Source organism: Clostridia bacterium (assembly GCA_035628995.1).
Taxonomy (GTDB): domain Bacteria; phylum Bacillota; class Clostridia; order Lutisporales; family Lutisporaceae; genus BRH-c25.
In genome coordinates this window covers 173015-230685 of record DASPIR010000010.1, presented here as the reverse complement: position 1 = coordinate 230685, position 57671 = coordinate 173015, and the positions used below count along the sequence as shown (strand labels likewise).

Below are 57671 nucleotides of genomic sequence, written 5' to 3'. Positions count from 1 at the left end.
AGACAGATGTTACAATTGATGCAGAAACTACATTGATTATTTTTGATGAGATACAGGAGGTGCCTCGAGCACTTACATCACTCAAATATTTCTGCGAAAATGCACCAGAATATCAAATAATTGCCGCTGGAAGCCTGCTCGGGGTAGCACTCCATCCGGGTACTTCATTCCCAGTAGGCAAGGTAGACTTTCTGGATTTGTATCCTTTGGATTTTTTGGAGTTTTTGAGTGCGACTGGTAATAATAATCTTGTGGACCTTTTACAGACTCATGATTTTGAGATGATTACAACCTTTAAAGGCAAATATATTGATCTACTAAAGCAATACTATTATATCGGTGGGATGCCGGAGGTGGTGGCAAGCTTTGTGGCTTCATCTGATTATTCTATGGCACGCGATATACAAAAGAAAATTCTCAAGGCTTATGAGCAAGACTTTTCAAAGCATGCGCCAAATGAAGCTGTGCCACGAATTAGAATGCTGTGGGCGTCTATCCCATCACAACTTGCTAAGGAAAGCCGAAAATTTATATATGGACTAATTAGACAAGGGGCGCGAGCAAGAGAATATGAGCTTGCTATGACATGGCTTATTGATTGCGGCTTGATATATAAAGTGGGTCGTATATCAAAACCTGATATGCCGCTAATTGCATATCAAGATTTTAATGCTTTTAAGCTGTTTATAGTTGATGTGGGATTACTTGCTGCAATGAGTGACCTTGATTTGAAATCAATACTTGAAGGTAACAAAATGTTTGAGGAGTTCAAAGGAGCTTTAACTGAGCAATATGTACTCCAGCAACTTAAATCAAGCGGTAAAGTAACACCGTATTATTGGTCAGCTGAAAAATCTACTGGTGAAATTGATTTTATTTTTCAGAGTGGCGGAGATATTATTCCTCTTGAAGTTAAAGCATCAGAAAACTTACAGGCAAAAAGCCTTAAAAATTATTGTTTAAAATACCAGCCAAAACTGGCTTTTCGCAGCTCCATGTCTGATTATAGACAGGAGTCTTGGCTAACAAATATTCCGCTATATGCGATCAATGTATTGATGGGGCTTTTGGAACAGGGTGATGTGGAGTAAGATATACGCGGTAATATAGTTGATACATGGGAGGGTGCATTGAAATGCATATCTCATTGCCTGATCAAATCCGGCATAAGTCACGCCTCATGTGGTCGTGACTTTTTTAGTGTGGACATTTATCTTTCTACCATCTTGACAGAAAAGGATAATATTACTATAATAATAAGTGAGTAGTCACTCACTTATGGGGGAGGTTGTTAAGTTACATGGGAAATAGCAGTGAAACGCAGGATAGAATTTTAGATACAGCTATACGGCACTTTGCAAAAAAAGGGTATCATGGCACCAAAACTGCTGATATCGCAAAGGATTCGGGAGTCTCCGAGGGGACCGTTTTTAAGTATTATAGTACGAAGAAAGATATATTAAGGAGTGTTTTGAACAAAATAGTCCATGAAATCATACCAGGTATAATGTTCGAATCAACTGAGGATTTTCAAAACTTAGCATCTTCAGCGGATGCTAAACAGGAAATCAAAGGTTTTATAAAAAGCAAAGTTGTAAAAGTGAATGAGAATATAAGCGCATTTAAAATACTTGTGAACGAACTCCCGTTTCATGAGGATATTATGAATGAGTATGTAGGCCAGTTCATACCTAAAGTAATCAAAATGGCTGAAGGCTTCTATGGTTTGGGCGTTGCAAAAGGAATATTCAGGGATATTAATCCTCATACAGCAGTAAGGAGCTTCATTGGTATGCTTGCTACAGTTGTGTTGGAAGGCAACGTATTGAAAAAGTCACTCGATGTTGATAAGGAATTGGATGTGGTACTGGATATTTTTATGAATGGAATATGTGTTAAGAAAGAGGGGTAAGGCATGAAATCTAAGAAGAAGATTGTTATTCCTGTAGCTATTGTATTAATCGCGGTTGTTGCTTACATTGGCTTTACATATGTTAGGTCAATCACTTCAGGAACGGGGGACAGCTTTGTATTTTACGGTACTGCTGAAGCTGAACAGATAGATGTCAGTGCTGAGGTCAGTGGACGGATTAAGGAGATAAAGGTTCAGGAGGGACAGATGGTTAGGGCAGGAAGCCTTTTGGCAGTTATTGATACTCCTGAGAACCAGGTAAAAGCAGAACAATCAGAGATTTCTGTGGAAAGTGCAGAGAATGAGCTCGCAAGGACAGCAGAGGGAAACAGGGAAGAAGAGATAAACATTCAGCGGGCGCTAGTTCAACAGGGGGAAGCTGCAGCGAGACAAGTCCAAAACGCTGTAAAACAAGTTGATGCGACCGTTGGGCAAGCAGAGCAAAATCTCAAGTCGTCACAGGAAACCTTTACCTTAAAGAAAGATCAATATGATGATATAAAGGTGCTTTTTGATACAGGTGCTGCTACTGAGCAGGACCTGAAGAATGCAGAGTATGCAATGAATACAGCACTAAATGCTCTGGAAAGCGCCAAGCATTCAGTTGAAAGTGCAAAAGCACAGCTTTCAGGGTCAAAGGCACAGTTGGACGGTGCAAACGCGCAGCTTGCTGCATCACAGGAAAAGCTCAGGCTTCTGATAAATGGCGCAACAGAGAGAAGCATAAGTGCTTCAGAGTACGGTGTAGCACAGGCGGAAAAAGGGTTGGAGCTTACGAAACTCGTGCTGGATAAGAGCAAGGTGTCGGCAGCAAAGGACGGAATCATTGAGACGGTGAACTTTAGCGAAGGTGAGTATGTAGGTTTGGGAAGCCCATTAATGACAATAACGGATCAGTCTAACCTTTGGGTGAAGATATATGTACCGGAGAAGGCCCTGCCAAGCCTGAAGCTGGGTAAGCAGGTGAGCATAAAAAGCGATTACATCAAGGGCAGGGAAATAAAAGGACAGATAATATACATTTCCCCTGAAGCCGAGTTCACCCCGATTAACATAGTTACAAAAGAAGACAGAATGAAGCTGGTATTTGCAGTGAAAGTAAAGATAATGGACAATCTGGACAGCATAAAGCCCGGTATGCTGCTGGATGTCAATGTAAAGTAGCGGGTGAGGGATATGGATTACGCAATTTCAATAAAAAATCTTACAAAGAAATTCGGCAGCTTCACAGCCGTAAATGGTATATCTTTTGATATACCAAAAGGAAAGATATTTGGTTTCCTGGGACCTAACGGCTCTGGCAAGTCAACAACTATAAGGATGATATGCGGAGTGATACGTCCTACCTCCGGTGAAGGGAAGGTCCTGGGTTACGACCTTATAAAGGATACAGAAATGATAAAGCATAATATAGGGTATATGTCGCAGAAGTTCAGCCTTTACGAGGATCTGACGGTGGAAGAAAACCTGGACTTCTATGGAAATATATATATGATGCCCAGAGAGCAGCTGCAAGAAAGGAAGAAGCAGCTTATAGAGATGGCTAACCTGAAAGGCAAGGAGAAAAGCCTGGCAGGTACACTTTCGGGGGGCTGGAAGCAGAGGCTGGCCTTAGGCTGTTCCCTTATACACAACCCAAGTCTTCTTATACTTGATGAGCCGACAGCAGGAGTGGACCCTGTTTCCAGGAGAGAATTCTGGAATTCAATAACACAGCTGGTCGGTGGCGGAATAACAGTGCTTGTGACGACCCACTACATGGATGAGGCTTCGATATGCGATATAATTGGCTTTATATACAATGGCGATCTTATTACAATTGATACTCCGCAGGAACTATACAAAAAGCATAATACTCAGAACTTGGAGGATATCTTCATACACTATGTAAAGCAATTGACAAATAAAGAAGTGATATCCTCATTCAAGGACCTCAAGGCCAAAAGGTCGGAAGGCGGGGTGCAGGAATGAAGTTCAAAAGGCTTTTGACAATAACCAAGAAAGAGTTCATACATATAAAGCGGGACAGGGCAAGCCTTATTATGGCTCTTGTCGCACCCGTCATGATGCTGCTCATATTCGGTTATGCGGTAAATACAGATGTAAACCATGTGGACCTGGTGGTATGTGATGAGAGCAGAACACCTGAGAGCAGAGAACTTATAGATAAGTTCAACAACTCATACTACTTCAAAGCCTTTGAAATGGTAGAATCAATGGACAAGGTGGAAGAATACATTGATAAAGGCATAGTCAAGGTAGGGCTTGTGATTCCAACAGATTATGCCAGAGAAATAAAAAGGAACCAGACTGCACAAATACAGATACTGGTTGATGGCTCTGATCCGACAATCGCAAGGACTGCCATGTCATACTCAGTTATATTGGCAAATAACCACACAATCAAGCTTCGGGAGCTTCAAGCAAAAAAAGCCTTGCTTGCGGCTGGTACTGCACCGGCTGTAAGTGCAAAGCCGCTGGTTATGTATAATCCCACTCTGGAGAGCAGCAAGTTCAATGTGCCGGGAGTGGTGGGACTGATACTGCAGAATATAACCATCATTCTGACGGCCTTTGCAATGGTAAGGGAGAGGGAAAGAGGGACTATAGAACAGCTTATAATGACCCCGGTCACTCCTTTGGAGCTGATTGTAGGCAAGCTGATACCATATATAATAATTGGCTTTTATGATTTTATAATTATATTGGGATTAAGTTATATTATGTTTGGAGTAGCTATAAAGGGAAGTCTTCCGCTGTTGATTTTGCTAGGCTCAGTATTTCTCATCGGAGCACTTGCGATGGGAATGCTGATTTCGACGGTGGCCAAGTCTCAGCTTCAGGCAATGCAGGCAGCAATGCTCTTTATACTGCCCAGTGTGCTGCTTTCAGGCTTCATGTTTCCCAGGGAAGCCATGCCAAAGCTTATTTATGCTATAAGCTGTGCATTCCCAATAACGTATTTTTTAGAAATATTGAGAGGGATAATAGTAAAAGGGGTTGGACTGAATTATCTTGCGGAGGTTACAACAATACTAATGCTTCAGATTGCTGTAATAATAATTGTGACAATGAAAAAGTTCAAGAAAACTTTAGATTAGCAATGCCCATAAGAGAGGGTATTTTCCTGCGGCAAGGGAAAACGCCCTTTTATTATGCCGCAGGTGTATGAGGTCGTAAATGCTACCTGGATAGTTTTTCAATGTTCTTTTCTCGGATGTTGTCATCATCGTCTATATCACCAATGACTCCTGGATCTTCGCCAAAAAATATCACACCGCCGCCGTTTATCATATTTTGTATTGGAATAATAGCAGCGCTGGTTTTTTTACCATCACTATCACGATACATTTTCTTCACCTCGGTTATAGAATGCCCTTTTTTATAATTAAAATTAAAATGCGCGAAACTCGAAATGAGTAACGCGCATCAATTTTCCTAAATCTCCAAAGACCATCCCTAACCCATTGCCCATTGCCTGTGCTAAAACAACTGCGAAATGCTCAAAGGGTCAGTATTCCAGCTTTCTATTTCAAACTGCTGCTTATATTGTCTGGAAAGTACAAGCTTATATTTCATAGTGTTGGTACCATCCTGGATAATTACTTTTACTTTTGCGTTGGTGGACCTTTCGGCGCTTTCAGCTCTATGGGGATCGCTCAAGGACCAGAGCTCAATCTCTCCGACTTCAAAGGTGAGCTTATCAGCGTTCTTTATAAGATCTTCGACAATTTTTCTCTGGGCTGCCCGGTACTCATTATCTTCCGCTGCTATCCAATACTTTACGGCTTCATCCCTATTCTTGAACTTAATATCGTTAAGATGCTTTCTTACAATTGCGTTAATAGCATTTACTTCAGCAGAAGCTGAATGGGTTGAGAAGCCAGTGATATACCATTTCTCTCCGGTTTTTATCATTTCAACTGAGTTGATATAGTACAGGCCCAAGTTTACCGAAGCCTTAGTGCTGCTGACGCTAAGCTGATCGAAATAAATAGTCGGAGGTATATGGTCCTCCCGTTGATGAGTCGGTATAGGCAAATTATATCTTTTAAAGTCCACCAGTTTATTTTCCAGGGCTTCCTGAGGGAGTGGGTCATAGGAATTAGTGTATATTTCCTTGGCTTTATTCTCGTATTTTTCATAGGTATCATTGAACTTATAGTCTAGTTGAAACATCTTAAGCAAGGTTGTCTTTATTCCATACATATCTGTATCATCATTTCTTAAATTGTTTTGATATACTCTGAGGTCCTTGGCATTTACGTCAATGCTGTTTTCACTGTAGCCGCTTATAAAGTACAGCTTATCCTCAGCCGGACTCATATAAAAGGTCGGCGTTGAAAGCTTGGCTGTAGTTCTTGTCATGGAAGTCGGGTTGATTTTTACCAGCAAATATCTGAAGCGGCTGTCAAGGTCATTGTTTAGAGTTGTGTACAGGATATCACCGGTTGATTTCATTATATAAGAGCAGTATATCGGTGCGTTTTCAATGGATTTGCTCTCTAAGGTTTTCAGGTTGACAACATTGAGCCCGCTCATAAAGTCTTTGGTATATATCACGTTTGAATTGTCGGAATCAATGAAAATACCGTTTGCGATGCTGGTAAAGCTTTTTTTGCTGAAGTCGTAAAAAGCAATCATGTCGTTATAATCGTCATTTTTCATCTGAACTATGTAACTGTCGTCGCTGAATTTCCTTTTTATAAAAGGGGTATAGCTGTCCACTGCAATTGATATGAACTCCCTGGAAGCTATATCGAATTCCATACGAGTGTTTATAATCAGACTTTTTGAATCCTTTGACCAGCTTAAATTGTAGTAAGAATTCCATTTCTCGGCGGAAACCAGCTTTTGCAGCTGTCCTGTTATGCTGTTATACATAAATATATTGCTGCTTCCATCAATGAAGGCCAAGGATTTTCCTGTTTCATCAAAACGGAAATCCTTGAGTGACAGATACTTCCCGAGGCTTTTGCACTCTCCGCTTTCAGTGAAGACCATGTAAAGGCTAATTTCCTGCACCAGATTCCCAATTACTACTCTATTGTTTGCGATATCTGCGATAGAGCTTCCGGTGGTCTGATAGGCAAGAACCATACTATAGTCCGGAGATACTGCAAGGGGCTTCAAATCTGCACCAACTTTACCGGCTGCTTCTGCGTATTTTTCTATGGGAAACTTTTGAAATTCAACATTCAGATGTTCATATAGACTTTTGTCCTGCTGTGTCTCGCTTTGACTCTTATCATTAATGACAACCAAATGTCCTTGCTTTATGGCACAGCCTGACAGCAAAATAATTGAAACCGACAATATAAAAGCTAATCTTTTCATTATTATCCTCCATATAAAGGCTAGACTAAAGTTATTATTATACTGGTACCTTTCTGGGGAATACTGATAATCTCTATATTTCCACCATGCTTGTCAACTATTTCCTTAACGATAGACAGGCCCAAGCCCCAGCCCTCGGTCTTGCTGTTCCTGGATTGATCCACCTTGTAATAGGGGTCGAATACACTCTCAAGGTTCTTTTGATCTATTCCACAGCCATAGTCTATAATTTCAAGCTTTATAACCTCATGGCGACTCAAATTTATATCAATGACGGGGGATTTACTGTATTTGATGCAGTTGTCAATAATGTTTATTACTACCTGCTTAAAGAGGTCAGGGTCCACTTTCAGGGTGATATTTTCCAAATTAAGCCTGCAGCTGGTGCTGTATCTTTTCATTTTATACTGCATTGAATCGCAGGCGTCCTCTATAAGCTTCTTTAGGTTTGATTCTGATTTGTTTATTTCGAAGCTGTAGTTCTTCAGCTTTGAGAGCTCAAGAAGCCTTTCCATCATTTTAAGCATTCTTTTTCCTTCGGAGGTTATATAAAAAAGGCTTTTATCCCTTACCTCTTCATCGTTGGTTTTCCATAAAAGCTCGGTATAGCCCAGAATAGTGGTAAGGGGGGTACGAATCTCATGGGTAAAATTATCAAAAAAGTATTTTTGCTTTTCCTTTTCGCTGCTAAGCTTTGTTATCATATCTTTAATGCTGTCCGCCATAGAATTGAAGGTGGTGGAGAGATCTCCAATCTCATCATGGGTGGCTGCGACTGCACGGCTTTCAAAATTGCCTTCAGAAAACTGCTTGGTGGCTTCATTCAGTATTTTTATTGGATTCGTTATCCTATTGGAAATCAAGGTGCTGCCAAACATCATAAAGACTGAAAGGAACACCCCGGTGAGTACGAACATTTTTATTGTATTACTCTTCATGTTATCAGCTTCATCAAGGTCGTATATGAAGCCCAGGGAGTAGGTGTACCTGTTGCTGATGCTTACAGGCACTGCATAATAGAACACCCTGTTCTTACCTGGCGAAACAAAATATGCCTTGTTTTTCTGGAAGGTTTCTGCAATTTCAGGTCTTACGACTTCATCAGAGCTTGTTGACTCTTCTGAATCCCCGAGCAATTCAGTGCCATAGAATATCTGCACTCTGCATTTGACAGATTCCTTCAACACTTCTGCGAGATAATTGGCACTAGTGTTCATAACAGCAGGAACCTCAAAATCATTGGGGGCTTTACTTAGTGCATATTGTTCAATATATATGGCCGAGTAATTGCTTTGGTTTTCAAGATATTGAAGTGTGGTCCTCAGGTTATAGTTGTCTGTTATTTGTGTAAGTATGGTTCCTAAAATAATGAGCATGAAAAAAAGAGCACCCATATTAAGTGCAATAATTTTATGTTTTAGTTTCATATATGTACCTCAAATTTATAACCGATTCCAAATACGGTTTTTATAAAGAAGTTATATTTGCCAAGCTTTTTCCTCAGTCTCTGGACATGCATGTCTACGGTCCTGCTGTCTCCTATGTATTCGAACTTCCATACCAGCTCAAGGAGGTTTTCACGGGAAAAGACCTTTCTTTGGTTCTCACATAGAAGCATAAGAAGGTCATATTCCTTTGGGGTCAGAAGCATCTCCTCTCCATCAAGATAGACCTGCCGTTCCGCTGTATTAATCATTATCGGTCCTAATTGTATATTGGTATCTTCCTTTGCACTGAATTTATCAATTCTTCTGAGTACGGTTTTTATCCTTGCAGTCAGTTCCCTGCTGTCGAAGGGCTTGGTTATATAGTCATCTGCACCCAGCTCAAGGCCGTACAGCTTGTCCTTGATGTCATTCTTAGCAGTGAGCATTATTATAGGTATGCTTAGACTCTGAAGTTGCTTGCATACCTCAAAGCCACTGAGATCAGGAAGCATTATATCCAGGATTATTAGATCCGGAGTGAATATAGGCGCAGCCTTGATTGCTTGCTGTCCTGTATAGCAAACGCAGGTGTCGAAGCCTTCCAACTCAAGATTTATCTTAATTAGGTCAACTATCGCCGGTTCGTCATCAACTATTAGTACCCTCAATACAATCACCCGCCTAATGGATTATACAAAATGCGAAATAGTATTTCGCATTTCTGTTTCCTTAGTGTATTTCGCGGAAATCTAAATAATTCCTATTAAAAGTTTTTCCGCGACTTTTTAGTCATGTTTATAATTATTTTAACATAAAATTGTCGTGGTGTTGTATATATTTTGTAACATAATGTACAGGCGATGGGCAATAGGTTAGGCAGGTCTACGGGGTAGAGGGCGTACTTCCGATAGAAGCGAATTCTTCTTTTATTCTTTTTAAGAGCTCTTTGTCTGTCAATACGTCATAGCCTGTAAGTGCTAGAGCGCATGAACCCTTGATCAGCGCGTCATGGGCTTTGTCAGTCATAGTTGCATCCCTGAATTCTGAGGTGTGTCCTACAAGCTTTGTGTCTGATATGGAGATGTAAGGGTGAATGGCTGGAACCACATTGCTTACATTGCCCATATCAATTGAGCCGGAACTGGATCTTTGAGGATGTATATCATTGACTCCAACCTGCTTAAGGTTTTCAACGAAGGCTTTGGATAGATTCTGATTAGTATTCATGTCATCATAGGAGATCTCATAGTTGCTTATTTCCAGGGAGGCACCAGTCATCATTGCTGCTCCTCTGGCTATATTCTTAACCTTCTCGGCCACTTTCTTGAGATATTTCTTTTTGCCCGCTCTTACATAAAACTGTGCAATAGCTCTGTCCGGTACAATATTGGCGGCTTTTCCGCCCTCCTTAACGATGCCGTGTATTCTGACATCGGAGGTAACATGCTGTCTTAAAGCATTTATTCCATTGAAGGTGAGTATAACAGCATCCAGTGCATTGATGCCTTCATGAGGAGAGGCTGCGGCATGGCTGGACTTGCCCTTGAAGTCGAATTGCAATGCATCCATTGCAAGAGAACTGCCGCTCTCATAGGTCGTATCTTCAGGATGCAGTATCATAGCTGCATCAATATCGCTGAAGACTCCGTTTTCTGCCATTGCTACCTTTGCTCCATCTGTTTCTTCCGCGGGGGTGCCAAGCACTATTAAACGTCCTCCTGTTTTATCCAGCACCTTGCTGAGGCCGACTGCAGCTCCGCACCCCATGGTTCCAATCATATTGTGACCACAGCCATGACCTATGCCGGGCAGGGCGTCATACTCGCAAAGGAAGGATACGGAGGGGCCTGGCTTTAAGCTGTCATATACAGCTTTGAAGGCTGTGGGCTTGTTTATGATGTTTGTTTCCACAGAGAACCCGCACACCTTAAGAAAGGAAGTCAACTTCTCCATTGCCTTGAATTCGTTGTTTCCCATTTCAGGGTTGCTGCATATATAGTCACTTATCTCAGATAGCTGTTCTCCAAGTCCTTGAATCTCCTTAATTATTAAATCCTTCATAATATCCTCCTGTAATTTAAATGTTCACTGGCATATATTATTTGTTTAATTATAACTTTAAATACTTTTACTGTACATGACTATAAGCTTTGACCAATATAAAATTCGATATAGAAAATAATGCGCATTAAGGTTAAAATAGTTAATATACATTTTATTTTGGGGGGTTAATATGACACAAACGATAGAGCAAAAAAGCCTATTAAAAGGAATACTTACCCTTTCAATACCTACAATGCTGGGTATGATGTTCGAAACACTATATGAAATTGTTGATATGGCATGGGTGGCGAAGCTATCAATCAATTCGGTAGCCGCAGTAACGATATTTGCAACAGTATGGTGGATATTGAATATTGTCAATGATATCGTAGGTACCAGCTCCGTATCAATAATATCAAGATACTACGGTTCTGGGGACAAGGAAAGAACTATAGAAGCCATAGAACAGACGATAATTTTCAAGTTTCTTCTTGCTCTTATTGTAGGTATTGGAATGAGCTTTCTTATCCCATACATTTTAGGCCCGCTGGCTGGGAATCGTGAGGTACTTGACCAGGCAACGATATATGGAAGGATAAGGCTTATAACACTCCCGCTGGCATTCTCCTCTTATACTGTGAATACCGCATTAAGGTGCATAGGAGATGCAAAGAAGCCGCTTTATATTATGGCTTTCTCAGGAGTTTTGAATATGGTGCTTGACCCCATTATGATTTTTGATGTTATACCCTATATCGGAATTAAGGGGATGGGGCTTGGAATAGCCGGCGCAGCCTATGCTACAGTGATATCTCAAGCAATAGCATTTGTTATAGGTCTGTATATACTCATGTCAGGCAGAACCTTTATCAGAATAGGTTTTAAGAGAGGAATCTACTTCGTTAAGTCAATCGATATGAAGCTTTTGTCAATAGGTCTTCCTACCGGTTTGGAGGGTCTTCTCAGAAATATTGGCAGCTTCTTAATAATGAGATTCATAGCCTCCTACGGAGTGGCCGTCGTAGCAGCCTTCGGAATATGTATAAGAATAGTCAGCCTTGTCGCAATGCCTGTCTTCGGCTTGGAAATGGGCACCAGTGTAATTGTCGGTCAGAGGCTGGGCGCAGCAGACTGTAAAAGCGCAGAGAAGGCAGGCTATCTTACAGCTGAAATCTCCTTTGGACTTATGGTGGCTACTGGTATTATACTTGTGATATTTCCGACTTTCCTAATGAATATTTTTACGGATAGTGAAGAAATTATTAGAATCGGCATATTGTTTTTAAGGTACTTTTCCATTGCGGCTCTGTTTATGGGGCCGGCCGGATCATTGGCTTCAATATTATTTGGAGCCGGAGACAACACTCCTTCAATGCTTGGAGCACTGATTTCAGTCTGGCTTGTGCAAATACCACTGCTATTTGTGTTTGTACAGTTGATGCACCTGGGAGTTGAGTGGGTGTGGATAACCTACATCTTTGCCTACTTTGTGCAGTTCCTTAACATATTGTACTTTGTGAAAAAGGGCAAGTGGAAGGACAAATGCGTGATTTAGTGACGGACAATGGGCAATAGGTTAGGGAAAGGCTTTGAGGTTCCAGATTGAGTGGGACGCTGGAGCATGGTAGGGGCGAACAGTGTTCGCCCGGATGATGTGTGACGGCATGAAGAAATAATAATTTTAAATAAGGTGAGGGGTTAATATGATGCAAAAAGGATCCAGTCTTCCCAAAAGAAATGAGATACCGCAGGAGTACAAATGGGAGCTTGAAGCTATATATGCTTCAAACGAGTTGTGGGAGAAGGATTATCAAAAAGTGAAAGAAATGGCGGATAGGCTGTCTCCCTATAAGGAGGCTATGGCGGCAAATGCTGCAAAGCTGCTTGAGTGCCTCAATCTGAGTACGGAAATGACGAGACTTTTTGAGAAAGCATATGTATATGCTCATATGAGAAGCCATGAGGACAGCACCAATTCATTCTATCAGGGTCTGGCAGACCGTGTAGACTCACTCGGGGTGGCAGTGAACAGCGCCAGCTCTTTCATAGTACCGGGCATTCTTGCTATTCCGGATGAGAAGCTCAAAGAGTTTTTGAAAGAAAGTGAGGACTTAAGGTTATACGGGAGATACCTAGACGAAATCAGAAGAATAAAGCCTCATATATTAAGTGCAGGCGAAGAGCAGCTTTTGGCTATGACTGGGGAGATGGCTCAAGCTCCTGAAACGATATTTGCAATGCTTAATAATGCGGATATTAAATTCCCTTATATCAAGGATGAAAAAGGCAATGAAGTGGAGCTCACAAAGGGCAGATATATTCAGTTCATGGAAAACAGCGACAGAAGAGTAAGGAAGGATGCCTTCGATGGGATGTACAGTACTTATTTCAAGCAGAAGAACACCCTTGCAGCACTGCTTAATGCAAATGTGAAGACCAATATATTCAGCTCAAGGGCAAGAAAATATGCTTCCGCAAGGGAAGAGTCACTTTTTGCAGATAATGTGCCTGTTACGGTATATGACAATCTGATAAGTGCGATACATGACAATTTTGAGCTGATGTACAGGTATGTAAGACTCAGAAAGAAAATGATGGGACTAGACGAACTGCATATGTATGACCTTTACGTTCCAATGGTAAAGGAAGTTAAAATGGACATTACCTTTGAGGAAGCAAAGAATATGGTAAAGGAAGGACTGGAGGTTCTTGGCAGGGATTATATAAAGGATTTGGAAAAGGGCTTTGATTCAGGCTGGATTGACGTATATGAAAACGAGGGGAAAAGAAGCGGCGCTTATTCATGGGGCTGCTATGATTCACATCCCTATGTGCTTTTGAACCATACGGACACCTTGAATCATATGTTTACCTTAGCTCACGAAATGGGCCATGCACTGCACAGTCACTATTCCGACAGCAATCAGCCATATATATATGCACAGTACAAAATATTCGTAGCCGAGGTGGCTTCAACGCTCAATGAAGCACTGGTAATGAATCATCTTCTTGAGACCACAAAGGATAAGACAAAAAAGATGTATCTGCTCAATTACTTCATGGAGCAGTTCAGAACTACAGTATACAGGCAGACTATGTTTGCAGAGTTTGAGAAGCTGATTCATGAAAAAGCCGAAGCAGGAGAAGCCTTGACTTCTGAACTGCTGTGCTCGATATATAGAGATTTGAACATCAAGTACTATGGACCGGATATTGTAGTTGATGACTATATAGATATGGAGTGGGCAAGAATACCACACTTCTACAGCAGCTTCTATGTATATAAATATGCGACAGGCTTCTCGGCAGCTGTGTCCATATCTCAGCAGATACTCAAGGAAGGGCAGCCTGCAGTGGATCGATACCTGGAGTTCCTGAAAAGCGGCGGCTCAGACTATCCGATAGAGCTCTTGAAAATTGCTAATGTGGATATGTCAACAACAGTGCCGGTGAATAATGCCCTAAAGCTTTTTGGAAGCCTTCTAGACCAAATGGAAGAGCTGTTGGAGAAATAAAAATACTAGTATTTGGAGTTGTATTTTTCTTGCAATTGATATAGAATATATGTTATCTAAACAATTTAAGTGGGGGTATAGCGCAGCTGGGAGCGCGCTTGAATGGCATTCAAGAGGTCAGGGGTTCGATCCCCCTTATCTCCACCAAATAAGTATGATACTCGTCAGAAATGGCGAGTTTTTATTTGTATATTTGCATATAGGGATCGAACCCGATTGGGCAATTTGCGTTAAGAAAATGCTCCTGTGCGAGCGTTTTTAGCAAATTGTACGGAGCCGTCAGACGACGTAGCAGTATGCAAGCAAAGCGCAGCAGACGACGATCCCCCTTATCTCCTCCAAATATTGAAATATACTGTCCTTCGGGGCAGTTTTTCTTTTTGATTAACTGTCTGCTAATGTTACGGGTTTAATAATTTAATTCAATTTAATATGCTTTCTGGATTAAGGTTATACTATTATCAAAGTTAACTTATTTTAGGGGGTGTATTATAAAATGGGTTGGATTATTTTTTTCATAAGCTCAATATTAATGATCCTTTTGATAAAACCTTATAAAAAATGGAGCCAGCTTTGGTATGCAGGGTTAATTACTATGGCAGTTCTATATGCAATTGACTCTACTCTAATAGCAGTAGGTGCATTTTCATATCAATATCCCAACCCTTTAATTGGGGAGTTGCCAACGCTGTATTGGCTAAGTTCATTTTTTGGAGGTGTAGTTTTGGCATATTATTATCCACAAAGAAAGTTGCTGCAATTTCCTTATATACTGCTTTCAAGTTTTTTGTTTTTACTCTTAGAACTCATTATGCACTTTTTCCGATATATTAAATATCATAATTGGTCTCCAATAAATTCTTTATTTTTGGATTTATTCGGTTTCATTATTGTTATCTGGATATGGAATTGGATTAATGAAATCAGAATAAAACAAATATAATGCGTTGTTAAATAATTATGATTTAGATACACAAAACAGATACTTACTTTTTTGAATAGTAAGTATCTGTTTCTATTTTTTATCTCAAGTTATATAAAAGCTGCCTACTACATTTTTCGAAACAATCATTCGATTGATTTTTTCACAGGAACATATATCTCCATAACTGTATCAGCTCTATGGTGGCAACGCTCATCGTAAAACTCGAAATCAAGTTTACTTTCATCATAAACATAGCCACTATCCTTAAACCAATCTTCAAATATATACTTCCAAGTGTTTTTGATAACCTTGGCAAACTCATTTTGCTCTAGGTCGTTTGTAGAATCTACTGGTGGAGTTGTAAAAACAGCGTATTCTGCTTCGGGAACTTCCACTGTCAGCATATCACCTTTCACCTTTGAGAAATCATCTACAATTACACCAAGAAGATAAGTGACATTCCCATAGGTAGAAGATGGAATACATAAACCAACCTCTCCGTGTTTGGGAGGGTTGAGAGCTTCGTACATTTTGGTTTCTAAATTCTCACCATCGTAATTACTCCAAAAAGATGCAATATCCTTGGTATAATTGCTTCCAGCAATATTTGTTTGTATGCCATATCCTGCAACCTTAAATGCAGGTTTTTTTACTATAACAGGATTCATAATATAACCTCCGATTTCAAATGTTGTTTTTGCCTCGCAATATCCAGCCATTCTTGCTGAATATTGTGTCGGGCTATAATTAAATACTTGACGAAAGGCTTTGGTAAAACCACTTTGAGTTTCAAATCCATAATCTAAAGCAATATCAATAATTTTTCTACCATTGAATAGTTCAGTTGCCGCTAATGATAATCTTCTGCTGCGGATATATTCCATTATGGACATTCCTGTGCACAAACTGAATATCCTGCAAAAATGGTAAATGGAATATCCAATCTCGTCGGCAAGTTCTCCGATAGTTATATTTTCCTTAATATGTCTTTCAATGTATTGAATGCACTTTTCGATATCTTTGCTATAATTCAATGTACCACCTCACCTTTCTCCGTACGGTAATTTTATTATAGCAACATCTTAGAAAAGAAACTGTTCCTATTTTGCTAAATAAACGGAGGGTTATATAAATAGTCTGTACTTTAGATTTTTCTATTACTATATTTACCTCGTGTTTTTGTTGGTGTATTATTGTAGCTGTGAAGAGAATCGGATAAAAGGAAGTGATTTTTGTGAGCGAAGGTATGGATCTAATAATAAAAAACGGGACAATCGTTACTGCATCGGAGACATATAAGGCCGATGTTGCTGTGAAAAACGGAAAAATCGTGATGATTTCTAAGGACGTGGAATTGGAAGGTGATTTGGTTATTGATGCGGCAGGCAAATTAGTATTGCCGGGTGCCATTGATGCCCATGTACATCTTGAGTTGCCTGTCGGGGCAACTGTTTCAGCAGACAGTTACGAGGCTGGAACCCGGGCTGCAGCCTGCGGAGGTACTACGATGGTTTTTGATTTTGCTACTCAGGAAAAAGGCATGGGACTTGTGGAAGCAGTTCAGGACAGATTCAAATATGTTGAACCACAGGCTTGTATAGATTATGCCTTCCATGTTGCAATTACCGACCTGACTGAGAAAATTCTTGATGAATTCAAAGCATCTGTTGAGTTTGGCGTTCCCAGTTTTAAGCTTTATATGGTTTATAAGGGTATGATGGTTGATGACGGAGTAATTGCAGCTACACTGGAAAGGTCAAAAGAAACCGGAGCTTTGATTGCAATACATGCAGAAAACCCCTATCTAATTGACAGCAGGATCAAAAAGCTGCTTTCTGAAGGCAAGACTTCTGCATGGTATCATTATGTAAGCCGCCCTGAATTTGTGGAGGTTGATGCGGTAAGGAGAATCGTTTATCTTGCCAAAACCTTCAATGCTCCCTTGTACATTGTGCATTTGGCAAGCAAGGAAGGCTTGGATGAAGTAACAAAAGCCAGAGATGATGGCTTTGAAATATATGCAGAGACCTGCCCTCATTATCTAAACTTTACTAATGAAGTGTATAAAAGAGAAGATGGAAGATATTTTGTATGCTCGCCTGCTATTAAGGGGGAGGAAAGCCGGAATGCGTTATGGGAAGGTTTAAAAAGTGGGGATATTTCTACAGTCGCAACAGATCATTGTCCATTCCAATCCTATGAAAAGGATTGGGGCAAGGATGACTTTACAAAAATTCCTAACGGCTGCATGGGTGTAGAGAACTTATATCCGTACATGTTAAGTGAGGCCAACAAAGGACATATATCTTTCAACAAAGCAGTAGAGGTCTGTTCAACAAATGTAGCAAAAGTTTTCGGATGCGCACCTCAAAAGGGGACCATAGCAGTTGGCAGTGATGCAGATATAGTAATTTATGACCCGGAAAAGAAATTTGTTGTTTCTAAAGAAAATATGCATTCCGATGTTGATTACACCATATGGGAGAATTACGAAATGACTGGGTATCCTGTTATGACTTTTTCTCGTGGAAAACTGGTGTTTGAAGAGGGCAGGTTCATAGGTGAACCTGGCTGGGGCAAGTTTGTGAAGTGCTATAGAGAATAAGTGCATATTGAAATCAAAAGACTTCAATCGAAGTCTTTTTTATTTTTGCTTTTTTTGCTTTTGAATTTTATATGAAATTTTGTATATTCGCTAATAAATGAATATTATGGACATGAACCAATAGTTGTTGACGCTTAGTAAAAGCTACTGATATAATATATATATTAGTCAGAATATATTGATTAATCAATCAACAAAATATTACATCATCTTAGCTGCAATTATTTCTAATGAATGGGTAATATGTAACGAAATTAAATAAAAAAAGGACAGGCTTTCTTTAGATAAGCTGCTATATTTGAGCATTTGCTAAATCTTCCTGCTACAATTGTGTTTACAAGCGGTCAAAACAATTCCTAAAAAGAAGTTGATGACCGCAGTAATAAATAAAAATTATAAAGTGGAGGGATTGTTATGAAAGAAGGATTAAAGAAAGTTTCCTTACTAGTATTAGCTCTAATAATGGTAATGACTCTCATTGTAGGATGTAGCCCTAAAGAACCTGTTTCAAGTGATAACACTTCTAAAGAACCTACTACCCAAGAAACCAAGAAAATGAAGGTTGCTGTAATTCTTTCAGGTCCTATCAGCGACATGTCCTGGAATGCAACAGCATACAACGGACTTAAAAAAATCGAAGCACTTGGCGCTGAGATCTCCTATCAAGAAAATGTTCCTGTTTCCTCTCTTGCAGACAGTATCAATACATACGGCTCAGAAGGCTTTGATGTGGTATTCCTGAGCACTAACAGTTACGAAGATATTGGAGCACAGTATGCTCCACAGTATCCTAAAACACAGTTTATCCTAATTAACGGAAAAACATCTCATGGGGATAACCTGGTAGCACTGAAGATTGCAGATGAACAGCAAGGCTTTTTAATGGGTGCTGCTGCAGCACTTATAAGTAAAACCAAGAGTGTTGGCTTTGTTGGAGGTTCAGAAATACCACCAATTATCAACGGAAGGAAAGGCTTTGAGCAGGGCGCAAAATACATTGATGCAAATGTTAAGGTAAACGCTACTCTAATCGGTAACATGGACAATGTAAACCAGGCAAAGGAAACTGCAAAAGCAATAATAGAATCAGGTGCTGACGTTGTTTCTCCTATGTGTAATGCGGCCAGCCTTGGAGTATTACAGGCTGCTGAAGAAAGCACTTCAGCCAAGACTGTTGGTTCCAGTGTAGGCCAGGAGAAAAATGCTCCGAAGTCAATGGCTATCAATATTGGCAAAGATACCTCGATTGCTTATGAAACTGCATACAAGAATTTTGTAGCAGGTAAACTTGGCAAGGAAGTTGTAAAAATGGGAGCAGCTGAAGGTGTTGTATTCCTGACAGACTGGTTCGAAGCAGGTAAGGATGTTCCAAATGATGCACGTGAAAAGCTTAAGGCTATATATAGTGATTTAGCCGCAGGTAAAATCACAATCGATCTTAAGTAATATTTGCTAAAATTAATAACCTAAAATATAATAATAAAACTTTGTCGGGACTTTTAGTGGTTCCGATAAAGTTTTATTATGGAAAACTTTTAACAATGAATTCTTAAGGAGGGGAGTTATGGCGGCAAATAGTATACAAAAAAAAGCAGAGTCACTCTTTAAAAGCAGTTACTATCCACTAATCTCTATCTTAATGGCACTGCTAGGCGGTGGAATTATTATCTCAGCACTGGGCTTCAGCCCAATTGATGCTTATCGGGCATTGATAAAAGGTTCCTTCGGCAATGCCAATGCTATCGGTGAAACACTAGTCAAGGCCAGCCCTCTAATATTTACAGGCCTCAGCTATGCTATTGCAAAACGCTGCGGAATTATAAACCTTGGGGCTGAGGGTCAACTCTATGCAGGCGCACTTACCGGCACACTGGTTGGAACTGCACTTACAGGCCTTCCCATGGCCATTCATCTTCCTCTTGCCATAGCTGCAGGTTTTCTGGGAGGTGCAATCTTCGGCATGCTTGTAGGCGTACTGAAAACGCGATTTGGTGCCAGTGAATTGATTACTACAATTATGCTTAACTACATTGCAGTCAGCTTCATCAGCTTCTGTGTAACAGGACCTATGAAGGACACAGCAGCAGGTTCTTTCCCACAATCCAAACAAATTCTTGCAAGTGCAAGATTCCCCCACCTAATGGAGGGAAGCCGCCTTCACGCAGGAATCTTTGTAGTAATACTTGCACTCCTTTTTTATTATTTCTTTATGTGGCGTACAACCAGGGGATATCAGATGAGAGTTATTGGACTGAATTCCACTGCCGGACATTACGCAGGTATGAACCTGAAAACCAACAGTATTTTATCAATGTTCCTGGCAGGAGGTATGGCAGGTATTGGTGGCTCCATGGAAATCATGGCTGTTCAATTCCGTCTGCTTCAGGACTTCTCCAGCAATTACGGCTTTGACGGAATTGCTGTGGCCTTACTTGGTAATAACAGCCCCATTGGTATTGCACTCTCAGGTATCCTTTTTGGAGCCCTGCGCAGCGGTTCCGGAAAAATGCAGATGCTGGCACAGGTTCCAAGTGCGGTTATATACATGATTCAGGGCTTTATCATTCTATTTGTAATAGGACGAGAAATGTTCAACCTTTCTAAACTGATTAAAAATAAAAAGCAGATACTCAACCCATGCAATGACGAAACTGTAAAGGAGGCTGAATCAAAATGATAGATGGTATTACCAGCTTTTTAGCTTCTGATATCCGTACTGCTACACCTATTATGATAGCAGCTCTAGGTCTTGTATTCAGCGAACGTGCAGGTATTGTCAACATAGGAACAGAGGGTCTCATGCTGATTGGTGCCCTGATGGGCGTTATAGGCTCCCTTACAACCGGTTCAGTATTGGTGGGTGCCATTGTAGCAATTGCTGTGACCATGTTTTTTTCTCTGATATTTGGCTTCTTTACCATCACTGTCCGTGCAGACCAGACGGTTGTGGGTACTGCAATCAATATCTTTGCAAGTGGTCTTACCATAACCCTTAACCGTGTGGTATTTGGGGTTAGTACAAGCGTACCTAAAATCGATGTATTTGACAGGGTTGCTATTCCTGTACTTTCTAAAATCCCTGTTATAGGCGAAGCCTTCTTCAATCAGTCAATCCCTGTATACCTTGCCTTCCTCGCAGTACCTGCTGCATGGTTTGTGCTTCAGAAGACGAACATTGGCCTGAAGCTGCGTGCGGTTGGAGAACATCCAAAGGCCTGTGATACTGTTGGTATTAATGTACTAAAAACACGTTATCAGGCTGTTTTATTCAGTGGATTTATGGCAGGTTTGGCTGGGGCCTTTGTTTCAATGGGCCAGCTTAGCTTTTTTACTGAAGGAATGATTGCTGGACGTGGCTTTATGGCTTTGGCAGCAGTTGTATTCGGGAACTACACTCCAGTGGGAGTAATGTTTGCAGCTTTGATATTTGGAGCAGGTGAAGCCATGCAATATCGCTTGCAAGCGGCTAACACCGGAATACCCTATCAGTTCCTGGTTATGCTTCCCTACCTCATTACCGTAGTGGCGATTTGTATGATGTCCCGCAGAAGCAACAAGCCGGCAGCCAGTGCGGTACCATATTCTAAAGAATAGGGAGGATGATGTATTATGGCTTTTTTGGAAATGAAGCATGTTACCAAGCGTTTTAAGTCTGTAGTTGCAAACGATGATGTTTCTCTTAGTGTTGAAAAGGGTGAGGTTCACGCTTTGCTGGGCGAAAATGGAGCTGGCAAATCTACACTTATGAATATTCTGTATGGCATGTACGACCAGTCAGAGGGCGAAATCTACTTCCATGGCGAAAAGGTACACATTAAAGACACCAAGCAAGCGATTGAACTCGGCATAGGTATGGTACACCAACATTTTATGCTTATTCCTGCACTGACAGTAATTGAAAATGTCATTCTCGGTTTAAAGGAAAATAACATGGTACTTGACCTTAATAGTGCCGCAGAAAAATTCAAGGAAATGGCCAAAAAATATAACATGGAAATCGACCCATGGACAAGGGTGGAAAACCTTTCAGTAGGACAGCAGCAGAGGCTTGAAATTCTTAAAGCTCTGTATCGAAATGCAGACTTGCTGATTCTGGATGAACCCACCGCGGTGCTAACTCCCCAGGAGGTTGTTGGTCTGTTCGATATGGTGCGCAAGCTCACCTCCGAAGGAAAAACTGTTATCTTTATAAGCCATAAGTTGGCTGAGATTATGGAAATTTGTGACCGCTGCACGGTGCTCCGTCAGGGCAAAGTGGCTACCACAGTAGCTATAAAGGATGTTAAAAACAAAGAAGACCTTGCCATACTGATGGTTGGAAAGAATGTGGAACTTGTTACCCGGAAGAAAGAGGCAACCGTAGGAGAGGAAATTCTCAGAGTGGAGAATCTCTGTGCAGTTAATCAGGATAAGCGTCCTGTTCTTATAGATGTCAGTTTCTCGCTTCTTGCAGGTGAAATTCTGGGCATATGCGGTGTAGACGGCAACGGCCAGTCCGAAATGGTAAAATGTATAACAGGTCTGCATAAGGTTAAAAGCGGCAAATACTTTATCAAATCAACTGACTGTACTAATGAAACCCCTAAACAGGTGCTAAAGCACAAGATTGCACATATTCCTGAGGATAGGCACAGGATGGGCATGATTAAGAGTATGAACATCGAAGAAAATCTCATTCTTATGTGCTATGACCAGCCGCCATATTCCAAGCATGGAATTCTCAACTGGAAATGGATTGACAAGCATTCGGAAGAACTATGCAAAACTTACAATATAAAGACTCCGAGCATCAAAGAGATGGCGGGAAACCTGTCTGGAGGCAACCAGCAAAAGTTCGTAGTTGGCAGAGAGCTTGACCGAGACCCCGACCTGCTGATTGCAGTTCACCCATCCAGAGGTCTGGATATAGGAGCCACCAAGTATGTCCAATCACGTATTGTAGAAGAAAGGGACAAGGGTACAGCAGTTCTGTTGGTTTCCACTGAACTGGACGAATTACTGGAGCTTTCTGACAGAATTTTGGTTATGTATGGAGGAAAGGTTATGGGAATCGTTGACCAGAAGGTCGCTACCAGAGAATATCTGGGCAAGCTGATGGCCGGGATTACTGAATAACTGTAGAATGCATGCATTAGGATGTTGAAAAAGAATTCAAATAAATATAATAGCCTTATTGACAAAATTTCCATGTAATTTTATAATTGAATTGACTAGACAATCTAATTTTATTCTTCGTAAGTGCCAAGGTAAAAAATGAAAATTATTAATAATTAATAGGAGTGTGCGTATGGAAGAAATAAGAAAGCTTATTAGACAATTTGAGAAGCTCGACAGCAAGGATATGTACAACAATGATTTTTTATTGACATGGGAAAAAACTGATGATGAGATTCATGCAGTATTTCAAGCAGCAGATATACTCCGAAAAATGAGAGAGAACAACATATCTTCCAAAATATTCGACAGCGGGCTTGCAGTATCGTTGTTCAGAGACAATTCAACAAGAACAAGGTTCAGCTTTAGCAGTGCCTGCAATCTATTAGGTCTGACAGTACAGGACCTGGATGAAGGAAAATCTCAGGTAGCCCACGGTGAAACAGTGCGTGAAACTGCAAATATGATTTCCTTTATGGCTGATATAATCGGTATCCGTGATGACATGTATATCGGCAAAGGCAATACATACATGAGAGAGGTTTCTAAAGCTGTAAAGACCGGGCATGAAGATGGGGTCCTTGAGCAGAGACCAACCTTGGTTAATCTGCAGTGTGATATAGATCATCCTACACAGAGCATGGCTGATACGCTTCATCTGATCAACCATTTTGGAGGCGTGGAAAAACTTAAAGGCAAGAAAGTTGCTATGACTTGGGCTTATTCACCTTCTTATGGCAAGCCTTTGTCAGTACCACAGGGAATAATCGGGCTGATGACAAGACTGGGAATGGATGTGACTTTAGCTCATCCGGCCGGCTATGAACTTCTGTCTGATGTAGAAGATGTAGCAAGAGCAAATGCAGCAAAATGCGGCGGAAAGTTTGTAAAAACCAATTCGATGAAGGAAGCCTTTGAAAATGCTGATATTGTTTATCCGAAGAGCTGGGCTCCTTATGCTGCCATGGAGAAAAGGACTGCACTATATGGCGACGGCAAGTTTGACGAAATCAAAGCACTTGAAAAAGAACTTCTGATTCAGAATGCAAATCATAAGGATTGGGAATGCACAGAAGATATGATGAAACTCACAAAAGGCGGCAAAGCTTTGTATATGCATTGTCTACCTGCTGACATATCAGGGGTAAGCTGCAAGGAAGGTGAAGTTGCTGCATCGGTATTTGATAGATACCGTACACCTTTGTATAAAGAGGCCAGCTATAAGCCATATATCATAGCAGCAATGATATTCCTGAGCAAAGTTAAAAACACACCGGAAACTTTTAATCAGTTATTAAATTCGAGTGCATCAAGGTTCTTTGGAAAATAACTTAATTTACAATTGAGTGGCTTGCTTCATGTCCGATCACCTACGTGTGAAGATTATCTGCAAGCCACCTTCTTATTTAAACTTTTTGGCATATCAATAAATGTTGATATAAATTAGTGAAATGAGGCTTTTGAATGGCTAATGATACTACAAATAAAATCTTGGAAGCAGCGTTTGAAATAGTAGCTCAAAATAAGATAAGTGGTACAAGAATGCATCTTATAGCTAAAGAGGCAGGTATGGTACAATCCAACCTACATTACTATTACCCAACTAAACATGATCTTATGATTGCTCTGCTGGACAGCATCCAAGAGAGGTTTACTCAGAAAAGGATGAGCTCGGTAGATTTGGAGGAAAAGTCATTTGTCGAAAATCTTCAAGGGCTTTTTTATGAAAAAAAAGATGACATACGCAACCATAAGAAAATTGACTATGTGCAGTTTGACTTCTGGGTGCAGGGAACTGTGAACTCCGAAATAAGGGAAAAGTTTAAAGATGCTTTTGACATTTGGATAAAAAACATAATTGAGGTTCTAAAGAAAGATCCAGATTTTGAAGAGAATAAATCCGCAGATTACAGGATGCTTCCATATTTGATAGTTTCCATTATGATGGGTGCATCAATGCAATATCTCATAGATGAAGAGAAATTCGATCTGGATGACTATTTTACAGCAGCAGAAAAAATGATACTGAATTTCCTAAAATAAAAGTTTATATATGTTGCTAAGGTAGGTGGTGTCTTTGGTTAGTTTCAGGCTAAACGGAAGAGCAACTTCTGTACAAAACGGAACAATTCTTTTGAAATACCTTAGAGAAGTGGAAAAGCTGACATCTGTTAAAAATGGCTGCGACGAAGGGGTATGCGGTGCCTGCACTATTTTGATAGACGGTAAAGCAGTAAGGTGCTGCACTATGAAGGTTGATAAGCTGCAGGATAAAGAGGTACTTACTGTTGAAGGGCTCAGTGAATTGGAAAGGGAAATATATTCAAATGCATTCGCTGAAGCAGGAGCAGTACAATGCGGTTTTTGTACACCCGGCATGGTGCTGAGCGCCAAAGCATTACTGGATCAGAATCTGAATCCTGCGGAAGAAGACATAAAAAAAGCTATCAGGAATAATATTTGCAGATGCACCGGCTATGTAAAGATTATTAATGCAATTATGCTTGCCGCAGAAGCCTTAAGGGAATTGAAGCATATCAGATTGAACACATGCAAATCCAATATCGGACAAAATTGGCGCAGGATTGACGCTATACAAAAGGCATTGGGCGAAGCAACTTATTGCGATGATGTTTTCATGGATGATATGCTTTATGTTTCTGTTCTTAGAGCAATGAAGCCCCGTGCTAGAGTATTGTCGATCGATACGGTCAAAGCCGGATCCTTAGAAGGTGTGGAAGCAGTTTTGACAGCAGCTGAAGTGCCGGGAGAAAATTACCAGGGATATATTTTCAAAGACTGGCCGACCTTTGTACCGGTTGGAGAAATGACACGCTGTGCTGGAGATGCAGTAGCGGCAGTTGTTGCCAGAACGAAAGAAATTGCAGATGAGGCTTTACAGCTCATTGAAGTAAAGTATGAAGAAATGGAGCCTGTTACAGATCCTAAAAGAGCTTTGGAGGAGGATGCTCCAAAGATTCATGAAAAGGGTAATCTGTTGAGCAGGACCTATGTAAAAAGAGGAAATCCTGAGGAAGCACTGGCTGCATCCAAATATACAGTGAAAAACACCTATAAGACACCTCCTCTGGAGCATGCCTTTATCGAACCTGAAAGTACAGTTGCTTTCTATGATGGAGATGTCTTGACTTTATATGTTGCTACTCAGAGTGTTACTCATGACCATCATGAAATATGTCGTATACTTGGTCTGCCTCATGATAAGGTAAGAGTAATTCTACAAAATGTAGGCGGAGGCTTCGGAGGCAAAGAGGACTTGAGCGTTCAGCATTATGCGGCTTTAGGAACTTTTTATACAAAGAAACCTTGCAAATATACTTTTACCAGAGAAGAAAGCCTGTTATGCCATCCGAAACGACACGGTATGGAATTAGAGATTACAACAGGCTGCGATGATCAGGGAATACTTACTGCAATGACTGCAAGAATTATTGCTGATACCGGTGCTTATGCATCCTTGGGGACTGCAGTTCTCGAGAGGGCATGTACTCACGCTTGTGGCCCATACAGTATTCCAAATATCGAATTGGATGGATACTGTGTATATACGAACAATCCTCCAGCGGGAGCATTCAGGGGCTTTGGTGTGCCACAGTCAAATTTTGGCGCAGAAGCTAATATGGATCAACTGGCAGACTTGGCAGGATTGGATAGATGGGAAATTCGATACAGAAACGCGGTTGAGCCCGGAATGGTTCTTGCCAATGGTCAGATTTGCGGTGATGATGTCGCTATTAAGGAAACCCTTCTTGCAGTTAAGGATGACTATTATAACAACAAATACGCCGGAATTGCGTGTGCATTTAAAAACACCGGTATAGGCGTCGGCTTGCCGGATATCGGCCGCTGCCGCATCAGGGTAAAAGACGGCAAGGTGGTCATCTACTCGGCTGCATCTTGCATAGGGCAGGGCTTGGCTACTGTAATGATACAAATAGTATCTGAAACAGTCGGGATCGATGGGACCAATATTATCTTTAATCAACCGGACTCATCCTTATGTCCTGACTCAGGAGCAACAACAGCATCAAGACAGACTTTGTTTACTGGTGAAGCTTGTCGTCAGGCCGCACTCAAACTAAAGACAGAATTGGAAATAAAAACTTTAGAAGAGCTGGAAGGACAGGATTTTGAGGGTGAATTCAATGGGATTACAGATCCTATTAAATCCGGAAAAGAGAATCCGATAAGCCACGTTGCATACGGCTATGCTACCCATGTAGTGATACTCAATGATGATGGCAAGGTTGCAAAGATAGTTGCTGCTCATGATATAGGAAAAGCAATAAACCCTCTGAACGTAGAAGGACAGGTGGAGGGCGGTGTAATAATGGGCTTGGGCTCAGCGTTGAGAGAGAAGCTGGTCTATGAAAAAGGACTTGTAAAATCGAAGTTTGGGACTCTTGGCTTGTTAAGAGCTACTGAAATACCGGAAATTGATGTAAAAATTATAGAAAAGAATCTATCGGAGCTGGCATTCGGAGCAAAAGGGATTGGTGAGATAGCTTTAATCCCGGTAGCTGCAGCAGTGGCTTCGGCTTATGAAAGATTTGACGGTATAAGAAGGCTTGAACTGCCTTTGGAGGAGACTCCTTATAATAGAAAGAAGGTGAAGGAATGAGCAAGGTATTAAAGCTAAAATGTGTTAAATGCGGAAGAGAATATGATCCGGCTGAGATACTTTATACATGCTTGGATTGTGGTATTGATGGAATTTTGGATGTTGTTCTGGATTATGATCAGATTAAAAAGGAATTGACACACGATTATCTGAAAAGAAACACAGATTACTCTTTATGGCGTTATCTTCCTGCAATACCTTTGGAGGATACCAAGGGTATACAGCCGCTCCAGGTGGGATGGACACCACTCTATGATATAAAAAAGCTCTCAAAGGAAACAGGACTAAATAGCTTTTTCTTAAAGGATGACTCAAGGAACCCTACTGCATCCCTCAAAGACAGAGCAAGTGCAGTCGGAGTTGCAAAGGCTATTGAGCTTGATAGATATGTAATGTGTGCGGCATCAACAGGAAATGCAGCCTCCTCACTGTCAGGATTTGCTGCCAGTGCAGGTATAAAAACTTATATATTTGTACCGGAGACAGCTCCGGAGGCCAAGGTAACACAGCTTCTCATATACGGTTCAAATGTATTTCTTGTAAAAGGCACATATGATGAAGCAGTAGAGCTTTGCTTCAAGGCAGCTGATGAATTCGGCTGGTATAACAGAAGCTGTGCAATAAATCCATATTTGGTGGAAGGCAAGAAAACAATTTCTTATGAGATTTGTGAGCAGCTTGGCTGGAAGGCGCTAGACATCGCAGTCGTAGCTGTCGGAGACGGTTGTTCTATAGGCGGGGTATGGAAAGGCTTCAAGGAATGCTACACACTTGGTTTAATTGACAAGCTTCCCAAGATCGTTGGCGTTCAAGCCGCAAATTCCAATCCTGTGACAAGAGCCTTTAAAAATAATACTTACGAATTTGATTATAGAGCACCTCAGACTATAGCAGATAGTATTTCTGTAGGAATACCACGCAATGGCATCAAAGCTTTAAATGCTATACATGAATCCAAAGGTTATATGGTAGATGTATCCGATGAAGAAATACTTTCAGCAATGAAGATATTGGCTCAAAAAACAGGCGTTTTCGGGGAACCTGCTGGAGTTACAAGTTTTGCAGGAATTATGAAAATGAATGAACTTGGATTGATTAAGGGTGATGAAAGAGTTGTCAGTATAGTCAGCGGAAGCGGTCTCAAGGATATAAAGAGCGCTGTGCAAGCTGCTGGAAAGGCAAACGTTGTAGAACCAAATTTGGAGGATGTTAAAAAAATTATTAATAAATAAATTAGATTATCAATGGAGGGTGAAGAATGAGAAAACTTATTGATTTAACAGTCAATGAAGAACGACTTCAAAAAACCATACAGAATGCTAAGGAAAGGAAGATTGCTATCCCAACCCTAGCTCAAATGAAGGATCCTAACAAGATACCGGCAAAAGTAAAGGAAAAACTAAAAAATACCGGTTTGTGGGATGTTAATCCAATCAACCTTTTCAGAATTTCCTGGAAAAATGAGCCTGTTAAAAATGGCGGATTATACAATGAATTACCTAACTATGTTGAGATTCCTTCTGCGATTTCCGGCGTTAAAGCAAGGATTTTCGCAATGACAGGAAAGTTCTTTCCTACCGGAGCACATAAGGTAGGTGCAAGCTTTGCTTGTTTGGTTCCACGCTTAGTTACCGGACAGTTTGATCCAACCTATCATCAAGCGGTTTGGCCTTCTACAGGCAACTACTGCCGTGGTGGAGCTTACAATTCTACACTTCTTGGCTGCAGCTCCATTGCAATATTACCTGAGAATATGAGCAAAGAGCGTTTTGAATGGCTTAAGACGGTAGCTGGAGAAGTTATAGCTACACCTGGCTGTGAGAGTAATGTAAAAGAAATATATGACAAAACATGGGAACTGAGAAGAACCAGAGAAAATGTTGTTATATTCAACCAGTTTGGGGAGCTTGGCAACCATTTATGGCACTATGAAGTTACAGGCCATGCTATGGAAGAGGTCATCAAGGCAGAAGCAGGCTCAAAGGGAAAACTTGCAGGTGTATGCCTGACTTCCGGTTCAGCAGGAACACTGGGCTCTGGGGACTATTTGAAGGATCAGTATCCAAATGCCAAAATTGCTGTTGGAGAAGCATTGCAATGTCCAACATTACTCAATAATGGTTTTGGGGATCACAGAATTGAAGGTATAGGCGACAAGCACGTGCCGTGGATTCATAATGTAAAGAATACAGATATGGTTATCGCAATAGATGATAATGACAGCTTGGGTATGTTCCGTCTCCTCAATGAACCTGCAGGACAGGAATACTTGAGAGGACAGGGTGTCTCAGAAGATGTTATAGAGAAGCTTTCCTGGGTTGGAATTTCAGGCGCTGCAAATATCATATCCTGCATAAAGTTCGCAAAATACTACGAGCTTACAGAGAATGATATGGTAATCACAATACTTACAGATTCAGCAGAAATGTACCAGTCGAGATTGAAAGAGATGGAAGAAGAAAGAGGCAAGGGATATCAGCAGCTTGATGCAGCCATCGATTACAATAGATGCGTTCAGGGTCTCAGAACAGACAGCATGGAAGAATTGACTTACCAGGGCAAGAAACGTATCCATAATCTCAAATACTACACATGGATCGAACAGCAGATGTATGATCTGGATGAGCTTAATGAGCAGTGGTACGATTATGACAACTATTGGGGAAGATTACACAAAATGGGACCTGAGCTTGATAGGATGATTGAGCAGTTTAATGAAAGAACTGGACTGACAAAATAAAATATTTTTCGCGAAATATAATATTGAACGCACAAAAGTATTCCTATTGGGTATAGTGCGAATTCAATAACAATCAAGGAAACATTTACGTGAAATTTGAATTAAGAATTTAAAATGTATTTCACGAAATATTTAGGAGGGTATAAAATGGCATATGATTTTAATAAAATACTTGAACTGGCTGAGAAATATAAACCTCAAATGTCAAAATTCTTGAGAGACATGATTGCAATTCCAAGTGAAAGCTGTGGAGAGAAAGAAGTAATCCAGAGAATAATGAAGGAAATGAAAGATGTCGGTTTTGACAAGGTTGAAACAGATCCAATGGGCAACGTGTTCGGTTATATAGGACATGGCAAACATCTGATTGCCATGGATGCACATATTGATACAGTAGGTGTTGGAAATATAAAGAATTGGGAATATGACCCATACAAGGGCTATGAGGATGATGAGATCATCCTCGGCAGAGGCGCAAGCGACCAGGAAGGCGGTATGGCCTCAATGGTTTATGCAGGAAAAATAATTAAAGATTTGAAGTTGGAAGATGATTTTACATTATTGATAGTAGGGTCCGTACAGGAAGAAGACTGTGATGGCTTGTGCTGGCAGTATATTATAAAGGAATTGAATATCAGGCCGGAATTTGTTGTTATTACAGAACCGACCTCCTGCCGTATATACAGAGGACACAGAGGCAGAATGGAAATAAAGGTAATGACTCCGGGTATCAGCTGCCACGGCTCCGCCCCGGAGAGAGGTGACAATGCCATCTACAAAATGGCGCCGATTCTCATGGAATTGAAAGAGCTTAATGAAAGACTTATAGATCATCCATTCCTTGGAAAGGGTACTTTGACTGTATCGGAGATATTCCATACATCCCCATCAAGATGCGCAGTTGCAGACAGCTGCTGGATTTCAATAGACAGAAGGCTTACTGCTGGAGAAAATGGAGAGTATGCATTGAACCAGATCAGAGAATTGCCATCCGTTAAAGCAGCAAAGGCTGAAGTAACAATGTATCCATACAGCAGACCCGCATACACAGGCTTGGTATACCCGACTGAAGCATATTTCCCAACCTGGTTCATTGAAGAGGATCATCCTGTTTGCAGTACATTATTAGAAGTTTATGAAGGACTTTTTGAGGATGAGCCGACATTGGATAAATGGACGTTCTCAACAAACGGTGTTTCTATTATGGGCAAATATGGCATACCATGCATAGGCTTTGGCCCGGGTCATGAAGACCAGGCTCATGCTCCAAACGAAAAGACATGGAAAAATGAACTGGTAAAAGCGGCTGCAATGTATGCAGCAATTCCATCACTATTCGTAGAAAAGTATGCTGATAAAATGCCTAAAACAACAGAAAACCTAGCAGAGTGATAACGCATATGTCATCCGGAAAGCATTGTAGGGAACGCATTGCATGCGTTCCTAATGCCTTTAAATATATACGGAGGGGTAAAAAATGAGCGATAAAATGAGACCAATATCTTTTGAAAAAATGATTCTTTGGGTGACTAAGGAATTAAAAGAAAAAGATTCAATTTTTGGTATTCACAGAAGTAAGTTTTACAACAATAAAAGCGGAAATTACATTGAGCTGTTTGGGGAGAAGTTAGCTTCGCCAATCGGTCCTGCAGCTGGTCCAAACTCGCAATTAACACAGAATATTGCAGCAGCTTATTTGACCGGGTGCCGTTTTATAGAGCTGAAAACAGTACAAAAGCTTGACGGAGAAGATTTGCCTGTATCCAAACCGTGTATTTTTGCTCAGGATGAAGGCTACAATGTAGAGTGGTCGACAGAGTTAAGAGTGCCGGATGCTTATAATGAGTACATTAAGGCATGGTTTTTGCTGCATGTCTTGATGATTGAACTTGGTTTAAGCGACAAAAGAGACTTTATGTTCAATATGAGCGTAGGCTATGACCTGGAAGGTATAAAATCTCCCAAAATGGATGCCTATATAGAAGGAATGCGTAATGCATCAAAAACAGAAATATGGAATGAATGCAGAGAAGCGTTACTTTCAAATATGCATTTGTTTTCCCATTTCACAAGGGAAGACCTTGATAAGGTTTCTCCTGTGGTTTGTCCTTCTATTACACTTTCTACACTCCACGGATGCCCTCCCCAAGAGATTGAGCGGATATCCAATTATTTTCTTACAGAGAAAAATTTGCATACCTTTGTAAAAATGAACCCGACGCTACTAGGTGAAAAGTTCGTCAGAGAAACTTTGGATACAATGGGTTACGATTATATTGCACTTAATGGACACCATTTTGTAAATGATTTGCAGTTTGGAGACGGCGTTGCAATGCTGAAACGACTAAAAGCTGTCGGCAAGGAGTTGAACCTTGCAGTTGGGGTCAAATTGACAAATACATTACCTGCCAAGATTCTTAATCAGGAATTAGCAGGGGAAGAAATGTACATGTCAGGCAGATCGCTGTACGCCCTTTCTATTTCTTTGGCAGCTAGATTGGCTAAAGAATTTGATGGAGATTTGCAGATTTCATATTCAGGAGGCGTTGACTTCTTTAATATTGACAAGGTTTTAGCTGTTGGAATTCAGCCCGTTACATTTGCAACAACCATTTTAAAGCCCGGAGGCTATGAAAGAATCACACAGATGGCAGAAAAGGTAGAAGGGCAGCTCAAGGGTGCTTTTGCAGGCATTGACATTGCTAAAATAGACAGCCTTGCAAAGAATGCATTAACGGACAAGCACCACCGAAAAGAACTGAGACCGGTTAATAGCAGAAAGCTTACTTCCAAGCTGCCGCTTTATGACTGTGCCATAGCTCCCTGTACAATTGGGTGTCCAATCAACCAGCAGATTCCCCAATATGTTGCATTAGTGGGTGAAGAAAAGTATGATGAGGCTTTTTCGGTCATTGTCAACGACAATGCTTCACCGTCTATTACAGGATCAATTTGTGATCACCAGTGCCAGTACAAATGTACCCGTTTGGATTATGATGAGTCTGTTCTGATCAGGGATATGAAAAAAATAGCAGCTGTTAATGCACAGGATAAATACATTGCTGGAATCAAACCGGCAGATATAAAAAGCAATAAAAAAGTAGCGGTAGTCGGTGCAGGTGCTGCAGGTTTAGCAACAGCACTATTCTTAAGAAGGAATGGCGTCGAAGTTACTGTAATGGATAAGAAAGACAGGCCTTACGGTATAGTTGAGTATGTAATTCCTGAATTCAGAATATCGAAGGATATGGTCAAGAAGGATTTGGAGCTTGTTAAAAGTCAAGGAGTAGAGTTTAAGCTTGGCATTGATGAAAACTTCAATGTTAATGCATTGAAGAAAGACTATGATTATATTGTAGTAGCAATTGGTGCTTGGAAGCCGGGGCAAATCTCTCTGAAAGAAGGGGCTGAAAAGACTGTCAATGCGATTGCTTTCCTTGAAAACTACAAAGCTCAAAATGGAAATATCAGCTTAGGGAAGCATGTTTGTGTCATAGGCGGCGGAAATGTTGCAATGGATGCGGCCAGAGCTGCCAAGAGAGTGCCTGGGGTAGAATCAGTTTCTATCGTATACAGAAGAACAAGACAATTTATGCCGGCGGACCATGAAGAAATCAAAATGGCTTTGGATGAAGGAATCTTATTCAAGGAACTGCTTTCACCCTCAACATATGCAGGCGGTAAGCTTATATGTGAGGAAATGATTTTAGGAAACAGTGATGCGACCGGAAGAAGGAGTCCTGTTCCTACAGGAAATACAGCAGCATTAGATGCAGATATTGTCATCGTTGCAGTCGGTGAACAGGTTGATGGAGACTTGCTAAGGGAAAACGGGATAGAGTTGGATTCGAAAGGCTTCCCCAAAGTCAGCGCTGTTTGCGAGACGAACGTATCAGGCGTATATGTTGCCGGCGATGTAAAGAAAGGACCTGCGTCTATTGTTAAAGCCATTGCAGATGGAAAAGCGGTAGCAAAGGATATTTTGGCAAGAGAAGGCTTGAGTGCTGATTTTGAGAAAAAAGTTCTTCCTATAAATGAAAAAGCACTATATGAAAAGAAAGGTATTTTGAAAAATCCCATATGCGGAGAAGAGGAATCGGTCAGATGCCTCAATTGTGGAAGCATTTGCGAATTATGTGTTGATGTATGTCCTAACAGAGCGAATGCGGTAATATATATAGATGGAGGGTTCGGTTCTGCACATCAGATTATCCATTTGGATGGTATGTGCAATGAGTGCGGAAACTGTGGCATTTTCTGTCCGCATGAAGGGAATCCGTATAAAGATAAGGTTACTGTTTTTTGGAATGAAGCAGATTTCAAGGACAGCACTAATAAAGGCTTCCTGGTAACCGATATGTCAAAGGGGATTTGTATGGTTCGAACTGAAGAAGGAGAGACAGTCAACTATACAGTTGGACAGGAAAATGTTGTTTCAAAAGAGATGGCGGGCATCATTGAGAACTGTATTAACAAATATTCCTATATGTTATAATGGAACCAGAATAATCAAGAACAAAATTGAAGAAATAAGGTAAAATATGACCCTAAAAAGCGAACTGTACCTCACAATACTGCAATGTTTATCGATAAAATGCAAAAAGCATGATGATAACTGCTTTGAGGTGCAGTTCGCTTTAAAAAATTAATCAGTAAGCAATTTGGAGGCATGGACTTATGAATCAAAAGCTGTTAAAGAATATTGACCTTATAGTCACTTTCAATGATCGAGAGGAATCCTTTGAACACTGCGATATATTGATTGAGGGAGCAGCCATCAAGGAGATAGGCAGTAAGTTAAGTGTTGTGGGAGATGTTGAAATAATTGACTGCAGTGGATTAACTGCACTGCCGGGTTTTGTAAATACACACCATCATCTCTATCAGACCTTGTTCAGAGGGATTAAAGAAGTGCAGGAGCAGCCTCTTTTTCCATGGTTGATCGGCTTATATGAATTTTGGAAAAATATCACACCGGAAGCAGTTTACTACGGTGCCTTGGTGGGCTTTTCAGAACTTCTTCGTACAGGCTGCACTTTGACCTCGGATCATCATTACGTGTTCCCCAAGGATCAGCCTTCAACACTTATAGATGATCAAATAAGGGCTGCAAGGGAGATCGGTATAAGGTTCCACGCAACAAGAGGATCCATGTCTCTTGGCAGAGATATGGGAGGCCTGCCTCCGATGGAGGTTGTACAAACCGAAGAAGCTATCCTTCTGGATAGTGAAAGATTGATAAATCAGTATCATGACAATAGCCCCTTTTCAATGCAGAGAATCGCTCTAGCACCCTGCTCCCCATTTTCCGTAAGCCGTCAGCTCATGCTGCAGGCAAAGGATCTGGCGAGAAAGAAAGGGGTCATGCTTCATACACATCTGGCCGAAACCCTTGATGAAGAAAAGTTCTGTTTGGAGCGTTACGGCAGGAGGCCTTTCGAGCTCATGGAGGATCTGGAGTGGGTTGGAAATGATGTATGGTTTGCACATGGTATATTTTTGAGCGATGGGGAAATAGACAGACTGCAAGGCTCAGGAATTGCCCATTGTCCTTCCTCTAATATGAAGCTTTCCAGCGGTATCTGCAGGACAACAGAAATCGTAAGAGCAGGAGGGAAGCTCTCCATAGCGGTAGACGGCAGTGCAAGCAATGATGGGTCCAATATGTGGGAAGAAGTACGACGAGCATACTTGTTAAACCACCTGAAATATGGAACTGAAGGGCTAACAGCCTATGAAATCCTCAAAGTAGCTACCAGAGGCGGCGCAGATGTTTTAGGACGAAATGACACCGGAAGGCTTGATGTTGGTAAAGCTGCCGATATCGTTCTTTTCGACCTTAAAGGTATTGAATACTCCGGATGTCACGATCCCTTGGTATCATTAGTTTGTTTGGGGAATTCAAGCTTGGTTGACATGACTATCGTTAACGGTAAAGTTGTAGTTAAAGATGGAAAACTTACAACGATTGATTCAGATAAAGTGGCAGTGGATGCTCATAATACAGCTGTGAAAATTGTAAACAAACAAAGAAACAGTTAAAAATATATATAGCATTAGATAGAATACGACTAATAAAAGCAGGGAGGACAAAAGAATGATTTTAGTAGGAAACGGCAAAGTCATTACTCGTGATAATGATAAACCTATAATTGAAAACGGATGTGTCGCGATTGATGGCAACAAAATAATAGAAGTGGGCTTGACCCAAGGCCTTAAAGAGAAATATAGTACAGCAAGGTTCATAGATGCAAAAGGAAAGCTTATAATGCCAGGATTTATTAACACACATATGCATTATTACAGTACTTTTGCCAGAGGTATGTCCAACGACAGCCCACCGGCAGAAAAGTTCTCTGACATCTTGAAGGGCTTATGGTGGAGACTGGACAAGGTATTGACCCTTGAGGATGTGTACTATAGTGCGGTTGGTCCAATGATTGACCAGGTGAAAAATGGTGTGACAACAGTTTTTGATCATCATGCAAGTCCTTATGCAATTACAGGCAGCTTGTTTAAAATCGCTGAGGCAGCGGAACATATTGGAGTTCGAAGCAATCTGTGCTATGAAACCTCAGACCGTGATGGTGAGAAAATCGCAGAAGAAGGTATTGCTGAAAATGCGGACTTCATAAAATATTGCAACAGCAAGAAGGATGATATGCTCAAAGGCATGTTTGGACTTCATGCGTCCATGACCATTTCAGAAAAGACTTTGGATAAGTGTTTAGATGCTGTCAATAGCTTGAATGCGGGCTTTCATGTGCACTCTGCGGAAGGCATTGAAGACTTGGAAGATTCAAAGGCAAAGTATGGCAAAGGTGTTATAGAAAGGTGGTACGATACAGGAGTCCTCTCTGATAAGACCATAGCAGTTCATTGCATTCACATTTCAGAGAAGGAAATGGATATGCTGAAAGAAAAGGACACAATCGTTGTCCATAACCCGGAGTCTAATATGGGAAATGCAGTAGGCGCTTCACCGGTGCTTGAAATGTTCAATAAAGGCATTCTTTTGGGCTTGGGCACTGATGGGTATACAGCAGACATGATGGAATCCTACAAGGTTGGGAATATCATTCATAAACACGTTAAAGGAGATTCAAAGGTTGCCTGGGGTGAAATTCCTGAAATGCTGTTTGTCAATAACAAGAAAATAACTGAGAGATTTATTGATGGAGAAGTGGGAATTTTGAAAGAAGGCGCCTTGGCTGATGTAATCATTGTTGATTACAATCCTCCGACGCCAATAAATGCAGGTAATATAAACGGTCATCTGCTGTTCGGCATCAATGGGCGTTTCGTTGATACAACAATTGTTAACGGCAAGGTTGTAATGGAAGACAGAAAATTGGTTAATATCGATGAAGAAAAAATGATGGCGAGAAGCCGTGAATTGGCCAGCGCTGTTTGGAAACGATTCTAAAATGTGAAAATTTGCTTGATTGAAGGTGAAAATATGTCATTTGATGTAGTGGGGAAAAGAGTGACTAGGTTAGATGCAGTCGCCAAAGTAACAGGTAAAGCAAAGTATGCTGATGACTTCTTCGAACGGGATATGCTTGTAGGGAAGGTTTTGAGAAGTCCTTACGCCCATGCGATTATAAAGTGTATTGATGTGAGCAAAGCAAGAGCCTTGCCTGGTGTTGAGGCTGTAATTACCCATGAGGATTTACCTGGGATAAAGTATGCAACTGCGGGTCATCCATGGTCTTTAAATCCGAAGCATAGAGATGTGGATGATCGGTTGATTCTTACGGATAAGGCACGGTTTGTCGGTGATGGTATTGCAGCAGTAGTAGCTGTAGATGCACTAACTGCAGAGAAAGCTCTTAAGCTGATTGAGGTGGAGTATGAGATTCTTCCCTTTGTATTAGATCCGGAGAAGGCAATTTTGCCAGGTGCTCCTACAATTCATGAAGAAAGACCGGACAATATCCTGGGCGCAACAAGTGAGGAGATAGGAGACACTGAAGCGGATTTTAAGAAAGCTGACCGTATTTTTGAAGGCGTCTATGAAACCAGTATAGTTCAACACTGCCATCTGGAGATACAAAGCGCATATGCTTATGTGGATGCAGACGGACGTATAGTAATTGTAAGCTCAACACAGATTCCGCAAATAGTAAGAAGGATAGTTGGCCAAGCTCTTGGCATCTCTTGGGGGAAAATCAGAGTCATCAAGCCATATATCGGAGGAGGGTTCGGAAACAAGCAGGATGTAATAATAGAACCTCTTACTGCAGCCATGTCCCTGGCGGTCAATGGAAAGCCCGTGCGCTATGCCTTGACGAGAGAAGAGTGCTTCATAGATACAAGAACCCGCCATGCCATGAAGTTCTATATAAGGACAGCAGTAACAAAAGAAGGGAAGCTTCTCAGCCTATGTATGAAGCCTGTAAGCAATAACGGAGCCTATGCTTCTCATGGGCATACTATTGTGCTTAGCGCAGGTGGAAAGTTCAGGCTGCTTTATGATTTCAATTCCATGAAGTATGAGCCCAAAACAGTTTATACAAACCTACCTGCAGCAGGGGCCATGAGGGGATATGGTTGTCCTCAGATATTCTATGCATTGGAGAGCCATGTAGAAGATATAGCCAGGGCAATGAATATGGACCCGATAGAATTCAGGAAGCAAAACCTTATCAGTCTTGGAAAGGTGGACCCCCATTCTGAAATTGTAGTACGATCCTTCGGGCTTCCTGAATGCATTGAAAAGGGAAAACAACTGATTAAATGGGATGAGAAGTTGAAAAAATACCAGGATCAAAGAGGTATAAAGAGAAGAGGGCTGGGTATGGCTTGCTTCAGTTATGCGACAGGAACCAGTCCCCATGGGTTTGAGATAGCAGGAGCAAGGATTGTGATGAATCAGGATGGCTCAATACAGCTTCAGGTCGGTGCCACAGAGATAGGACAGGGAAGCGATACCGTTCTGTCGCAAATAGCTGCTGAAGTACTTGGCTTACCTTTCGATATGGTTCATATCGTGTCACAGCAGGATACCGATGTGACGCCCTTTGACTTAGGGTCTTATGCTTCAAGACAGACCTTTGTCTCAGGCGCGGCTGTTAAAAAGGCTGCAGAGGAAGCCAGACAGAAGGTTCTTGAGCTGGCGGCCCCAAAAGTCGGTTTAAGTATTGATGAATTGGATATAAGGAATGCAAGGATTATAGAAAAAAAGCTAGGCAGAGAGATTTGCACTCTGGAAGATATTGCAATGGAGTCCTATTATGACTTGGTAAACGCCGCACCAATAACAAGCGATGTTACTGCAAACTGCAGAATAAATGCCATGGCGTACGGAGTTACCTTTACAGAGGTTGAGGTGGATATTGAGACCGGAAGGATAGAGGTAATCGAGATATATAACGTACATGACTCAGGCGTGATAATCAATCCGCTGCTTGCAGAAGGGCAAGTGCATGGAGGCGTCAGCATGAGCCTCGGGTATGCCTTGTCGGAGCAAATGCTCTTTGACCAAAGGACAGGTGCTCCTTTAAACAACAATTTCCTGGACTACAAGCTTCAGACTATAATGGATACACCGGATATAGGGGCTGAATTTGTTCAGATACCTGATCCTGCAGGCTCCGTAGGACAAAAATCCCTGGGTGAGAATACAACGATTTCTCCTGCACCGGCAGTGAGAAACGCTGTTCTGAATGCAACAGGAATAGCAATTAACAAAATACCTATGACCCCTCAGGCGGTTTTTGAAAAAATGAAAGAAAGCGGATTGCTTTAGAAAGGAGACTAGAGAATGTTTGATATTATAAATATAGAGAAACCTGAAACTCTTGAGGTCGCTTTGAAAATGCTTTCTGGCAATCCGAATTTGAAAATTATTGCAGGAGGCACAGATGTGTTGGTCCGTATGCATAATGGCACACTCTCCGAAGTTGAGCTTTTAAGCTTAAGAGATATCGCTGGGATGGATGAAATCAGCATTTTAGAAGATGGTACAATTTCTATAGGTGCAATGGCTACCTTTGCTCAATTATTCCGGAATGACATCATAAATAAGTACTTACCGGTCCTGTCAGAGGCAGCAGTGTCCGTTGGTGGACCCCAGGTCAGAAACATGGGTACAATTGGGGGTAATATATGTAATGGTGCTGTATCGGCTGACAGTGCAACCACAATGCTTGCATATGATGCAGCTTTGAAATTGGTTAGCCCTGCAGGAACCAGAATAATTCAAGTCCGGGAATTTTATGCAGGACCTGGGAAAGTACATCTATTACCTGGAGAAATATTGACTAACATTTTAATTTCAGAAGATAACTACCGGAAAACCAGTGGCTGCTATATAAAATACAGCAACAGAAAAGCAATGGATATCGCAATACTTGGGGTCTCGGTAGTTTGCAAGGCAGAGGCCGGAAAATTCACAGATGTAAGAATTGCCTTAGGAGTCGCAGCTCCAACGCCAATAAGATGCACTGAAGCTGAGACTTATGCCAGAGGTAAGGATATTACTGAGGAAACCTTGAAAGAGATAGGTAAGTATGCCATAAAATCCTCAAAAGCCAGAGATTCCTGGCGTGCTTCAAAATCTTATAGAGAGCATTTGATTGAAATACTGACAATCAGGGCGCTTAAGGAAGCTGTTCGCAGAAGCGGAGGTGCTGATATTGAATGAAATGAAAAAAATTAGCATGATAGTAAATGATAAGGCGTATTCACTTGAGGTTGATATAAAAGAATCCCTGCTTGAGGTACTGAGAAACAGACTTCATTTTACAGGAGTCAAGCAGGGTTGCTCCGTTGGTGAATGTGGTGCATGTACGGTGCTGATAAATGGAACTGCGATTAATTCATGTATCTTTCTGGCAGTATGGGCTGACGGAAAAAGGATAACAACCATTGAAGGGGTTTCCAAAGACGGTGAATTATCTAAAGTACAGCAGGCCTTTATAGAAGAAGGGGCTATACAATGCGGTTTCTGCACACCCGGACTTGTACTTACAACAACTGCTATTGTAGAAAGTGGCAAGAAATACTCTGACGAAGAGATAAAACGTGAGATTTCCGGACATTTGTGCCGCTGCACAGGATACAACAAGATTTTTAATGCAGTGAAGAAAGTGCTGAATGATAAGTAAATATACAAAGCACTTTGTGCAATTAGATGCTTGTATTCCGTGCACTTTTATAGTAAAATATGGTGTAGATACTAACATAATATTGTAAGATTAATAACAATTGAGTAATGAATATGGAGAAAATAATCTAATAAACAGTTTCTGAAAGAAACTAGCGGCTTGTATATGCTTAGAAATGTGGTCTAAGTGTTTCTACCAGGTGACCTTGAATTACCGGACTACGGGTTGTTTATATATTAGATGTTATGACATTTTTGTGTTAAATTACGGGCTAAGGATATTCCGGAATACATAAGACACATGAAGGAATGTTTCATATCAATAGTCCATAATAGAGCACAAAGATTCAAACCTGCATATAAACTCCCAGATGAGAATAAATTCTGGGAGTTTTATTTTTGCCTTGAAAGAAAGTTTTCTTAATTAGGACAAGCATAGACGGATATTAAATCGTATGGATTTATAATTGATATTAGATTGATTAGTCAATTTAATATCAATTATGGAATTATTAGTAGGCTGTAAGAATAGTTAGATTGCAAGGAAATTTCCTCTTTTTAGTATGGTTTTGTATGATGCACGTACGATATCCTACGAGAAATGAGGGGGATTCCTTCAAGATACGCCCGCAAAATCGTGTTATTTAATAATATAATGATTTTGCAATGAACTACTATAATCAAATTTGGGGAGGAATAATCAGTATGAAAAAAACCATTAGTTTACTCTTAGTACTTGTTATGGTGTTTGCGATCATGCTCACAGGTTGTGCACCAAAGACAGAACCGGCAGCAGCTGCACCAGCAGCAGCGCCCACAGAAGCACCAAAGGCTGAACCGCTTAAGGTCGGTTTTGTCTACATAGGCTCTGCCAATGATGGCGGCTATACTCAGGCACATGATGAAGGCAGACTATATCTTGAACAGCAGCTTGGAGATAAAATTGTAACGATGTTCAAGGAAGGAGTTCCTGAGTCCAGCGAAGCCGAAAAAGTAATGAATGACTTGATCGATCAGGGTTGTACCGTCATATTCGCAAACTCCTTCGGACATATGGACTTTGTAGAAAAAGCTGCAAAAGCACATCCAGACATTAAATTTTATCACGCTTCCGGCTACAAGAGCGGTCCGAATTTCACCAATTATTTCGGCGCTATGGAACAGGCCAGATACCTTGCCGGTATAGTTGCAGGCTTGAGGACCGAGAACAACAAGCTTGGTTATGTAGCAGCGTTTGAGATTCCCGAGGTTGTAAGAGGCATCAATGCATATACACTGGGAGCTCAGTCAGTTAATAAAGATATTACTGTAAAGGTGAATTGGACACATACTTGGTATGATCCGGCGAAAGAAAAAGAAGCAGCAAAGGCTTTATTGGATGCAGGCTGCGACGTATTGGCACAGCATCAGGATACAACAGCAACACAGCAAGCTGCTGAAGAAAAAGGTGTTTGGGCAATTGGATATGATTTGGACACAAGAGCATCAGCGCCAAAAGCATACCTGACAGCACCGGTATGGCATTGGGGTAAATACTATGCAGCAGAAGTACAGAGAATATTGGATGGCAACTGGAAGCAAGAAAACTATTACGGTGATATGAAAGATGGTATGATCGACCTTGCACCGCTTACAGAAAACGCAGCAGAAGGCTCACAGGCAGCTGTTGATAAAGCTAAGGCTGCTATAATTGACGGTTCACTTAATGTATTTGCAGGCCCATTAAAAGATCAAACTGGTGCTGTGAAGATACCAGAAGGTTCTGCTATGACTTTTGAACAGATGATGAGCGTTGATTGGTTTGTACAAGGTGTTGAAGGCAAGATAAAATAATTGGGATAGGTAAAAAAGATGGAAAACAACTATATTTCAATGAAGAATATTAATAAGTCCTTCGGAAAAGTAGTTGCAAACAAAGATATTAACCTTGCCGTCCGGAAGGGTGAAATACATGCTCTGCTGGGTGAGAATGGTGCAGGGAAGAGTACATTAATGAACATGCTGTCTGGGGTCTATACCCCCGACAGCGGTTCTATTTTTGTAAAAGGCAAGGATGTAAAGTTTGCAGCGCCAAAGGATGCGATAAAAGCAGGGATAGGTATGATTTATCAGCATTTCAAGCTGATAGAGGTTCTAACCGCTAAAGAAAACATCATTCTTGGTCAGAAGAACAGTTTCTTCTTAAATCAGAAGGCACTTTCGGAAAAAATCAGAGAGATGTCGGTGCGGTTCAGACTGGATATCGATCCGGATAAAAAGGTCTATAACATGTCGGTGGGCGAAAAACAGACTCTGGAAATATTAAAGGTGCTCTATAGAGGTGCTGAGATATTGATATTGGATGAACCGACGGCAGTATTGACACCTCAGGAAACCGAAAAGCTTTTTAAAATCATGAACCGTATGAAGGAAGAAGGCTGTGCGGTAGTTTTTATCACACACAAAATGAACGAGGTTATGGAAGTTGCAGATCGCATCACTGTCCTGCGCAAGGGTGAGACCGTAAAGACCGTAGACAAGGTATCCACTAACCCCAAGCTTTTAACAGAGTTGATGATGGGATGTCCAGCAGATCTATCCATTAAGAGGGTTGAGACGGAAAAAAGTAAAGCAGCGATGGAAGTTAGAGATTTAAGTGCTATAAATGCGGAAGGTGTTAAAGTACTTAAAGAAATGAATTTCGATATATATTCAGGAGAAATACTGGGTATTGCCGGAGTTGCCGGCAGTGGACAGAAGGAGTTATGTGAAGCTATTGCAGGTTTATATCCGGTGAAGCAGGGAAAGATTCTTTTTGAAGGAGAAAACCTGGTTGGGAAGTCTCCTTTAGATATTATCACAAAGGGGGTCAGCCTGAGCTTTATTCCCGAAGACAGATTGGGGATGGGACTGGTAGCCTCAATGGATATAGTTAATAATATAGTGCTTAAGATGTATCAAAGACAGAAGGGTATCTTTATAAACAGAAAACCAGCAGAACAAAAGTCCCTGGAGATTATCAAACGGCTTGACATTCAAACTCCCGGAATTAAGCATCCGGTGCGCATGCTGTCAGGCGGCAATATTCAAAAAGTATTATTGGGAAGGGAGCTGGATTCAAAACCTCAGGTTTTGATAACCGCATACCCTGTAAGAGGCCTTGATGTGAATTCATGTCATACGATTTATGATCTTTTAAATGAGGAAAAACAAAAGGGTGTCGCGGTTTTGTATATCGGGGAAGACCTGGACGTTTTACTGGAGCTATGCGACAGGATCATGGTCTTATGTGCCGGAGAGATAACCGGCATAGTTGATGCAAGGAAAATAACAAAGGAAAAAATCGGCCTGATGATGACAGGTTCCGTAAATTTAATGAAAGAGGAGGAAACGAGCAAGGATGATAATGCCAATGACAATACGTGCAATTAAGAAAAGTGAACCTAGCAGAATAAAAGCTGCTGCCATTAGAATAAGCGCTATTATTCTGGCTCTTATTGCCTCTTCACTTTTTATCCTGCTTCTGAGTCTGAATCCTATAGATGTTTATATAAAAATGGTGCAGGGTGCTTTTGGAACAGCCTATAGAGTAAAAGAAACCATTGTAAAAGCGATTCCGCTGGTCATTACTTCCTTGGGCATCGGGATAGCATTCCGCATGCAGTTCTGGAATATAGGGGGAGAAGGGCAGATTGCAATGGGTGCATTTGCTGCAACCTTTATAGCCTTGGAAATGGGCGACATGTCCAGACCTATTGTGCTGCTTTTAATGATACTTGCCGGAATGTTGGTCGGCGGGCTCTGGGCACTTATACCGGCTTTTTTTAAGGCACAGTGGGGAACCAATGAAACTATTGTTACCTTAATGATGAATTATATTGGAATCAAGTGGGTTACATATTTACAATACGGACCCTGGAGGGATCCAAAGTCCCTTGGATTCCCCAAAATAGCCAATTTTACTGAAAATGCCATACTGCCGGAGTTGTTTGGCGTACATATTGGTTGGGTGATTGCGCTTGTATTGGTAGTTCTCATCCATATCTTTATCAACCACACAAAAAAGGGATATGAAATCGCTGTTATCGGTGAAAGTATTAATACAGCACGTTATGCAGGTATTAATATTAAAAAGACAATATTAATAGCGATAATGCTGAGCGGCGGCCTTTGTGGACTGGTTGGGATGATTCAGGCTTCTGCTGTAAATAATACACTGTCAGTGGAAATTACCGGCGGCGTCGGATATACAGCAATTATTACCGCTTGGCTGGCCGCCTTGAGTGCACCGGTTATTCTGGTGGTATCTGTTCTTTTTGCAGCGCTTCTGGAGGGTGGATCATATATACAGACCGTTTTCGGTATACCTCAGGCAGCGGCAGAAATTCTGCAAGGAATCATTTTATTCTTCGTATTGGGCAGTGAGTTTTTTGTACGATATAAGTTTGTATTGGTAAAAAGACATCAAGTCACTGTGGGAAAGGAGGTCGGTTGATTATGGACGCGCTTATTTCCTTTCTCCATGCGGCTGTTATTGCAGGCACACCCCTTTTGTTTGCAACACTCGGCGAAATCATAACAGAGCGTTCGGGTAATCTGAACCTTGGGGTGGAAGGCATGATGCTGATGGGTGCTGTTATGGGATTTATGGTCGGGATGTCGACCGAAAATGCAGCATTGGCTTTATTAGCAGCGATGATTGCTGGCGCATGCGGTGCACTTATTTTTGCTTTTTTAACCATTACCTTAAGAGCAAATCAGGTAGTATCAGGTTTGACACTGACAATATTCGGCTCAGGTTTTGCAGATTTTGTCGGCCAGGACCTTATAGGACAGATAGCACCTGAAGCCTTGAGATTATTTTTCAAGCCATTTACCGTGCCATTGCTCGGAAATATTCCAATCATAGGTCCGGTACTGTTCAGACAGGACGCTTTTGTTTACCTGGGTTATTTAACAGCTATACTGTTGGGGATATATCTTTATAAAACCAGCTGGGGAATGAACCTGAGGGCTGTCGGTGAGAATCCGGGAGCAGCGGATGCTGCGGGCATAAACGTTGCTTTATATAAGTACTTGCATACTTTATTGGGTGGAGCGCTCTGCGGTCTGGGAGGAGCGTATCTGTCCCTGGTATATGTACCGGCCTTGCAGGAAGGCGTTACGGCAGGAAGAGGCTGGATAGCCGTTGCATTGGTTATTTTCGCCACATGGAATCCGTATAAAGCTTTATTTGGTGCTTTTCTGTTCGGTGGGTTGGACATCATTGGTTTTAGAATACAAGGCATGGGTATCAATGTGTCCCAGTATTTCATAGACATGCTGCCATACCTGGTAACAATTACTGTACTTGTGGTGGTTTCCATGAAGAAGTCAAAGGAAAAAGCGGGACCGAAGGGATTAAGCATTGCCTATTTCAGGGAAGAACGCTAATAGTTTTTTAAATGCGTAAAGATCATTGCAGCACTACTAAAATTGTTTGAAATATGTAGTTTTAATACTAACTGCCCCTTGGGGCAGTTTTTGTTTTACTATCCCAATTCAACCAATACGCAAGCCTGCAAGCCTACCAGCTGTTTTTCCTTTATTAACGCTAAAAGCTCTAAATCAAAGGTGCCTGGCTGCAGCCATATGTTTTCTATTCCCAGTTTGGCGGCTTCCTCAATAAAAGCCTTGCCCCTTTTAGGTGACACAACCATATCCAAAACCTCAGGTTTCTGAGGTAATGATGCTAGATTCGGATAGCATTGATCGCCTTCTACATTGTCATACATCGGGTTTACGGGGTATACTATATAACCCTCGGATTTTAATCTCCTATAAATAATATTGCCGAATTTATCAGGATCGTTATTAGCTCCTATCACAGCCCATATCCTCTTCTCCAGCATTGCTTCCTGAATATCCATGTTTCCGCTCATTATTAACACCGCCTATCTGTAGTATTTTATCAATGTATTTTTCTATAAGTTTATCACAAACTGAAGAGAAATATGAAACAATACTTGACATGGAACCAAAAGGTGTTATATAATTGCGTTGAGAAACCGATTGGTTGCGTATTGCTTATTTTACGTAAAAAGATGGGTGATAAAAATGATGGATACCTATCCTAAACATGATGTATTTCAAGCAATAGCAGATCCTACCCGCAGGGAGCTGCTGAGTCTGCTTGCTGGGAGAGAGCTGCCGGTTATGGAAATAAGTGAACATTTTCCTATGAGCCGTACAGCTGTTTCAAAGCATTTGCATATTCTGAAGGATGCAGGTCTTGTAAGTGAAAGAAAGATTGGAAGAGAGACACGATACATGCTTCAACCGGAACCCCTTCAGGAGCTGAAAAGGTGGCTTTCATATTATGAGAGGTTTTGGGACAACAAGCTGTCTGCATTAAAAAGCTTCGTGGAAGCTAAAGGGAAAGACAGCTAAATACTATAATACATATAAAAAAAGGAGATAAAGCAAATGAAAAGAATTGTACCAGAGATTTTTGTTATGGATTGTAAAGCGGCGCTTGAATATTATAAAGAAGTATTTGGCGGAGAAATAAAGAATGTGCAGATGGCTGACGGAAAAGAAATGTTTAAAGGCTTTGAAGGTAAGGTAATCCATTCGGAGCTTCACATTAATACTGATTGCGTGCTGTATCTTTTAGATATTCTCAGCGGCGATAGAACATCAGGTAATGCGAACCTATTATTAGAGCTTGACAGCGAAGAAGAAATCAACAGAATATATGCGGCATTAAGCAAAAATGGAACTGTGAAATATGAGCTGCAGAAAACCTTCTGGGGTGCTTACCATGCAGTAGTGATCGATTGCTATGGCAACACATGGGGCTTGAATTATACACTTAAGCAATAATAGTATAAAATGAACTCGTCGCTTGCGGCGAGTTTTTTTGTTTGTTTTTTATTAGTTTAGCTTAGGGGTCAATGAGTAAAAACTTTAATTCTTATATTAATCAAATGACTTGAAAAATATATTGACACAGAAGATGGAAAAGCTTACAATCGAATTAATAAAACGATTTGATTAATTGGGGGGGAGTGTAGTCTTGAACAAACGGGTATATACTCCATACTTGCTTATAGCTCCGACTTTTATTCTGTTTGCTATATTCTTCTTAATACCATTATTCTATTCATTCATACTCACTATGTTCGAGTGGAATGGTTTTTCAGTAGATAAAACCTTTGTAGGCTTCAGCAATTATATAAGATTATTTGGTGATGAGAAGTTTATTAACGCATTAAAAAACACCTTTATATATTTAGCTTTTACCGTTCCCCTATCTGTAAGCATTTCGCTTGTGCTTAGCTACTTAATGAACGAAAGCTTGAAGGGGTTTCAGATATTGAAGGGAATCTACTTCCTGCCGCACATCGTGTCACTAGTAGCTGTCGGTGTGGTATGGGCATGGATATTTCTCCCGGATAGATATGGGTTGTTGAATTCAATATTATCTGTATTTGGAATTGAAGTGAAAACTTGGTTGGCAGATCCGGATTTAGCTATGGCAGCGCTTGTTGTAATAGGTGTCTGGAAAAGCATCGGCTACAATATGGTTATATTTATTGCGGGATTACTGACCATTCCCAGGACGCTTTATGAGGCTGCTGAGATTGATGGTGCCAACAGTGTACAGAAATTCTTTAGAGTGACACTGCCTTTACTGAAACCTACAATATTTTTCGTTATGGTATCAAGCAGCATATACTCGTTGTTTCAGATATTTGATATTGTCAAAGTCACAACAAATGGCGGGCCGATAGGCAGAACAGAAATGTTGGTAACCTACTTATATAAAGTGGGATTTGTTGAATATGAAATGGGATATGCATCTGCTATTGCCTTTGTTCTGTTTATATTGACTGTGTTGATTACAATAGTCCAAAAGAAATTTGTTGAGGAGAAATAGTATGAAAGATATTAAGAAGGTATCAAAATATGTCATTTTATACGGATTGGCAAGCATGATGATATTGCCATTTTTATGGATGCTGTCTACGTCCTTTAAGCCTTCAAATGAAATATTCACAATCCCGATAAAATGGATACCAAGTGAGATAAATCTCAATAACTATAAAAAGGCTGTAACGAGTTTTCCTTTTATAAGATTTTTCATCAATAGTTTAATTGTAACAGCATTTATAATTTTTGGACAATTGATAACATCTGTAATGGCAGCGTATGCTTTTGCAAGAATGGAATTCAGGGGTAAGAATATACTCTTTATACTTCTGCTGTCCGGATTAATGCTGCCGGCTCAGACGATTATGATACCAATGATATTAACTTTAGAAAAGTTGAGTCTGTTGAATAAATTGGCTGGACTAATAATTCCATTTGCTTGGAGTGCACTGATTGTATTTTTGTTAAAACAATTCTTCATGCAGATACCGAAAGAAATCGAAGAAGCTGCAATAATCGATGGATGTACTACTTTTCAGGTTATTACCAAAATCATCCTACCGATTTCAAGACCAATTCTCGCTACGTCTTTTATATTAATCTTCATTTATGCCTGGAATCAGTACTTCTGGCCCCTACTGATTGTCAGTAAGGAAGAATTATATACCTTGCAGTTAGGACTGGCTTACTTTAGGGAAATAAATGCGATAGAAACAGACTGGGGTGCATTAATGGCAGGAACTGCGCTGACATTGGTGCCGGTAATTATCGTGTTTATAATATTCCAGAAAAAAGTTATAGAGAGTATAGCCTTTTCTGGGGGAAAAGAACAATAAATTTAAAGGGGGATTCATCGTGAAAGGAAAAAAACCAATTGCCTTAATGTTAGTATTAGTACTAATATTATCACTATCATTAGCCGGATGCGCTAAAGAGGCGACCGTGGCTAATGCACCTCAGGAAAAGACAGCTGTTGAAGCAGCTGAGCCGGTGGTTGTCGAGTTCTGGCATGGCTATGCCGCGGATAAAAATGAAGTGCTGCTTGAAATGATTGAGAAATATCAAAGTGAAAATCCAAATGTAAAAATCAATCCCAAATTTGTTGCTAATGGCGACGAAATGCTGCAAAAGGTTCAATCTGCAGTACTTTCCAATCAAGAGCCCAACCTTTTATGGGGTTACCCAACCTGGACAGGAGTTTTGGAGAGCTCAGGAAAGCTGGTTGAGGTTGGAGCAATCATGGATGATGCTTGGAAGAACGACATTCCTAAGGGGCTCATGGAAGCAGGCATGTACAAGAATAAAATCTACTCCGTTCCGATTGAAGCAGGGACACTTTTACTTATATACAATAAAGATATGTTCAAGGAAGCAGGGATAGAGAATCCCCCAACTACATGGGATGAGTTATACAACACCTCCAAGAAGCTGTCAGACGGGAAAAGATTCGGGGTTTGGCTGCCCATTGCACCAAATGAGAGAACAGCATGGACTTGGGAATGTTTCTTGTGGCAAAACGGGCAGAGTATATTGAATAAAGAAGGCAATAATATAGGTTTTAATAATGAAAAAGGGTTGGAAGCGCTGGACTTCTATACAAAAATGATAAAAGACGGATATGCACCTATTGCTGTAGGACAGGATCCGTTTATTGACAAACAAGTTGCAATGGCAATCGGTACACAAGGCGCAGCAAACACCTACATAACCAAACAGAAAATGAATGTCGGCGTAGCTATGCTTCCTGGTAAGGATCAATTGGCTAGCGGTCTCGGATCCAACCACTACTTCATATTCAAGAGTGATGAAAAAGTGCAGCAGGAAACCCTGAAGTTCATGAAGTGGATGACAACCGGTGAGAATCATGCAGAGTGGGCAATAAGAACCGGTTATCTGCCTGTGGCAAAGTCTGCTAGGGAGAGCACCAGGTATACAGAGTTCGGAAAAGAAAACCCGCATATGATTGAAGCAGCTAAAGTCTTGACCTATGGTGTAGCTCGACCACCAATTGAAGAGTATCCTAAACTTTCATCCGTTATTTCTGAAGTAATACAGAAAATTGCATATAAAGAGATGACAGTTGACGAAGGCATGAAAAATATCGCTGATAAAGCAAACGATATATTCAAATAAGAGGTAGATATGAATAAAATTACTAGTCCAGACTTAATGAAAATCAACAACAGGAGAAGAATTTTAGAAATAATTTATTCTGAAAAAAATATTTACAGAGCTCAGATTGCTGAAATGACAAACATGTCAAATCAAACGATTACAAATCTGGTCAAAGAGCTAATAAATGAAGGCATGGTTGAGGAGATTACTTTAGAAAACAAAGCACTGGGTCGGAACCCCATGGCTCTGTCTATCAGGTATCAACAGCTATGCTCCATAGGGGTTGAAATTTCTGTAGAATCAATTAATGCAGGCTTATATGATGCTGCAGGTAATGAAATAAGTAAATTGAACATTATGAGAGATATGAACAGAAATGTAATAGATGTTTTGAAAGAAGTAATTGATAAGATTAGTAAGAGTGCTGAAAATTTGAGAATCCTGGGCATAGCAATTAGTATAGAAGGAATAGTTGATGACAAGAATGGAGTAGTAATAAAATCTAAGAATTTAGGATTGGATGGAATCAATGTTTTATCTGAACTGGAGTATTTGGATATTCCAGTTCAGATAAAAAATGACGTTAATATTCTGGCTGAAACAGATTACGGAAGAGAACAAACAAATAATTACATGCTAATAAAACTCGGTGGAGGTATCGGTGCAGCACTGGTCCTAAATGGAAATTTACTGAGGAGCACTAATAATGCCGCTGGGGAATTCGGCCACGTCAGATTATATTCTATTGACGGTCCTAGGACATGTAAATGTGGTCAAAAGGGCTGCTTAACAACCGAAGCATCTATAACGGCTATTGAAGAAAAGACTGGTATGACGATTGAGGAGTTAGCGAGACTTTACAAAGCTGGTGATTCAAAGGCCAGGAGCATTATTAAAGAAATAGCAGGATATATTTCTGAGCCATTGACTAATATCATAGCTATATTGGACCTGGATAAAGTAATATTTACAGGCAAGCTAGTCCAATACTTCGGTGATGGGCTGACCAGCATGCTTGAGGAAAATATCAATCAAAATCTCAACAAGTGGAGTTCATTCAAGGGGATAGGAGTGTTGAGTGACTATAATATCACAGGCAGATGCGCTCATTATGTAGTCAATAATTTCTTCTTGAAGTGGAAGGATGAGACCTATGATTAAATTCGGCACTGGTGGTTGGAGAGCAATAATTGGAGACGAATTTATCAAATCCAATATTGAACTCTTGGCACAATCCTTAGCAGACGAAATAAACGATCATGAGCATGGAAAAGAAATAGTAATAAGCTACGATAGAAGATTTTTATCCAGAGAAGCTGCTACATGGATTAGTCAGGTATTAACAGCAAATGAGATAAAAGTATATTTTATAAACAGCGTTTGCCCGACACCTATGACAATGTTCACTGTCAGAGAAATGGGTGTGGATTTTGGAATAGCTGTAACGGCAAGCCACAATGCTGCTTTATATAATGGAGTTAAAATTATACTAAAGGGTGGAAGAGATGCATCAATAGAATTTACAGATAAATTAGAGGCTAGAATGACAAGTATAGGTGCGATAAAATCTATCAGCTGTGAAGAGGCTAAGGACAAAGGTCTTATTGAATATATTAATCCCGAAAATCGGTATATTGATGGCATATTAAATTGTATTGATGTGGATGCAATAAAGCGAAAAAATTTGAAGGTTGTTGTAGACCCTATGCACGGTGTATCTGCAAAATATCTTCAGACAATTTTATACATAGTTAGATGTGAGTGTAAACTCATTCATGATTGGCACGACACACTTTTTGGTAAAAGAGTACCATCTCCGACATTGGAGAGTTTAGGGAGATTGAAATATCACGTTCTGAGTGGTGACTATGACTTGGGTATCGGTTCTGACGGTGATGGAGACCGACTCGCTGTATTTGATGAAAACGGCGAATTTATACATCCTAATATGATTCTATCATTACTTTATTATTACTTGTTAGAGTATAAAGGGATGGTGGGTCCGGTTGTAAGAAACATGTCCACGACTCACCTGCTGGATAAAATCGCAGCTTCATACGGACAAATTGCTTACGAAGTGCCGGTGGGGTTTAAGCATATAAGCAATGGTATGGAACAGCATGGTTGCGTTATAGGTGGAGAGAGCAGCGGAGGTCTGACAATTGCAGGACATATAAGGGGTAAAGATGCAATATTCGCAACGGCACTATTTTTAGAAATGATATCAATAATTGACAAACCTGTCTCGGAGCTTATTAAGAATCTTGAGAACAAGTATGGCAAACATTTCTTTAGAGAAAATAATATCAGCTTAGACAAATCAATGAAAGTGCTACTTGAAGACCTGATATTCAAACAAAAAGCTTTGCCTGGCTTTGATTATGAAATTGAGAAAACAGATTACAGCGATGGATTAAAAATATATTTTAAGAACAGTTGGTTAACTTGCAGATTTTCGGGGACCGAGCCAATGATTAGAATATTTGTAGAATCGATAGATGAATATGAACTTGAGAATATAGAATCTAAGTTTAAAGAGTTTATATCTAATTAAATGATTGTAATGAGGGGTAAGCCATGTGTTTTATAGCGAATAATGATTTTATCAAGGGAAGCTTTAGCAGAGGAAAATTCGAAGGTTATTCCAAGATAAAGCAATATCAATATAGAGAAATAATTGCAGATATGACAACTGAGAACCGTTTTGTAAAAGACGGTTTTTTAGATACGCTAAAGAGCAGGGGTTTGATTGAACAAAATATCTATGATGAATATATTGGAGAGTTAACAAGGTTTTTTAAAAAACTGCCGGATATGACTGATAAAACTGATGAAGAAATATATTCCGATGTTATAAATTATAGAAGAAACTTATTAGATAATGGTTGCCGCCAATATATTGATGATATGAAAGCGAATTATTATAAAAGAGAGGTCGACCATCTTGCTATAACAGGAATTGATCAGAGTGATATTTTAGATAGTCTCTATGATAAGACTAAAAACATATACTTCATAATTGATGATTATACTTATGTGGGGGCGATGATTGAGCTATATAAAAAAATCAAGGAGTATTCAGATAATATTTATATCATAGTAAAAGAGGAAAGATGTATTCATTCTATGGTTACAAAAAATGATCTGGAGTGTTATTTGAAGGTTAGGTCAGAAGACATTCCAATAGACGAGTTGAATCTTATAGTTGATGATTATTATTACTATGGATTTGATATGGACCAGATCCAATTAATGAGTTCAAATGACATTTTAATCGGTTTTGGTGAGTGGTGCCTGGCATCCTTTAAGAAATTAAATGTGGAAGCATTTGTATATTGCCGTTCCAGTGAATTGATGACCAGAGCCTTAACCAATTCAATCGATGAAGAAGAGATACATTTCATATATATCCCAAGGGGATACGATATGATAAAGCATGTCAGCCTGGTGGAAAAAACTGCATTTAACTATAGAATGTCAGATTGGATATATAATCAAATTGGCATGGAGGCATATCAAAGAGACCTTGATACATTATTGGGGGAGTTCCCATCTATTTTTGTTAGTTCCAATTCCGATAAAGTGCTGGATTTAGAGTATGAATGGACAGGGATCAGCAAATCAGATTTCCGTGATATACCACAGCAATTAATAAAAAGGTACATCAAGAAAAAGCATGACTATTTAGATATAGATGATTATGTCTATAAAGACAGGTTTGGGAATGATATCAGGGTGAACTATGTTAAACTTGATAATTCAAAAGATTTAAATATATCAATTAAAACATGGAACAACGCAATGAATCCAAGAGCATATTTTAAAAATCATGAATATGGAGATTGCCTGGTATCTAATTTTATGTTTTTTATAACACTTAAAACCATAGAGATGTACAATAGCTTAAGAAAGTCAAGGGAAAGGGAAAGAATCTACAGGTATGGCTGGCATATTGATTATAAGCTCGAAAGCAATATATATGGAAGGCACGAGACATTTCCTTTATACAACAAGGCAGCAATTGGTAAGAAGAAAAACGGTGCAATCGAATTTTTCAGAAAGACTTTAAAATCAGGTAAAGTAATTGTAAATAATGTTGAAATAAAATGGCAGGAATGTGACATTAACAGCGATACAAACGGGGATGTCACACTATACACACCATTTGTCATGGAGAATGGCCATAAAGAGTACAACCATTATCGCAAAAAAGTCGGGGAAAACAGAGTAAACATAATATGTGTAGATGATTCCATCACATGTATTAGAAAAGGAGATGTCATATTACCCAGCATTGGCGTTGTTATTTCACTCAGTTTGGAAAGATGGGATTTATTATTTCCTGATATGAGCTGTGATTCAGATGGTTATTTTGATATCGGGCAGACTCATTTTGATTTATACTTATATGACTATGATGAATATGAATGGTGTTATGGCGGGGGTATGTTCCTGATTTATGACGGCATGGAATTTGACACAGAGAAAAAGCTTAGGGATGAATTGACCTGCGAGGGTTGGCTGACACAGCTATCGATGCAGACTCAGGAATCAGAAATACACAAAATAGAAAAGCACCCAAGGACAGCAATAGGATTGACTAAGGACAATAAGTTTTTCACGCTGGTCTGTTCTGGAAGGAACAAGAGAAGTGCAGGGGCGGATTATTTTGATTTAATTGAAATATCCAAAATATTGTTTGGTGATGTTGAATACCTTATGAACATAGATGGCGGGGCATCATCTTTCCTGGCTTATACAACTCAAAAGGAGTTGTTTGAATTAAATGATATCGCTTATTCATATAGTTCATGTGCTGGTGTTGTCAGATCAGTAAATTCCATAATGGTAACTGATCTAAATGGTGGTGAATAGTATTAAAATGATAATTAAAGAGACATATTCAATTAAGGGGAATAGTAATGTCAACGAAGATAGGATAGGTTGCTTTAAAAACTACATTTGGTTAATGGATGGGGTTACATGTCTGTCGGATTCTAAGACAGGAGAATTATCTGATTCCAAATGGTTTGTCGATAAATTCAGTGAGGTATTAGTTCAAAACCTTGATGATTCAAAAGGACTAAAAGAAATCCTTAAAGAAACGGTAATTAAAACCTATGAAGCTTATAGGACTGCGACGAACTATCAAGTAATAGAGAAAAATCAATACCCTTCCAGCAGCCTAATAATTATCAGACAAAAAAGCAGCCAACTTGAATATTACTTATTAGGGGATTCCACATTGATTATAAAGAATGGACAAGAGGCTATACATCTAACACAGGACACATTAGGTGAATTTGAAAAGTTTATTCTAAAGAAAATAGACCACACACGCATATCTCAAAACATAAGCTTCGAAGAAGCTAGAAAAGCACATACTTTAGAAATCCTTGCAAAGAGGTCACATAGAAATGAAGAAGGCGGCTATTACATACTAAGCTTTGAACAGAATGCCTTGGATTATGGGCAGCAAGGGGAACTGGAGATTCTTCAGCCTCTGCACTTTTTAATGATGAGTGACGGCTTTTCCAGATATCTAGACCTTTTCAACAGAGTTGAAAACAGCTTTGAATTCATAGAAAATGTCCTGGAACGAGGATTATCAACTATTGGTAAGGAGCTTTACGAAATTGAAGAATATGATCATGACTGTACGCGTTATCTAAGGTTTAAGAAGAGAGATGATACAACTTGTATATATGGCACTATAGAAGCGAGTATGTAAATAAAAAAAATTTTTTAACTCACCAGAAATGGCGAGTTTTTGTTTGTTTACAGTTTTAGGAAAACGTAGTAGAATATATTAAGAACATATGTTTGCAGAATAATTAAATAAGACAATGGGAGAAGGTACTATGCAGGATAAAACGCTTCAAATATTGCAGGAATACTTCGGATATTCCACATTCAAGCCAGGGCAAAAGTCGATAATTGATAAAATATTGAGCGGTCATGATGTGCTGGGCATTATGCCTACCGGAGCAGGCAAGTCTCTATGCTTTCAAATACCTGCACTTGCACTTGAGGGAACAACAATTGTCATTTCACCTCTCATTTCCCTCATGAAGGATCAAGTGGATACTTTGAATGAAATGGGTATTAAGGCAGCATTTATCAATAGCTCACTAAGTACGCAGGAATATCGGAGTGTGGTTGCAGGTGCGAGAGCCGGAGAGTATAAAATGATTTATATCGCTCCTGAAAGGTTGGATACCGAGAGCTTCTGGGAGCTTATTTCGGGGATGAG

The 57671-nt window shown here is 40.3% G+C and carries 46 protein-coding genes, 1 tRNA gene and 1 riboswitch (2 of these 48 running past the window's edge); of the genes, 40 read left to right on the top strand and 7 right to left on the bottom strand.

Annotation, left to right across the window (positions count from 1 at the left end; genetic code table 11):
- The 5 genes from VEB00_03885 to VEB00_03865 form a co-directional block, all read left to right on the top strand.
- On the top strand, positions 1 to 1091 hold the 3' portion of the coding sequence (locus VEB00_03885; GenBank protein ID HYF82154.1) for an ATP-binding protein. 229 nt of this gene lie to the left of the window's left edge; only the last 1091 of its 1320 coding nucleotides appear in the window; its start codon lies beyond the left edge, outside the window; it ends in the stop codon at positions 1089 to 1091.
- A 209-nt stretch (positions 1092 to 1300) separates the two neighbouring features.
- The gene (locus tag VEB00_03880) at positions 1301 to 1912 is read left to right on the top strand and encodes a TetR/AcrR family transcriptional regulator (protein HYF82153.1); all 612 of its coding nucleotides are present in this window, start codon (positions 1301 to 1303) and stop codon (positions 1910 to 1912) included.
- Between the two features lie 3 nt (positions 1913 to 1915).
- Positions 1916 to 3076 (top strand): efflux RND transporter periplasmic adaptor subunit, encoded by a 1161-nt coding sequence (locus VEB00_03875; protein HYF82152.1) that lies wholly within the window; start codon positions 1916 to 1918, stop codon positions 3074 to 3076.
- A gap of 12 nt (positions 3077 to 3088) precedes the next feature.
- Positions 3089 to 3883, top strand: a complete 795-nt coding sequence (locus VEB00_03870) for an ABC transporter ATP-binding protein (protein HYF82151.1) — start codon at positions 3089 to 3091, stop codon at positions 3881 to 3883.
- Positions 3880 to 5013 carry an ABC transporter permease gene (locus tag VEB00_03865; protein HYF82150.1) on the top strand — a complete coding sequence of 378 codons (1134 nt, stop codon included), beginning with the start codon at positions 3880 to 3882 and terminating at the stop codon, positions 5011 to 5013. The genes VEB00_03870 and VEB00_03865 overlap by 4 nt, the downstream gene beginning before the upstream one ends.
- Positions 5014 to 5095: 82 nt before the next feature.
- Here VEB00_03865 and VEB00_03860 read toward each other — a convergent pair whose 3' ends face one another.
- The 5 genes from VEB00_03860 to VEB00_03840 form a co-directional block, all read right to left on the bottom strand.
- Positions 5096 to 5263 carry a hypothetical protein gene (locus VEB00_03860; GenBank protein HYF82149.1) on the bottom strand — a complete coding sequence of 56 codons (168 nt, stop codon included), beginning with the start codon at positions 5261 to 5263 and terminating at the stop codon, positions 5096 to 5098.
- A gap of 132 nt (positions 5264 to 5395) precedes the next feature.
- Entirely contained in the window at positions 5396 to 7249 is a 1854-nt protein-coding gene (locus VEB00_03855; protein HYF82148.1) for a hypothetical protein, read from the bottom strand.
- A 20-nt stretch (positions 7250 to 7269) separates the two neighbouring features.
- Positions 7270 to 8676 (bottom strand): HAMP domain-containing sensor histidine kinase, encoded by a 1407-nt coding sequence (locus tag VEB00_03850; GenBank protein ID HYF82147.1) that lies wholly within the window; start codon positions 8674 to 8676, stop codon positions 7270 to 7272.
- Positions 8673 to 9344, bottom strand: coding sequence for a response regulator transcription factor (locus VEB00_03845; GenBank protein ID HYF82146.1), 672 nt, complete (start codon positions 9342 to 9344; stop codon positions 8673 to 8675). Before VEB00_03845 ends, VEB00_03850 begins: the two co-directional genes overlap by 4 nt.
- Positions 9345 to 9558: 214 nt before the next feature.
- A complete protein-coding gene (locus tag VEB00_03840) occupies positions 9559 to 10737 on the bottom strand; it encodes a M20 family metallopeptidase (GenBank protein HYF82145.1) in 1179 nt (392 codons plus the stop codon).
- A gap of 172 nt (positions 10738 to 10909) precedes the next feature.
- On the opposite strand from VEB00_03840, the gene VEB00_03835 reads away from it, so the two are divergent.
- The 4 genes from VEB00_03835 (at position 10910) to VEB00_03820 (ending at position 15177) form a co-directional block, all read left to right on the top strand.
- Complete coding sequence (locus VEB00_03835; GenBank protein HYF82144.1) at positions 10910 to 12274, top strand: MATE family efflux transporter; 1365 nt, start codon at positions 10910 to 10912, stop codon at positions 12272 to 12274.
- A gap of 151 nt (positions 12275 to 12425) precedes the next feature.
- Positions 12426 to 14234, top strand: coding sequence for an oligoendopeptidase F (gene pepF / locus VEB00_03830; GenBank protein HYF82143.1), 1809 nt, complete (start codon positions 12426 to 12428; stop codon positions 14232 to 14234).
- 71 nt (positions 14235 to 14305) lie between these two features.
- Positions 14306 to 14381: transfer RNA gene (locus tag VEB00_03825), tRNA-Ala, on the top strand.
- A 349-nt stretch (positions 14382 to 14730) separates the two neighbouring features.
- On the top strand, positions 14731 to 15177 hold the full coding sequence (locus VEB00_03820) for a hypothetical protein (protein HYF82142.1): 447 nt from the start codon (positions 14731 to 14733) through the stop codon (positions 15175 to 15177).
- Positions 15178 to 15302: 125 nt separating this feature from the next.
- On the opposite strand, the gene VEB00_03815 is transcribed toward VEB00_03820, so the two are convergent.
- Positions 15303 to 16193, bottom strand: coding sequence for an AraC family transcriptional regulator (locus VEB00_03815; GenBank protein ID HYF82141.1), 891 nt, complete (start codon positions 16191 to 16193; stop codon positions 15303 to 15305).
- A 212-nt stretch (positions 16194 to 16405) separates the two neighbouring features.
- Here VEB00_03815 and hydA point away from each other — a divergent pair, with 212 nt between their 5' ends.
- From hydA to VEB00_03710, 21 genes are all read left to right on the top strand, one after another.
- Entirely contained in the window at positions 16406 to 17764 is a 1359-nt protein-coding gene (gene hydA, locus VEB00_03810; protein ID HYF82140.1) for a dihydropyrimidinase, read from the top strand.
- Between the two features lie 414 nt (positions 17765 to 18178).
- On the top strand, positions 18179 to 19210 hold the full coding sequence (locus tag VEB00_03805) for a BMP family protein (protein ID HYF82139.1): 1032 nt from the start codon (positions 18179 to 18181) through the stop codon (positions 19208 to 19210).
- A 118-nt stretch (positions 19211 to 19328) separates the two neighbouring features.
- Entirely contained in the window at positions 19329 to 20441 is a 1113-nt protein-coding gene (locus VEB00_03800) for an ABC transporter permease (protein HYF82138.1), read from the top strand.
- On the top strand, positions 20438 to 21358 hold the full coding sequence (locus VEB00_03795) for an ABC transporter permease (protein HYF82137.1): 921 nt from the start codon (positions 20438 to 20440) through the stop codon (positions 21356 to 21358). The genes VEB00_03800 and VEB00_03795 overlap by 4 nt, the downstream gene beginning before the upstream one ends.
- 12 nt (positions 21359 to 21370) lie before the next feature.
- Positions 21371 to 22879, top strand: coding sequence for an ABC transporter ATP-binding protein (locus VEB00_03790; protein HYF82136.1), 1509 nt, complete (start codon positions 21371 to 21373; stop codon positions 22877 to 22879).
- 172 nt (positions 22880 to 23051) lie between these two features.
- A complete protein-coding gene (gene ygeW / locus VEB00_03785; GenBank protein ID HYF82135.1) occupies positions 23052 to 24248 on the top strand; it encodes a knotted carbamoyltransferase YgeW in 1197 nt (398 codons plus the stop codon).
- Between the two features lie 134 nt (positions 24249 to 24382).
- The gene (locus VEB00_03780; GenBank protein ID HYF82134.1) at positions 24383 to 24961 is read left to right on the top strand and encodes a TetR/AcrR family transcriptional regulator; all 579 of its coding nucleotides are present in this window, start codon (positions 24383 to 24385) and stop codon (positions 24959 to 24961) included.
- A 34-nt stretch (positions 24962 to 24995) separates the two neighbouring features.
- Positions 24996 to 27560 (top strand): selenium-dependent xanthine dehydrogenase, encoded by a 2565-nt coding sequence (xdh, locus tag VEB00_03775; GenBank protein HYF82133.1) that lies wholly within the window; start codon positions 24996 to 24998, stop codon positions 27558 to 27560.
- The gene (locus VEB00_03770; protein ID HYF82132.1) at positions 27557 to 28792 is read left to right on the top strand and encodes a threonine synthase; all 1236 of its coding nucleotides are present in this window, start codon (positions 27557 to 27559) and stop codon (positions 28790 to 28792) included. The genes xdh and VEB00_03770 overlap by 4 nt, the downstream gene beginning before the upstream one ends.
- Positions 28793 to 28818: 26 nt before the next feature.
- Positions 28819 to 30300, top strand: coding sequence for a pyridoxal-phosphate dependent enzyme (locus VEB00_03765; protein HYF82131.1), 1482 nt, complete (start codon positions 28819 to 28821; stop codon positions 30298 to 30300).
- A gap of 147 nt (positions 30301 to 30447) precedes the next feature.
- Positions 30448 to 31692, top strand: coding sequence for a YgeY family selenium metabolism-linked hydrolase (locus VEB00_03760; protein ID HYF82130.1), 1245 nt, complete (start codon positions 30448 to 30450; stop codon positions 31690 to 31692).
- A gap of 85 nt (positions 31693 to 31777) precedes the next feature.
- Entirely contained in the window at positions 31778 to 34795 is a 3018-nt protein-coding gene (gene ygfK / locus VEB00_03755) for a putative selenate reductase subunit YgfK (GenBank protein HYF82129.1), read from the top strand.
- 182 nt (positions 34796 to 34977) lie between these two features.
- Positions 34978 to 36342, top strand: a complete 1365-nt coding sequence (locus VEB00_03750) for an 8-oxoguanine deaminase (GenBank protein HYF82128.1) — start codon at positions 34978 to 34980, stop codon at positions 36340 to 36342.
- 55 nt (positions 36343 to 36397) lie between these two features.
- On the top strand, positions 36398 to 37726 hold the full coding sequence (gene ssnA / locus VEB00_03745) for a putative aminohydrolase SsnA (GenBank protein ID HYF82127.1): 1329 nt from the start codon (positions 36398 to 36400) through the stop codon (positions 37724 to 37726).
- A 33-nt stretch (positions 37727 to 37759) separates the two neighbouring features.
- Positions 37760 to 40051, top strand: coding sequence for a xanthine dehydrogenase molybdenum-binding subunit XdhA (gene xdhA / locus VEB00_03740; protein HYF82126.1), 2292 nt, complete (start codon positions 37760 to 37762; stop codon positions 40049 to 40051).
- 15 nt (positions 40052 to 40066) lie between these two features.
- On the top strand, positions 40067 to 40948 hold the full coding sequence (gene xdhB, locus VEB00_03735) for a xanthine dehydrogenase FAD-binding subunit XdhB (protein HYF82125.1): 882 nt from the start codon (positions 40067 to 40069) through the stop codon (positions 40946 to 40948).
- Entirely contained in the window at positions 40941 to 41411 is a 471-nt protein-coding gene (xdhC, locus tag VEB00_03730; protein ID HYF82124.1) for a xanthine dehydrogenase subunit XdhC, read from the top strand. Before xdhB ends, xdhC begins: the two co-directional genes overlap by 8 nt.
- Before the next feature lie 139 nt (positions 41412 to 41550).
- Positions 41551 to 41652: riboswitch (purine riboswitch) on the top strand.
- Positions 41653 to 42115: 463 nt separating this feature from the next.
- A complete protein-coding gene (locus VEB00_03725) occupies positions 42116 to 43243 on the top strand; it encodes a BMP family ABC transporter substrate-binding protein (GenBank protein HYF82123.1) in 1128 nt (375 codons plus the stop codon).
- A gap of 18 nt (positions 43244 to 43261) precedes the next feature.
- Positions 43262 to 44821, top strand: coding sequence for an ABC transporter ATP-binding protein (locus VEB00_03720; GenBank protein ID HYF82122.1), 1560 nt, complete (start codon positions 43262 to 43264; stop codon positions 44819 to 44821).
- Positions 44802 to 45884 carry an ABC transporter permease gene (locus VEB00_03715; GenBank protein HYF82121.1) on the top strand — a complete coding sequence of 361 codons (1083 nt, stop codon included), beginning with the start codon at positions 44802 to 44804 and terminating at the stop codon, positions 45882 to 45884. Before VEB00_03720 ends, VEB00_03715 begins: the two co-directional genes overlap by 20 nt.
- Before the next feature lie 2 nt (positions 45885 to 45886).
- On the top strand, positions 45887 to 46822 hold the full coding sequence (locus VEB00_03710; protein ID HYF82120.1) for an ABC transporter permease: 936 nt from the start codon (positions 45887 to 45889) through the stop codon (positions 46820 to 46822).
- A 98-nt stretch (positions 46823 to 46920) separates the two neighbouring features.
- Here VEB00_03710 and VEB00_03705 read toward each other — a convergent pair whose 3' ends face one another.
- Positions 46921 to 47298 carry a CoA-binding protein gene (locus VEB00_03705; GenBank protein HYF82119.1) on the bottom strand — a complete coding sequence of 126 codons (378 nt, stop codon included), beginning with the start codon at positions 47296 to 47298 and terminating at the stop codon, positions 46921 to 46923.
- A gap of 190 nt (positions 47299 to 47488) precedes the next feature.
- Between VEB00_03705 and VEB00_03700 the strand changes: the two genes are divergently transcribed.
- From VEB00_03700 to recQ, 10 genes are all read left to right on the top strand, one after another.
- The gene (locus VEB00_03700; GenBank protein HYF82118.1) at positions 47489 to 47818 is read left to right on the top strand and encodes a metalloregulator ArsR/SmtB family transcription factor; all 330 of its coding nucleotides are present in this window, start codon (positions 47489 to 47491) and stop codon (positions 47816 to 47818) included.
- Between the two features lie 36 nt (positions 47819 to 47854).
- The gene (locus VEB00_03695) at positions 47855 to 48253 is read left to right on the top strand and encodes a VOC family protein (GenBank protein ID HYF82117.1); all 399 of its coding nucleotides are present in this window, start codon (positions 47855 to 47857) and stop codon (positions 48251 to 48253) included.
- A gap of 193 nt (positions 48254 to 48446) precedes the next feature.
- A complete protein-coding gene (locus VEB00_03690; GenBank protein HYF82116.1) occupies positions 48447 to 49310 on the top strand; it encodes a sugar ABC transporter permease in 864 nt (287 codons plus the stop codon).
- Between the two features lies 1 nt (position 49311).
- Positions 49312 to 50139, top strand: coding sequence for a carbohydrate ABC transporter permease (locus VEB00_03685; GenBank protein HYF82115.1), 828 nt, complete (start codon positions 49312 to 49314; stop codon positions 50137 to 50139).
- Positions 50140 to 50158: 19 nt separating this feature from the next.
- Positions 50159 to 51436, top strand: coding sequence for an ABC transporter substrate-binding protein (locus VEB00_03680; GenBank protein HYF82114.1), 1278 nt, complete (start codon positions 50159 to 50161; stop codon positions 51434 to 51436).
- 9 nt (positions 51437 to 51445) lie between these two features.
- Positions 51446 to 52579 carry an ROK family transcriptional regulator gene (locus tag VEB00_03675; protein HYF82113.1) on the top strand — a complete coding sequence of 378 codons (1134 nt, stop codon included), beginning with the start codon at positions 51446 to 51448 and terminating at the stop codon, positions 52577 to 52579.
- Positions 52572 to 53972 (top strand): phosphoglucomutase/phosphomannomutase family protein, encoded by a 1401-nt coding sequence (locus tag VEB00_03670; protein HYF82112.1) that lies wholly within the window; start codon positions 52572 to 52574, stop codon positions 53970 to 53972. The genes VEB00_03675 and VEB00_03670 overlap by 8 nt, the downstream gene beginning before the upstream one ends.
- A gap of 23 nt (positions 53973 to 53995) precedes the next feature.
- Positions 53996 to 56293 carry a phosphodiester glycosidase family protein gene (locus VEB00_03665; protein ID HYF82111.1) on the top strand — a complete coding sequence of 766 codons (2298 nt, stop codon included), beginning with the start codon at positions 53996 to 53998 and terminating at the stop codon, positions 56291 to 56293.
- 7 nt (positions 56294 to 56300) lie between these two features.
- Positions 56301 to 57149: a PP2C family serine/threonine-protein phosphatase gene (locus VEB00_03660; GenBank protein HYF82110.1), complete on the top strand. Its 849-nt coding sequence runs from the start codon at positions 56301 to 56303 to the stop codon at positions 57147 to 57149.
- Between the two features lie 130 nt (positions 57150 to 57279).
- On the top strand, positions 57280 to 57671 hold the 5' portion of the coding sequence (recQ, locus tag VEB00_03655) for a DNA helicase RecQ (protein ID HYF82109.1). It continues 1774 nt past the right edge of the window; only the first 392 of its 2166 coding nucleotides appear in the window; its start codon is at positions 57280 to 57282; the stop codon falls past the right edge of the window.

What these genes read in the sequence shown, in the direction of transcription:
- VEB00_03880 (HYF82153.1), top strand. Translation starts at nt 1,301, where the DNA reads ATGGGAAATAGCAGTGAAACGCAGGATAGAATTTTAGATACAGCTATA.
- VEB00_03875 (HYF82152.1), top strand. Translation starts at nt 1,916, where the DNA reads ATGAAATCTAAGAAGAAGATTGTTATTCCTGTAGCTATTGTATTAATC.
- VEB00_03870 (HYF82151.1), top strand. Translation starts at nt 3,089, where the DNA reads ATGGATTACGCAATTTCAATAAAAAATCTTACAAAGAAATTCGGCAGC.
- VEB00_03865 (HYF82150.1), top strand. Translation starts at nt 3,880, where the DNA reads ATGAAGTTCAAAAGGCTTTTGACAATAACCAAGAAAGAGTTCATACAT.
- VEB00_03860 (HYF82149.1), bottom strand. Translation starts at nt 5,263, where the DNA reads ATGTATCGTGATAGTGATGGTAAAAAAACCAGCGCTGCTATTATTCCA.
- VEB00_03855 (HYF82148.1), bottom strand. Translation starts at nt 7,249, where the DNA reads ATGAAAAGATTAGCTTTTATATTGTCGGTTTCAATTATTTTGCTGTCA.
- VEB00_03850 (HYF82147.1), bottom strand. Translation starts at nt 8,676, where the DNA reads ATGAAACTAAAACATAAAATTATTGCACTTAATATGGGTGCTCTTTTT.
- VEB00_03840 (HYF82145.1), bottom strand. Translation starts at nt 10,737, where the DNA reads ATGAAGGATTTAATAATTAAGGAGATTCAAGGACTTGGAGAACAGCTA.
- VEB00_03835 (HYF82144.1), top strand. Translation starts at nt 10,910, where the DNA reads ATGACACAAACGATAGAGCAAAAAAGCCTATTAAAAGGAATACTTACC.
- pepF (HYF82143.1), top strand. Translation starts at nt 12,426, where the DNA reads ATGCAAAAAGGATCCAGTCTTCCCAAAAGAAATGAGATACCGCAGGAG.
- VEB00_03820 (HYF82142.1), top strand. Translation starts at nt 14,731, where the DNA reads ATGGGTTGGATTATTTTTTTCATAAGCTCAATATTAATGATCCTTTTG.
- hydA (HYF82140.1), top strand. Translation starts at nt 16,406, where the DNA reads ATGGATCTAATAATAAAAAACGGGACAATCGTTACTGCATCGGAGACA.
- VEB00_03805 (HYF82139.1), top strand. Translation starts at nt 18,179, where the DNA reads ATGAAAGAAGGATTAAAGAAAGTTTCCTTACTAGTATTAGCTCTAATA.
- VEB00_03800 (HYF82138.1), top strand. Translation starts at nt 19,329, where the DNA reads ATGGCGGCAAATAGTATACAAAAAAAAGCAGAGTCACTCTTTAAAAGC.
- VEB00_03795 (HYF82137.1), top strand. Translation starts at nt 20,438, where the DNA reads ATGATAGATGGTATTACCAGCTTTTTAGCTTCTGATATCCGTACTGCT.
- ygeW (HYF82135.1), top strand. Translation starts at nt 23,052, where the DNA reads ATGGAAGAAATAAGAAAGCTTATTAGACAATTTGAGAAGCTCGACAGC.
- VEB00_03780 (HYF82134.1), top strand. Translation starts at nt 24,383, where the DNA reads ATGGCTAATGATACTACAAATAAAATCTTGGAAGCAGCGTTTGAAATA.
- VEB00_03770 (HYF82132.1), top strand. Translation starts at nt 27,557, where the DNA reads ATGAGCAAGGTATTAAAGCTAAAATGTGTTAAATGCGGAAGAGAATAT.
- VEB00_03765 (HYF82131.1), top strand. Translation starts at nt 28,819, where the DNA reads ATGAGAAAACTTATTGATTTAACAGTCAATGAAGAACGACTTCAAAAA.
- VEB00_03760 (HYF82130.1), top strand. Translation starts at nt 30,448, where the DNA reads ATGGCATATGATTTTAATAAAATACTTGAACTGGCTGAGAAATATAAA.
- ygfK (HYF82129.1), top strand. Translation starts at nt 31,778, where the DNA reads ATGAGCGATAAAATGAGACCAATATCTTTTGAAAAAATGATTCTTTGG.
- VEB00_03750 (HYF82128.1), top strand. Translation starts at nt 34,978, where the DNA reads ATGAATCAAAAGCTGTTAAAGAATATTGACCTTATAGTCACTTTCAAT.
- ssnA (HYF82127.1), top strand. Translation starts at nt 36,398, where the DNA reads ATGATTTTAGTAGGAAACGGCAAAGTCATTACTCGTGATAATGATAAA.
- xdhA (HYF82126.1), top strand. Translation starts at nt 37,760, where the DNA reads ATGTCATTTGATGTAGTGGGGAAAAGAGTGACTAGGTTAGATGCAGTC.
- xdhB (HYF82125.1), top strand. Translation starts at nt 40,067, where the DNA reads ATGTTTGATATTATAAATATAGAGAAACCTGAAACTCTTGAGGTCGCT.
- VEB00_03725 (HYF82123.1), top strand. Translation starts at nt 42,116, where the DNA reads ATGAAAAAAACCATTAGTTTACTCTTAGTACTTGTTATGGTGTTTGCG.
- VEB00_03720 (HYF82122.1), top strand. Translation starts at nt 43,262, where the DNA reads ATGGAAAACAACTATATTTCAATGAAGAATATTAATAAGTCCTTCGGA.
- VEB00_03715 (HYF82121.1), top strand. Translation starts at nt 44,802, where the DNA reads ATGACAATACGTGCAATTAAGAAAAGTGAACCTAGCAGAATAAAAGCT.
- VEB00_03710 (HYF82120.1), top strand. Translation starts at nt 45,887, where the DNA reads ATGGACGCGCTTATTTCCTTTCTCCATGCGGCTGTTATTGCAGGCACA.
- VEB00_03705 (HYF82119.1), bottom strand. Translation starts at nt 47,298, where the DNA reads ATGGATATTCAGGAAGCAATGCTGGAGAAGAGGATATGGGCTGTGATA.
- VEB00_03700 (HYF82118.1), top strand. Translation starts at nt 47,489, where the DNA reads ATGGATACCTATCCTAAACATGATGTATTTCAAGCAATAGCAGATCCT.
- VEB00_03695 (HYF82117.1), top strand. Translation starts at nt 47,855, where the DNA reads ATGAAAAGAATTGTACCAGAGATTTTTGTTATGGATTGTAAAGCGGCG.
- VEB00_03685 (HYF82115.1), top strand. Translation starts at nt 49,312, where the DNA reads ATGAAAGATATTAAGAAGGTATCAAAATATGTCATTTTATACGGATTG.
- VEB00_03675 (HYF82113.1), top strand. Translation starts at nt 51,446, where the DNA reads ATGAATAAAATTACTAGTCCAGACTTAATGAAAATCAACAACAGGAGA.
- VEB00_03670 (HYF82112.1), top strand. Translation starts at nt 52,572, where the DNA reads ATGATTAAATTCGGCACTGGTGGTTGGAGAGCAATAATTGGAGACGAA.
- VEB00_03665 (HYF82111.1), top strand. Translation starts at nt 53,996, where the DNA reads ATGTGTTTTATAGCGAATAATGATTTTATCAAGGGAAGCTTTAGCAGA.
- VEB00_03660 (HYF82110.1), top strand. Translation starts at nt 56,301, where the DNA reads ATGATAATTAAAGAGACATATTCAATTAAGGGGAATAGTAATGTCAAC.